The organism is Sphingomonas sp. Leaf21 (assembly GCF_916858675.1).
In the GTDB taxonomy this organism is placed as follows: Bacteria; Pseudomonadota; Alphaproteobacteria; order Sphingomonadales; family Sphingomonadaceae; genus Sphingomonas.
Genome location: NZ_CAKASM010000020.1, coordinates 1 through 57,671, shown reverse-complemented (window position 1 = coordinate 57,671; position 57,671 = coordinate 1). Strand labels below are relative to the sequence as shown.

48 protein-coding genes and 1 tRNA gene (1 of these 49 running past the window's edge) are annotated in these 57,671 nt (G+C 66.9%); 23 read left to right on the top strand and 26 right to left on the bottom strand.

What is annotated here, in order from left to right:
• The 3 genes from LRP66_RS13900 to LRP66_RS13890 form a co-directional block, all read left to right on the top strand.
• Positions 1-405 carry the final stretch of an FAD binding domain-containing protein gene (locus tag LRP66_RS13900; RefSeq protein ID WP_230483194.1) on the top strand. 546 nt of this gene lie to the left of the window's left edge, so the window shows 405 of its 951 coding nt (coding positions 547-951); the start codon falls outside the window, past its left edge; its stop codon occupies positions 403-405.
• The gene (paoC, locus tag LRP66_RS13895; protein WP_230483193.1) at positions 402-2,612 is read left to right on the top strand and encodes an aldehyde oxidoreductase molybdenum-binding subunit PaoC; all 2,211 of its coding nucleotides are present in this window, start codon (positions 402-404) and stop codon (positions 2,610-2,612) included. The genes LRP66_RS13900 and paoC overlap by 4 nt, the downstream gene beginning before the upstream one ends.
• A gap of 493 nt (positions 2,613-3,105) precedes the next feature.
• Positions 3,106-4,467 (top strand): cation:proton antiporter, encoded by a 1,362-nt coding sequence (locus tag LRP66_RS13890; RefSeq protein WP_230483192.1) that lies wholly within the window; start codon positions 3,106-3,108, stop codon positions 4,465-4,467.
• Between the two features lie 84 nt (positions 4,468-4,551).
• Here LRP66_RS13890 and LRP66_RS13885 read toward each other — a convergent pair whose 3' ends face one another.
• Both LRP66_RS13885 and LRP66_RS13880 read right to left on the bottom strand, forming a co-directional pair.
• Positions 4,552-5,226 carry an Npun_F0296 family exosortase-dependent surface protein gene (locus LRP66_RS13885; protein WP_230483191.1) on the bottom strand — a complete coding sequence of 225 codons (675 nt, stop codon included), beginning with the start codon at positions 5,224-5,226 and terminating at the stop codon, positions 4,552-4,554.
• A 134-nt stretch (positions 5,227-5,360) separates the two neighbouring features.
• Positions 5,361-6,041 (bottom strand): Npun_F0296 family exosortase-dependent surface protein, encoded by a 681-nt coding sequence (locus LRP66_RS13880; protein WP_230483190.1) that lies wholly within the window; start codon positions 6,039-6,041, stop codon positions 5,361-5,363.
• 240 nt (positions 6,042-6,281) lie between these two features.
• On the opposite strand from LRP66_RS13880, the gene LRP66_RS13875 reads away from it, so the two are divergent.
• From LRP66_RS13875 to LRP66_RS13845, 7 genes are all read left to right on the top strand, one after another.
• Positions 6,282-6,917 carry a tetratricopeptide repeat protein gene (locus tag LRP66_RS13875; protein ID WP_230483189.1) on the top strand — a complete coding sequence of 212 codons (636 nt, stop codon included), beginning with the start codon at positions 6,282-6,284 and terminating at the stop codon, positions 6,915-6,917.
• A 439-nt stretch (positions 6,918-7,356) separates the two neighbouring features.
• Positions 7,357-9,846 (top strand): glycoside hydrolase family 9 protein, encoded by a 2,490-nt coding sequence (locus LRP66_RS13870; RefSeq protein WP_230483188.1) that lies wholly within the window; start codon positions 7,357-7,359, stop codon positions 9,844-9,846.
• 110 nt (positions 9,847-9,956) lie between these two features.
• Positions 9,957-10,409 (top strand): MarR family winged helix-turn-helix transcriptional regulator, encoded by a 453-nt coding sequence (locus LRP66_RS13865; RefSeq protein WP_230483187.1) that lies wholly within the window; start codon positions 9,957-9,959, stop codon positions 10,407-10,409.
• The gene (locus LRP66_RS13860; RefSeq protein ID WP_230483186.1) at positions 10,406-11,809 is read left to right on the top strand and encodes an efflux transporter outer membrane subunit; all 1,404 of its coding nucleotides are present in this window, start codon (positions 10,406-10,408) and stop codon (positions 11,807-11,809) included. The genes LRP66_RS13865 and LRP66_RS13860 overlap by 4 nt, the downstream gene beginning before the upstream one ends.
• Entirely contained in the window at positions 11,806-12,996 is a 1,191-nt protein-coding gene (locus LRP66_RS13855; protein WP_230483185.1) for an efflux RND transporter periplasmic adaptor subunit, read from the top strand. Before LRP66_RS13860 ends, LRP66_RS13855 begins: the two co-directional genes overlap by 4 nt.
• Complete coding sequence (locus LRP66_RS13850; protein ID WP_230483184.1) at positions 12,996-14,555, top strand: DHA2 family efflux MFS transporter permease subunit; 1,560 nt, start codon at positions 12,996-12,998, stop codon at positions 14,553-14,555. Before LRP66_RS13855 ends, LRP66_RS13850 begins: the two co-directional genes overlap by 1 nt.
• Before the next feature lie 181 nt (positions 14,556-14,736).
• On the top strand, positions 14,737-15,531 hold the full coding sequence (locus LRP66_RS13845; RefSeq protein ID WP_230483183.1) for a ThuA domain-containing protein: 795 nt from the start codon (positions 14,737-14,739) through the stop codon (positions 15,529-15,531).
• On the opposite strand, the gene LRP66_RS13840 is transcribed toward LRP66_RS13845, so the two are convergent.
• The 14 genes from LRP66_RS13840 to rpsB form a co-directional block, all read right to left on the bottom strand.
• Entirely contained in the window at positions 15,532-16,920 is a 1,389-nt protein-coding gene (locus LRP66_RS13840; protein ID WP_230483205.1) for an L-serine ammonia-lyase, read from the bottom strand.
• A gap of 48 nt (positions 16,921-16,968) precedes the next feature.
• A complete protein-coding gene (locus LRP66_RS13835) occupies positions 16,969-17,328 on the bottom strand; it encodes a PilZ domain-containing protein (RefSeq protein WP_230483182.1) in 360 nt (119 codons plus the stop codon).
• 139 nt (positions 17,329-17,467) lie between these two features.
• Positions 17,468-17,698, bottom strand: coding sequence for a 50S ribosomal protein L31 (gene rpmE / locus LRP66_RS13830; protein ID WP_042487709.1), 231 nt, complete (start codon positions 17,696-17,698; stop codon positions 17,468-17,470).
• A 111-nt stretch (positions 17,699-17,809) separates the two neighbouring features.
• On the bottom strand, positions 17,810-18,262 hold the full coding sequence (gene fabZ, locus LRP66_RS13825; protein ID WP_230483204.1) for a 3-hydroxyacyl-ACP dehydratase FabZ: 453 nt from the start codon (positions 18,260-18,262) through the stop codon (positions 17,810-17,812).
• 31 nt (positions 18,263-18,293) lie between these two features.
• On the bottom strand, positions 18,294-18,962 hold the full coding sequence (locus LRP66_RS13820) for an OmpH family outer membrane protein (RefSeq protein WP_230483181.1): 669 nt from the start codon (positions 18,960-18,962) through the stop codon (positions 18,294-18,296).
• Positions 18,962-21,694, bottom strand: coding sequence for an outer membrane protein assembly factor BamA (gene bamA, locus LRP66_RS13815; RefSeq protein WP_443026697.1), 2,733 nt, complete (start codon positions 21,692-21,694; stop codon positions 18,962-18,964). The genes LRP66_RS13820 and bamA overlap by 1 nt, the downstream gene beginning before the upstream one ends.
• A 70-nt stretch (positions 21,695-21,764) precedes the next feature.
• Complete coding sequence (rseP, locus tag LRP66_RS13810; protein WP_230483179.1) at positions 21,765-22,901, bottom strand: RIP metalloprotease RseP; 1,137 nt, start codon at positions 22,899-22,901, stop codon at positions 21,765-21,767.
• Complete coding sequence (locus LRP66_RS13805; RefSeq protein WP_230483178.1) at positions 22,898-24,055, bottom strand: 1-deoxy-D-xylulose-5-phosphate reductoisomerase; 1,158 nt, start codon at positions 24,053-24,055, stop codon at positions 22,898-22,900. Before LRP66_RS13805 ends, rseP begins: the two co-directional genes overlap by 4 nt.
• Entirely contained in the window at positions 24,055-24,822 is a 768-nt protein-coding gene (locus tag LRP66_RS13800) for a phosphatidate cytidylyltransferase (RefSeq protein ID WP_230483203.1), read from the bottom strand. Before LRP66_RS13800 ends, LRP66_RS13805 begins: the two co-directional genes overlap by 1 nt.
• A gap of 53 nt (positions 24,823-24,875) precedes the next feature.
• Positions 24,876-25,592, bottom strand: a complete 717-nt coding sequence (locus tag LRP66_RS13795; RefSeq protein ID WP_268992462.1) for an isoprenyl transferase — start codon at positions 25,590-25,592, stop codon at positions 24,876-24,878.
• A gap of 41 nt (positions 25,593-25,633) precedes the next feature.
• Positions 25,634-26,191 carry a ribosome recycling factor gene (frr, locus tag LRP66_RS13790; RefSeq protein ID WP_230483177.1) on the bottom strand — a complete coding sequence of 186 codons (558 nt, stop codon included), beginning with the start codon at positions 26,189-26,191 and terminating at the stop codon, positions 25,634-25,636.
• Positions 26,192-26,194: 3 nt separating this feature from the next.
• On the bottom strand, positions 26,195-26,920 hold the full coding sequence (gene pyrH, locus LRP66_RS13785) for a UMP kinase (protein ID WP_230483201.1): 726 nt from the start codon (positions 26,918-26,920) through the stop codon (positions 26,195-26,197).
• Between the two features lie 326 nt (positions 26,921-27,246).
• Complete coding sequence (tsf, locus tag LRP66_RS13780) at positions 27,247-28,182, bottom strand: translation elongation factor Ts (protein WP_230483176.1); 936 nt, start codon at positions 28,180-28,182, stop codon at positions 27,247-27,249.
• 159 nt (positions 28,183-28,341) lie between these two features.
• The gene (gene rpsB, locus LRP66_RS13775; protein WP_230483175.1) at positions 28,342-29,151 is read right to left on the bottom strand and encodes a 30S ribosomal protein S2; all 810 of its coding nucleotides are present in this window, start codon (positions 29,149-29,151) and stop codon (positions 28,342-28,344) included.
• A gap of 280 nt (positions 29,152-29,431) precedes the next feature.
• Here rpsB and LRP66_RS13770 point away from each other — a divergent pair, with 280 nt between their 5' ends.
• Positions 29,432-29,758, top strand: coding sequence for a hypothetical protein (locus LRP66_RS13770; protein ID WP_230483174.1), 327 nt, complete (start codon positions 29,432-29,434; stop codon positions 29,756-29,758).
• On the opposite strand, the gene pssA is transcribed toward LRP66_RS13770, so the two are convergent.
• The gene (gene pssA, locus LRP66_RS13765; protein ID WP_230483173.1) at positions 29,694-30,521 is read right to left on the bottom strand and encodes a CDP-diacylglycerol--serine O-phosphatidyltransferase; all 828 of its coding nucleotides are present in this window, start codon (positions 30,519-30,521) and stop codon (positions 29,694-29,696) included. The genes LRP66_RS13770 and pssA overlap by 65 nt on opposite strands.
• 12 nt (positions 30,522-30,533) lie before the next feature.
• Positions 30,534-31,256, bottom strand: a complete 723-nt coding sequence (locus tag LRP66_RS13760; protein ID WP_230483172.1) for a phosphatidylserine decarboxylase — start codon at positions 31,254-31,256, stop codon at positions 30,534-30,536.
• A gap of 142 nt (positions 31,257-31,398) precedes the next feature.
• Here LRP66_RS13760 and LRP66_RS13755 point away from each other — a divergent pair, with 142 nt between their 5' ends.
• The gene (locus LRP66_RS13755) at positions 31,399-32,619 is read left to right on the top strand and encodes an NADP-dependent isocitrate dehydrogenase (protein WP_230483171.1); all 1,221 of its coding nucleotides are present in this window, start codon (positions 31,399-31,401) and stop codon (positions 32,617-32,619) included.
• A gap of 230 nt (positions 32,620-32,849) precedes the next feature.
• On the opposite strand, the gene LRP66_RS13750 is transcribed toward LRP66_RS13755, so the two are convergent.
• A complete protein-coding gene (locus LRP66_RS13750) occupies positions 32,850-33,299 on the bottom strand; it encodes a c-type cytochrome (RefSeq protein WP_230483170.1) in 450 nt (149 codons plus the stop codon).
• A gap of 112 nt (positions 33,300-33,411) precedes the next feature.
• On the opposite strand from LRP66_RS13750, the gene LRP66_RS13745 reads away from it, so the two are divergent.
• A complete protein-coding gene (locus LRP66_RS13745) occupies positions 33,412-35,190 on the top strand; it encodes a cation:proton antiporter domain-containing protein (RefSeq protein WP_230483169.1) in 1,779 nt (592 codons plus the stop codon).
• Positions 35,191-35,324: 134 nt separating this feature from the next.
• On the opposite strand, the gene LRP66_RS13740 is transcribed toward LRP66_RS13745, so the two are convergent.
• From LRP66_RS13740 to opgC, 6 genes are all read right to left on the bottom strand, one after another.
• Positions 35,325-37,997 carry a valine--tRNA ligase gene (locus LRP66_RS13740; protein WP_230483168.1) on the bottom strand — a complete coding sequence of 891 codons (2,673 nt, stop codon included), beginning with the start codon at positions 37,995-37,997 and terminating at the stop codon, positions 35,325-35,327.
• Positions 37,998-38,039: 42 nt separating this feature from the next.
• Positions 38,040-39,692 (bottom strand): histidine kinase famiy protein, encoded by a 1,653-nt coding sequence (locus tag LRP66_RS13735; RefSeq protein ID WP_329959276.1) that lies wholly within the window; start codon positions 39,690-39,692, stop codon positions 38,040-38,042.
• A 319-nt stretch (positions 39,693-40,011) separates the two neighbouring features.
• A complete protein-coding gene (locus tag LRP66_RS13730; RefSeq protein ID WP_230483167.1) occupies positions 40,012-40,602 on the bottom strand; it encodes a DUF2497 domain-containing protein in 591 nt (196 codons plus the stop codon).
• Positions 40,603-40,644: 42 nt separating this feature from the next.
• Positions 40,645-42,165, bottom strand: a complete 1,521-nt coding sequence (locus LRP66_RS13725) for a TolC family outer membrane protein (protein WP_230483166.1) — start codon at positions 42,163-42,165, stop codon at positions 40,645-40,647.
• Between the two features lie 6 nt (positions 42,166-42,171).
• Positions 42,172-42,840, bottom strand: a complete 669-nt coding sequence (locus LRP66_RS13720; protein ID WP_230483165.1) for a protein-L-isoaspartate O-methyltransferase family protein — start codon at positions 42,838-42,840, stop codon at positions 42,172-42,174.
• Between the two features lie 187 nt (positions 42,841-43,027).
• Positions 43,028-44,122 (bottom strand): OpgC domain-containing protein, encoded by a 1,095-nt coding sequence (opgC, locus tag LRP66_RS13715; protein ID WP_230483164.1) that lies wholly within the window; start codon positions 44,120-44,122, stop codon positions 43,028-43,030.
• A 388-nt stretch (positions 44,123-44,510) separates the two neighbouring features.
• Between opgC and LRP66_RS13710 the strand changes: the two genes are divergently transcribed.
• The 8 genes from LRP66_RS13710 to LRP66_RS13675 all read left to right on the top strand — a co-directional run bounded on the left by LRP66_RS13710 (position 44,511) and on the right by LRP66_RS13675 (position 53,430).
• Positions 44,511-44,584: transfer RNA gene (locus LRP66_RS13710), tRNA-Cys, on the top strand.
• Between the two features lie 113 nt (positions 44,585-44,697).
• A complete protein-coding gene (locus LRP66_RS13705; RefSeq protein WP_230483163.1) occupies positions 44,698-46,182 on the top strand; it encodes a carboxylesterase/lipase family protein in 1,485 nt (494 codons plus the stop codon).
• An 11-nt stretch (positions 46,183-46,193) separates the two neighbouring features.
• A complete protein-coding gene (locus LRP66_RS13700; protein ID WP_230483162.1) occupies positions 46,194-46,955 on the top strand; it encodes an SDR family NAD(P)-dependent oxidoreductase in 762 nt (253 codons plus the stop codon).
• A gap of 115 nt (positions 46,956-47,070) precedes the next feature.
• Positions 47,071-49,254, top strand: coding sequence for a TonB-dependent receptor (locus LRP66_RS13695; RefSeq protein ID WP_230483161.1), 2,184 nt, complete (start codon positions 47,071-47,073; stop codon positions 49,252-49,254).
• 1 nt (position 49,255) lies between these two features.
• Entirely contained in the window at positions 49,256-50,656 is a 1,401-nt protein-coding gene (locus tag LRP66_RS13690) for an FAD-binding oxidoreductase (RefSeq protein ID WP_230483160.1), read from the top strand.
• Positions 50,653-51,957 carry an MFS transporter gene (locus LRP66_RS13685; RefSeq protein ID WP_230483159.1) on the top strand — a complete coding sequence of 435 codons (1,305 nt, stop codon included), beginning with the start codon at positions 50,653-50,655 and terminating at the stop codon, positions 51,955-51,957. Before LRP66_RS13690 ends, LRP66_RS13685 begins: the two co-directional genes overlap by 4 nt.
• A 34-nt stretch (positions 51,958-51,991) precedes the next feature.
• Complete coding sequence (locus LRP66_RS13680; protein WP_230483158.1) at positions 51,992-52,738, top strand: helix-turn-helix domain-containing protein; 747 nt, start codon at positions 51,992-51,994, stop codon at positions 52,736-52,738.
• The gene (locus LRP66_RS13675; RefSeq protein WP_230483157.1) at positions 52,735-53,430 is read left to right on the top strand and encodes a FadR/GntR family transcriptional regulator; all 696 of its coding nucleotides are present in this window, start codon (positions 52,735-52,737) and stop codon (positions 53,428-53,430) included. Before LRP66_RS13680 ends, LRP66_RS13675 begins: the two co-directional genes overlap by 4 nt.
• Before the next feature lie 14 nt (positions 53,431-53,444).
• On the opposite strand, the gene LRP66_RS13670 is transcribed toward LRP66_RS13675, so the two are convergent.
• Positions 53,445-54,170, bottom strand: coding sequence for an arylesterase (locus LRP66_RS13670; RefSeq protein ID WP_230483156.1), 726 nt, complete (start codon positions 54,168-54,170; stop codon positions 53,445-53,447).
• Between the two features lie 25 nt (positions 54,171-54,195).
• On the opposite strand from LRP66_RS13670, the gene LRP66_RS13665 reads away from it, so the two are divergent.
• Both LRP66_RS13665 and LRP66_RS13660 read left to right on the top strand, forming a co-directional pair.
• The gene (locus LRP66_RS13665; protein ID WP_230483155.1) at positions 54,196-54,870 is read left to right on the top strand and encodes an ABC transporter ATP-binding protein; all 675 of its coding nucleotides are present in this window, start codon (positions 54,196-54,198) and stop codon (positions 54,868-54,870) included.
• Entirely contained in the window at positions 54,867-57,362 is a 2,496-nt protein-coding gene (locus tag LRP66_RS13660; RefSeq protein ID WP_230483154.1) for an ABC transporter permease, read from the top strand. Before LRP66_RS13665 ends, LRP66_RS13660 begins: the two co-directional genes overlap by 4 nt.
• Positions 57,363-57,671: the final 309 nt, after the last annotated feature.

The following is a 57,671-nucleotide window of genomic DNA, read 5'->3' as shown; positions in this document are numbered from 1 at the left end:
CGGACGCGGGCGATCCCGATCGCCGACTTCCACCGCCTGCCCGGCAACACGCCGCATATCGAAACCGCGTTGCAGCCCGGCGAACTGATCACCGCGGTCACCCTGCCCCGCCCGATCGGCGGCACGCATATCTATGAGAAGGTACGCGACCGCGCCTCCTATGCCTTCGCGCTCGTTTCGGTGGCGGCGGTCGTGCAGAAGGACGGCAGCGGCCGCGTCGCGGTCGGCGGCGTCGCGCACAAGCCGTGGCGGGTCGAGGCGGCGGAGGCCGCGATGCCGCAAGGGGCCAGGGCGGTGACGGCGACGTTGCTCGCCGATGCCCGTCCGACCCCGGACAATGCCTATAAGGTGCCGCTCGTCGAACGGACGCTGGCGGCCGCGATCAGCGAGGCGAGGACCGCATGAAGTTCACCGAGCCCGCGGGCACCAATCCCATCGACCGCATGACGGTGGTCGGCCGCGCACAGGACCGTATCGACGGCCCGCGCAAGACCAGCGGCACCGCCGCCTATGCCTTCGAACATCATCGCGAGGCGCCCAATGCCGCCTATGGATGGATCGTCGGCGCGGCGATCGCCAAGGGGCGGATCCGCTCGATGAACCTCGACGATGCGCGCGGCGCGCCGGGCGTGCTCGGCATCGTCACCGCCAACGACGCGGGGCCGCTCGCCAAGGGTAATTTCAACACGGTCAAGCTGCTCGGCGGCCCCGATATCGACCATTATCACCAGGCGGTCGCGATCGTCGTCGCCGAGACGTTCGAACAGGCACGCGCCGCCGCCGGGCTGGTGCGGATCGATTACGACCGTGCCAGGGGTCAATATGACCTGGCCGAGGCGCTGAAGACCGCGCCGCTGACCGGCGGCAAGGACGGAAAGCCGGGCAAGCCCGACCGCGTCGGCACGTTCGAGAGTGCCTTCGCCGCCGCCCCGGTGCAGCTCGACGCGACCTACACCACCCCCGACCACAGCCATGCGATGATGGAGCCCTTCGCCTCGATCGCGTCGTGGGACGGCGATCAGGTGACCGTCTGGACCTCCAACCAGATGATCGCCTGGGGACGCGGCGACCTGGCCAAGACCTTGGGGGTGCCCAAGGAGAAGGTGCGGCTGATCTCGCCCTATGTCGGTGGCGGGTTCGGCGGAAAGCTGTTCCTGCGCGCCGATGCGGTGATGGCGGCGCTGGGGGCCAGGGCGGTCGGACGGCCGGTCAAGGTCGCGATGCAGCGGCCGCTGATGGCGAACAACTCCACCCACCGCCCCGCCACGACCCAGCGCATCCGCATCGCCGCGGCCAAGGATGGCACGATCCAGGCGATCGCGCACGAAAGCGGTTCGGGCGACCAGCCCGGCGGCGGTCCCGAAACGGCGGTCAATCAGACCAAGCTGCTCTATGCCGGGCCCAATCGCCTCACCTCCATGCGGCTGGCGGTGCTGAACCTGCCCGAGGGCAATGCGATGCGCGCGCCGGGCGAGGCGCCGGGCATGATGGCGCTGGAAATCGCGATGGACGAAATGGCCGAGAAGCTCGGCATGGACCCTGTCGCCTTCCGCGTGAAGAACGATACCCAGGTCGATCCCGAAAAGCCCGATCGCCGCTTCTCGCAGCGGCAACTCGTCCGCTGCCTCGAGGAGGGCGCGCAGCGTTTCGGCTGGTCGCAACGCAACGCCAAGCCCGCCCGGGTGCGCGACGGCCGCTGGCTGGTCGGGATGGGCGTCGCCTCCGCCTTCCGCAACCATATGAACATGAAGTCGGCGGCGCGGGTCACGCTCGGCAAGGATGGCCGCGTCGTGGTCGAGACCGACATGACCGATATCGGCACCGGCAGCTACACGATCATCGCACAGACCGCCGCCGAGATGATGGGCGTACCGATGGACGCGGTCGACGTCCGGCTGGGCGATAGCGCCTATCCCGTCTCGGCCGGGTCGGGCGGACAGTTCGGTGCGGCCAATGCGACGGCGGGCGTCTATGCCGCCTGCGTCAAGCTGCGCGAGGCGGTGGCACAGCGGCTTGGCTTCAACTCGGCCGACCTGACCTTCGCCGATGGCAAGGTGACCGGGGGCAACCGTTCGGTGTCGCTCCGCGATGCCGCCTCTGCGGGACCGCTCTCGGCGGAGGACCGGATCGAGTTCGGCGATCTCGACAAGAGCTATCAGCTCTCCACCTTCGGCGCGCATTTCGTAGAGGTCGGGGTCGATGCCTATACGGGCGTCACGCGGGTGCGGCGGATGCTCGCCGTGTGCGCGGCGGGGCGGATCCTGAACCCCAAATCGGCGCGCAGCCAGGTCATCGGCGCGATGACGATGGGGGTCGGATCGGCCCTGATGGAGGAACTGGCGGTCGACAAGCGCTTCGGCTTCTTCGTCAATCACGATCTGGCCGGCTATGAGGTGCCGGTCCATGCCGACATCCCGCATCAGGAGGTGATCTTCCTCGAGGAGGCCGATGACAAGGCGAACCCGATGAAGGCCAAGGGCGTAGGGGAACTCGGCCTCTGCGGCGTCGGCGCGGCGGTGGCGAATGCGGTCTACAACGCGACCGGCGTCCGCATCCGCAACTATCCCCTGACGCTCGACAAGCATCTGGACCGCCTGCCCGCCATCGCCTGAAGGACTGGCGGCGGCCAGTAGGGTGACCGTGATGCGATCCCGGCGAAAGCCGGGATCCAGTCGGGGCGCGGCGCGGGAGAAACGGGACCCCGGCCTTCGCCGCGATGAACGCAGCGGGGCGGACCGATGCCGTTCCTCACGTTGAGGGAAAGTGGCAGGTCCCAGGCCAGATCGAAGGCTGCCTCGCTCTCGATTGCCCCCTCCCCAGCGCCGCCACTCCCCCTCCCAACGGGGGACGCTAACAGCACCGTTTGATTCGCCAGCAGCACCGCTACGCTCCCTTTCCGGGGCCCCGCTGGACCGGAAACACGGCGTCGCAACCTCCACGTTTGTAGGCACGTACCTACATTGTAGCACCGGAAGCACAGTTTCCCCGCTCCACCGCGAAATCGGCCAGACGCGTTTCGAAACCCGTTGCAAGATCGGCCGACATATCGCGCTATTCGCCGGTCGCGCTCGCCAAATGGAGCGCGATGGGGGGGATCAGCATCAGATGAACGACGCCATCGACAGTTTCTGGCACACCGCAACCGGCATCCTGTCGCCGCACGGCCCCGCGACCGCGGCAGCGGCGGCGAGCTACGCGCCGGGCGACTACAGCATCCATTTCTTCCTGCAACTCGCGGTGATCCTGCTCGCCTGCCGGACGGTGAGCTGGTTCGCGCAACGCTTCTTGGCGCAGCCACCGGTGGTCGGCGAGATGATCGCGGGCGTGATCCTCGGCCCGTCGCTGCTCGGATTGCTCTTTCCCGACCTGCAGGGCGCGCTGTTTCCAAAGGAAACGCGCAACGTCCTCTATGCGGGCGCGCAGCTTGGCGTGGCGCTCTACATGTTCCTCGTCGGCCTGACGCTGCGGCTCGACCATTTCCAGTCCAAGGCGCGCAGTGCCATGGCGGTGTCCGCATCGGGCGTCATCGCGCCGTTCCTGATCGCGGTGGCGATCACGCCGTTGCTGCTGACCGTGCCTGGCCTGTTCGCGCCGGGGATCAGCCAGGCCAATGCCACGCTCTTCACCGGAGCCTGTATCGCGCTGACCGCCTTTCCGATGCTGGCGCGGATCATCAACGAGCGGGGGCTGGCGAACAGCCCGCTGGGCACGCTGTCGCTGGCGGCGGGTGCGTTCGACGATGCCGCGTCCTGGTGCGTGCTGGCGGTGGTGCTGGCGACCTTCGGCGGGGGCAGCGGGGTCGCGATCCTCGCGATCGGCGGCGCCTTCGTCTATGTCGGCTTCCTGCTGCTGTTCGGCCGTCGCATCCTGGCGCCGCTTGGCCGCGCGGTCGAGGCGCGCGGCGAGATGAGCATGAACGTGCTGGCGATCACGCTGATGGCCTTCTGCACGTCCGCCTTCATCATGGATGCGATCGGGGTGCATGGCATCTTCGGCGGCTTCATCCTGGGGGTGTTCATGCCGCGCGGGCTGTTCGTCACCGAGCTGAAGAAGAAGGTCGAGCCGCTGGCGGTCGTCCTGCTGCTGCCGATGTTCTTCACCTATTCGGGGCTTAACACCCGGATGGACATGGTCAATTCGGGCTCGCTGCTGCTGATCGCGCTGGGCATCCTGGCGGCGTCGATCGCGGCCAAGTTCGGCGCCTGCTACCTTGCGGCGCGGCTCTGCGGTGAAGACAATCGCACCGCGATGGGTATCGGCGCGCTGATGAACTCGCGCGGGCTGATGGAACTGATCATCATCAACATCGGCCTGCAAAAGGGCATCATCGGCCCGACGCTCTTCTCGATGCTGGTGCTGATGGCGATCGTGACGACGATGATGGCCAGCCCGCTGTTCGAATATGTCTATGGCCGCAGGGCGCGGCTGATGGACGAGATGGAGGCGATGAAGACCGTCTCGGCCTGAGGCCGTCGCACACGAAAAAGGGCGGCTGCGAGGCCGCCCTTTCCCTGTTCCGCCGATCCGTCCGGACCGGCATGGCCGATGCGATCAGGCCGTCTTCTTGCGACGACGACGCGATGCCGCGAGCAGGCCGCCGATACCGGCGCCGAACAGCGTCAGCGTGGCGGGCTCGGGAACCGAGGTCGGCGCGGTGTTGAAGAAGGACACGTTGTCCAGCTCGAACGCCGTCTGGCCCGACGCGAACTTCAGGCCGCCGATCTTCTGGCCGGTCAGGCTGTCCAGCGTGTAGGTGACATACTGGTTGTACTTCGGGTCGGCGAAATTGCTGCCCGGCGCGTTGGCGCCCGGTGCGGCGAAGTCCAGGCCGGTGATCGAACGGATGACGTTGCCCATCGTGTCGAGGACCGACAGCGTGTTGTACGAGTCCGCCGAACCCCAATAGAGGCTGACGCCGTCAAAGCCCTGGCCGGTCGACTTGAGCGTGGCCTGCTGCCCGCCATTGACCATCAGATACTGAGTGTTGTCGCCGAGCGGCTGGCTCCAGCCATTGGCCGATCCGGTGACCAGTTGGCCACCCGACAGCGAGAAGCCGTTCGGCAGCGTGGTGTTGCCGTTGGTGCCGTTGAAGTCGACCGTCACCGAACCGGCGCGTGGCGTCTGATCGCCAGCGACCGAGGTCAGCGAGTCGGCACCCGCCGCCGTCGCGACCAGCGCACCCGCCAGGGCCCCCGCCGCCGCCATCGCTTTCATGAAACCTGCCATCATCAATCTCCCTGCCAAGTGATAAAAACCGATCCGGTCCATGCCGATGACCTGAAGACAGAAGCGCTTTGGCCCCCGCCGCCGCCCGGTCACCGTTGCTGCCGTCCCGATACGGATCCTATCGAGCCGGGTAATTACGAAAGGCGGGCCGCCACCCGCCGACGCCGCGCCAGCCCCGCCAGTCCCAGCAAGCCCGCGCCGAACAGCGCGATCGAGGCCGGTTCGGGCACCGAGGTCGGCGTCGCCCCGAAGAAGGAGACATCGTCCACCTCAAAGGCGTAACCCATCGAATTGGGCGACATGAAACGAAGCCCGCCGATCTGCTGACCCGAAGCGGGGTCGAGCGTGTAGGTCACATACCGGTTGCTGCTCGCGAACAGACCGCCGGAAACGTCCGTACCGGTCAGCGTGCGGATGACCTGGCCCATCGTATCCAGGATATCCAACCGGTTCTCGTTATCGATCGAACCCCAGTTCAGCGCGATCCCGCCATAGCCGAAATTCCTGTCGGCATTCAGCGTCGTCGTGCCGTTCGCCGCAGTCACCAGGAACTTGGTGTTGTCCCCGGCGGGGGCCAGATAATTCCAATTCCAACCACCCCAGGACGACGAACTCGCGATCTGGCCGCCCTGCAACGAGAAACCGTTGGGCAACCCGTTGTTGAAATCCACCACCGTCGATCCCGCAGGCGGAGTCGACTGCTTGCTGTAATCGTCGTTCGCGACCGAGGTGATCGTCCCCGGCGCCGCCTGGGCCGACGTCGCACTGACCAGCGCCGCAGCGATCGTCAGCAGGACCGTCTTGACCTTCGGCATCGATCGTCCTTCGAAACCAAAATCCGAGCGTGTCATGTTTTGCTCTGCCATGATGTATATCGTCGTCGGCAGCGTAATCGCACCCGGTAAAAATTTCGACAATATGGCGGTTCGCCAGTGCCTTACCCGGTTTTGTTTCAAGATAAGACAGGCCTTCGCGGCACCATTCGCGGCCTTTACGTTCCGTCAACGCGAATCGAGCGATAGGAGACGGTGACTATCATCTGCCAGGACCGACCCATGAAACGCCGCAAGCTCCTCGTCATCGCAGGCATACTGCTCGTTCTGATCGTCCTGGCCTTCATCGCCGCGTCGCTGTTGCGTCGTCCGGCCGAGCGGCCGACGGCCACGCCGGTCTTCGTCGAGCGCCCCACCCCCGCGCTCGATCCCGCCAAGGCGCAGGCCGCGGCGACCAAGGCACCGACCGACGCCGCCGCGCAGAAGGAACTGGGCGACGCGCTGCTCGCCAAGCGTCGTTTCGAGGAAGCATCGGCCGCCTATCGCGCCTCGCTGGCGATCAATCCCAACCAGTCGACGGCCTGGTCGGCGCTCGGCGAAACACTGATGCAGACCACCAAGTCCGACGGTGTCGGACTGCCGACGCAGGCCGCCGATGCCTTTCGCAAGGCGCTCGCACTCGACCCACGCGATGCCCGCGCTCGCTTCTATTTCGCGATGGAAAAGGACTTTAAGGGGCAGCACGATCAGGCGATCGGCGAATGGCTTCAGTTGCTCCGGGAGGTTCCTGCGGGCTCGGATGCGGACGAAGCGATCCGCACCACGCTCGCCGCCTCGATCAAGCGTAACGTCCAGCTTATCCGCCAGGCCGCCGACGAAGCGGGCCGGGTGCAGCCGCGTTACAAATCGACCAACTGATCCGTCCCTCGCCGACGAAGGCGGGGTCTGACCTGTCTTGGAAAAGTCCGACCGCTCCCGTTCCCCTGCGCAGGCGGGGGTCCGGTGACCAGCAGGACTGCGGTTCGCGGCCTGGAACACTGGGCCCCCGCCTTCGCGGGGGAATGGTCGTTGGAATTATCGGTGGGGCGTGGCCCTATCCTGACATGCCCGCCGCCATGTGAGCGTTACATCATCGCGGAGCGGCGCTCGCGGCAACGATATCCCTGCCAGCCGTCCCTGCGACCTCCACAAAATAAAGACACCATTTTTTCGTTGTTTAATCGCTAGCCTTGGCACAGATTGCGCGCGCAGCGGAGGCGGTAACCGTCCCGTAAGCATGGCAGGAAGAGCCCAGTGCCGCGTCGGTATGACCGCCCTTTCTCCAGCCAAAAATGATAGCGCTACTACAGGAGAGGTTATGCTGAAGCATTTGGGGTTCGCCTTGTTAGGCTCGGCCAGTCTGCTGGCGGGGGCGAGTGCCGCCCGCGCCCAGTCGCTGACCGTCACGCCGGCCGAGACGCTGGAGACCCAGGGCCTGACCGTGATGGTCGACCAGAACCAGTTCAGCCCGATCTTCTTCGACGAGAAGAATGCGGGCATCCAGATCGTCCTGCATGGCGAGCGGATCGCGACCGACGGCGCGGTCCGCCTGAACCCGACGCCCGAGCAATGGGATCCGGTCCCCGCCTTCGTCAGCCGGACGCGCGGTGCCGAGCCCAATCAGGTCGTCGTCCGATCGACCTACAAGGATCAGGGCCTGGCCTATAGCGTGAAGGTCACGGCGGAGGGCGACGGGTTCCGGATCGCGGTCGATCTCGACCAGCCGCTTCCAGCCGCGCTGGCGGGAAAGGCGGGGTTCAACCTGGATTTCCTGCCGACCAGCTACTTCGGCAAGACCTATCTCATGGACAGCGCGCCCGGGCTGTTCCCGCGTCACGCGACCGGCCCGATGGCGAAGGACGGCTCGGGCGATCCGATGCCGCTCGCATCGGGCGGCAAGTCGGTGACGCTCTCGCCCGAGGATCCGCTGACCCGCGTGACGATCACCTCGGACGCCGGTCCGCTCCAACTCTATGACGCACGCAGTCGGGCGCAGAATGGCTGGTTCGTGGTGCGGTCGCTGATCGCGCCCGGCGCCCGTCAGAATGCGGTCGTCTGGCATGTCCGCCCCAATGTCGTAAAGGACTGGGTCCGCGCACCGGTCGTGTCGTTCAACCAGGCGGGCTATACGCCGGGGCGCTCGAAGATCGCGCTGATCGAAACCGATCCGCACGGCGCCGCACCCGCCGAGGCCGAGCTGGTCAAGCTGGCCGCCGATGGTACGCGCCAGCCGGTGCTGCGTGCCGCCGTGACGCCGCGCGGACGCTGGCTCCGCTACAATTACGGCGCGTTCGACTTTTCCAGCGTGCGCGATCCGGGCATCTACGCGATCGCCTATGGCGGGCGGACGACCAATCCCTTCCGCATCGCCGCCGACGCCTATGACCGGATCTGGCAGACCTCGCTCGACACCTTCATCGCCGAACAGATGGACCATGTCGGCATACGCGAACAATATCGCGTCTGGTCCGCGCCCAGCCATCTCGACGATGCGCGACAGGCGCCCCCCAACCATATCCATTTCGACGGATACCGGATGGGCCCGAACCTCGACTCGCCGTTCAAGCCCGGCGAGCATATTCCGGGCCTGAACGTCGGCGGGTTCCAGGATGCGGGCGATTACGACATCCAGACGCCGCAGAACGCCGCCGTCGTCCGCGACCTGGCCTGGGGCCGCGAACTCTATGGGCTCGACTGGGACGAGACGACGGTGGACGAAGCCGCCCGCGCCGTCGAGAGCCACAAGCCCGACGGCAAGCCGGACGCACTCCAGCAGATCCGCCACGGTGCGCTGCAATTGCTCGCCCAATACAAGGTGTTCGGCCATGCGATCGTCGGCATCGTCGATCCGGTTCAGCGTCAATATGCCCATCTGGGCGATGCCGGGTCCCAGACCGACAATCTGACCTATGACGCCTCGCTGGGTATCGCCGAGCGGAAGGGCGGATCGTCGGGTGCGCAGGATGACCGCTGGGCCTTCACCACCGATCTTCCCGCCAATAATCTGGCGGTCGCGGGTGCGCTGGCGGCGGCGTCGCGGGCGCTGGCGGACAGCGATCCCACCATGTCGGCGGAGGCGTGGGACGCGGCCAAGGTGTTGTGGGGACGGTTCCAGAAGGGGCCGATCAAGTCGGGCGACGGCCGCGACGATTCGGGCAAGCCCTGGTCGGCGGAGAGCGCCAATGTGGGCGCGACCGTCGAGATGCTGATCACCAGCAAGGGCGACCGCCTCTATGCCGATCGCCTGCGCGCGCTGATGCCGGTCATCGCCAAGAGCTTCGCCTGGGTCGGCGCTCCGGCGGTGCGGGCCATCCCGTTCATGGATGCCAAGTACCGCGCCGCACTCGTCCCACTGGTCCGCCAGGCCAAGGCGAAGATGGATGCGGAGGCCGCCAAGAACCCGTTCGGCGTGCCGATCGCGGAAGGCAGCTGGGCCGGGTCGCATCAGGTCGTCGAGTTCGGCTCGACCGCGTTCCTGCTGCACAAGGCGTTCCCGGAGATCGTCGGCACCGACTATACGCTCAACGCCATCGACTATGTGCTGGGGCGGCATCCGGCCAACAATCTGTCGCTGGTATCGACGGTCGGCGCCGCGTCGAAGCTGATCGGCTATGGCCATAACCGTGCCGACTATGGCTTCATTCCCGGCGGACTGGTGCCTGGCGTGCTGATCGTGAAGCCGGACTTCCCGGAGCTCAAGACCGACTGGCCGTTCCTGTGGTTCGAGAACGAATACACGGTCGCGACCACCTCCGCCTATATCCTCGCCGCCAATGCCGCGATCGAAGTGGCGAAGGAGACGCGCTGACCCGGGCACGGGGGCGGTGCGCGACGTCACGCCGCCGCCCCCGGAATGACAAATTCTTCATCATCGCGAACAACATTGACTGCCTAGGCAATGATTGCCAATGCAGCGAAATGACGCCAAGCCATCACGATCCCTACGATCCCGAACGCTCCGTCGGCTATCTCACGAAGCGGGTACACCAGTTGGCGCGCATCGCGCTGGAGCCCGTTTTCGCCGATGAGGAGGTCACGCATATCCAGTGGAGCGCGATGATGGCGCTTCATTATGAGGTCGGCAGCACCTGCGCCGAACTGGCGCGGCACCTGTGCCACGACACCGGGGCGACGACGCGCATTCTCGATACGCTGGAGGAGCGCGGGCTGGTCGAGCGGTCGCGCTCGACGACGGATCGCCGCGTGGTCCGTTTGTCGCTGACCGATCAGGGGAAGATCGTCACCGATCGTTGCAAGGACAAGGTGCTGGCGAGCTGGGACGAATGGCTCGCCGACTGGTCGGGCGAGGATGTCGCGCGCTTCGTCGGCTATCTGCTCCGACTGCGCAACAAGCTGGAGACGGTGGCGTGAAGCGTTTGGCGACATTGACCGGGCTGTTGCTCGCGGGCTGCTCGGTGCCGCAGGCGCATCCCGCCGTTACCCGGACCTCGCCCGAGCGCCTTGGCCTCGGCGGTGCGCAGGCGCCGCTCGTCTCGGCGGACTGGTGGCGGGGGCTCGGCGATCCGCAGCTCGACCGGATCGTCGGCGACGCGTTGGCAGGCAATCCTTCGCTCGACGTCGCGCTGGCGCGGCTTCGTCAGGCACAATCGGTCCTCGCCACGCGCCGGGCCGATAACGGCCCCGACCTCTCGCTCGACGCACAGGAACAATACAGCCGGATTTCCGGACGCTATACGATTCCGCCGCCCTATGCCGGGACCACCCAGTGGCTGGGCCAGGCGCAGGCCAATCTCAACTGGACGATCGACTTATTCGGGCGACAGGCTGCCGCGATCGACGCGGCGCGCGCCTCCGCCCGCGCGGCGGCGCTCGACGTGACGGCGGCGCGGCTCGCGCTCGCCGGATCGGTCGCGCAGACCTATGTCGAACTGGCGCGCGCCGAGCGTCAGGCGGCGATCGCGCGTCAGACGATCGACACCCGCACCCGCTCGCTGTCGCTGATCCAGTCGCGGATCCGCCACCAGCTCGCCAGCCAGATCGACGCGACCAGCGGACAGACATTGCTGTCGCAGGCACGGGTGGCGCTCGCCCGCGCGGAGGCGCAGGTCGCGCTGTCCCGCAACGCGCTGGCGGCGCTGGCCGGACGCGGGCTCGATTATCCCGCGACGATCACGCCGACCCGGATCGCCTTCGATGCGGCGCTGCCCATCCCCGCCACGGTGCCCGCCGACCTGTTGTCGCGACGGCCCGACATCGCCGCGTCGCTCGCCCGGATCGATGCCGCCGCCAAGGGGCAGGAGGTGGCGCGCAAGGCGTTCCTCCCCAATGTCAACCTGACGGCGCTCGCCGGTTTCCAGGCGGTCGGGCTGGGCAATCTGTTCACCGCCGATGCGGGCACCGCCGGGGCAGGCCCGGCCATCCACCTGCCGATCTTCGACAGCGGACGCCTTCGCGCCGGACTGGCGGGTGCGACCGCCGCGCTGGATCTGGCCACCGCCGATTACAATGACCGTATCGTCGGGGCGGTGCGCGAAGCCGCCGATGCGGTGACGCGAAGCCGGACGCTCGCCACCGAACGCGCGCGTCAGGCCGAGGTGGTACGCGGCCTGTCCGAGACGCGACGCCTCAACGCCATTCGCGTGTCGAGCGGCCTGCAATCGCAGCTCGGGCTGATCGACCCCGACATCCGCCAGCTTGAGGCCGATCAGGCCGACGCCAATCTTGCCGCCGACGCGGTCCAGGCGCGCATCGCCCTGGCCGTCGCACTGGGCGGTGGTTTCTCCTCTTCCTCGCAAGGTATCACGCAATGAGCGACACCGAAGCCGCCGCCCCCTCGCCGACCCCGGCAGCTCCGACGACCCAGGCTCCGCAGGGCGGCAAGCCCAAGGCGCGCAGGACCGGCCTGATCATCCTGGGGGTCATCGTAGTGGTCGCAGCGATCGTGTGGGCGGTGTTCCACTTCCTGCTCGCCAAGCCGGAGGAGGAGACCGACGACGCCTATGTCGCGGGCGACGTCGTCTCGATCACCGCGCGCGATCCGGGTACGGTGCTCGCCATCCATGCCGACAACACCCAGACGGTGAAGGCTGGTGCGCCGCTGCTCGACCTCGATCCCGCGACCGCCGATGTCGGCCTGGCCTCCGCCGCCGCCGAGCTGGCGCGTGCGGTGCGCTCGACCCGCGCCGACTTCACCAAGGTCAACCAGAGCGGTGCCGCGATCGTCCAGGCGCAGGCCGAACTGGCGCAAGCCCGTGCCGACTATGCACGTCGCCGTGGTGCCGCCGCCGAGGGCGCGGTGTCGGGCGAGGAACTGTCGCACGCCGCCGATGCGGTGAAGGTCGCGACCGCCAACCTGAACCTCGCCCGTGCCCAGGCCGCGCAGACCCAGACCGCCGTGCAGGGCACCAATGTCGGGACCAATCCTGCCGTCATGGCCGCCATCGCGGCCTATCGCCGGGCGGCGATCACGCGCAATCACATGCATGTGATCGCGCCGATCACCGGCGTCATTGCCCAGCGCACGGTGCAGGTGGGACAGCAGATCGCCGCCGGCACGCCACTGATGGCGGTCGTGCCGCTCGACCGTCTGTGGGTCGACGCCAATTTCCGCGAGACCCAGCTCAAGGATATCCGCATCGGACAGCCCGCGACGATCGTCGCCGACATGTATGGCGGCAAGATCGTCTATCACGGCAAGGTCATCGGTCTGGGCGCGGGAAGCGGCAACGCCTTCGCGCTGCTGCCGCCGCAGAACGCCAGCGGCAACTGGATCAAGATCGTCCAGCGTGTGCCGGTCCGCATCGGGCTGAACGCCAACGAGCTTCGCCAGAACCCCCTCCGCGTCGGCCTGTCGGCGACCGTGACCGTCGACACCGCCGACCAGGGCGGCCCGCGCATCGGCACCGCCGCGACCCAGGCCTATCGCACCCCGGCGACCGACGCCAACGACCCGGCGGTCGAAGCCCGGATCGCGCAGATCATCGCGGCCAACCGCTGATGGCGGGCACCCCGGCTCAGGCGGGCGGAGGCGATGGCCCCGCCCCGTTGAAAGGCCCGGCGCTGGCGCTGGTCGCCTTCGCGCTGGCGCTGGGCACCTTCATGCAGGTGCTCGACTCGACCATCGCCAACGTCTCGCTGCCCACCATCGCGGGCAATCTGGGCGTGAGTTCGGACAATTCGACCTGGGTGGTCACCGCCTTTGCCGTCGCCAATGGCGTGGCGGTGCCGCTGACCGGCTGGCTGATGGGCAAATTCGGGGTGGTGCGCACCTTCTGCGTGTCGGTGCTGCTGTTCACCATCGCCTCCTTCCTGTGCGGCATCGCGTGGAACCTGTCCTCGCTGATCGGCTTCCGCGTGTTGCAGGGCGCCGTCTCCGGCCCGATGATTCCGGGCAGTCAGGCGCTGCTCATCTCGATCTTCCCGCCGCAGAAGCGCTCGACCGCACTCGGCATCTGGTCGATGACCACGCTGGTCGCGCCGATCATGGGCCCGATCCTGGGCGGCTACATCTCCGACAATTATCACTGGAGCTGGATCTTCCTGATCAACGTGCCGGTCGGCCTGTTCTGTGCGGGCGTGTGCTGGCGCGGGCTGTCGAGCCGGGAGACGCCGACCCGCAACCTGCCGATCGACAAGGTGGGCCTGATCATGCTGGTCGTCTGGGTCGGCGCGCTTCAGATGATGCTCGACCTGGGCAAGAATGACGACTGGTTCCATTCGACCCGGATCGTCGTCATGACCGTCGTCGCGATCGTCGGCTTCGTCGCCTGGCTGATCTGGGAGTTGACCGACGCCAATCCGGCGGTCGACCTGTCGCTGTTCAAGGGGCGCAATTTCAGCATCGGGACGCTCGCCTTCTGCCTCGGCTACGCGGTGTTCTTCGCCAACACGCTGCTTCTGCCGCTCTGGTTGCAGACGCAGCTTGGCTATACCGCGACATGGGCGGGGCTGGTCGCGGCGCCGAGCGGTGCGGTCGCGGTGGTGCTCACGCCAGTCGTCGCCCGCCTGTCGGGCAAGGTCGATGCGCGCCTGATGGCGACGATCGCGTTCGCGGCGTTCGGCGTGTCCTACTGGATGCGCTCGGGCCTCAACACCCAGGCGAGCTTCGGCGACTTCGTCCTGCCGCTGATGGTGCAAGGGATCGCGATGAGCACCTTCTTCCTCGCGATGCTGACCATCGCGCTGGACGGCGTGCCGCAGGCGCGGATTCCGTCGGCCACCGGCATCTCCAACTTCGCGCGTATTACGGCGGGCAGCTTCGCCGCATCGCTGACCACGACGATGTGGGACCGGCGCGAGGCGATGCACCAGGCCCATCTGTCCGACGCGATCGGCCAGGGCTCGGCATGGCAGATGGCGAGGAACGGGCTGAGCCATCTGGGCATGACGGATGTCCAGGCCGCCGCCGCCGTCACCCGGCAGATGGTCGGCCAGGCCTATCTGCTGGCATCGACCGACATCTTCTACGTCTCGGCGTGGCTGTGCATCGTCCTCGCGGCGCTGACCTGGTTCACCCGGCGGCCCAAGCCGCATGACGGCCCGATCGCGGCGGATTGATCCTCCCCGGTACGGGGAGGGGGACCGCCGCGAAGCGGTGGTGGAGGGGGCTCGCCTCATAGGTCGTCCAGTGCGGAAGCCCCCCTCCACCATCTTCGGATGGTCCCCCTACCTTGCAGGGGAGGAATGATTTGCCTCTCTCGCCCGCATCGCTACGCTCCCGGAAAAAGGGAGACGGATGATGCTGAAAACGCTGGTGATGATGGCGATGGTCGCGGTGATGCAGGCGCCGTCTGACCCGCATCTGCCCGCCAAGGTGGTCGATACCGTCGCCCCCACCCTCCCCGCCAATATCCATCGCGGCGTACTGATCGTCTCCAAGACCAATGGCTGGCGGCATTTCGAGCATATCCCGCACAGCAACGCCGTCCTTGCCGACATCGCCAGGCGCCTCGGCCATCCCAGCTTCACCACGGAGAATGCCGCGGTCTTCAACGACGCCCAGCTCGCGCATTTTTCGGTCGTGGTCCTGAACAGTGCCAGCGGCGACTTCATGACGCCCGACCAACAGGCCGCGCTCGCCCGGTTCGTGGCGCGGGGCGGTGGCATCGTCGCGCTGCACGCGGCGGGCGACAACAGCCACAAGGCGCCCTGGTATGTCGACACGATCATCGGCGCGACCTTCACCGGCCACCCCAATGGCGAGGATCACATCCAGCCCGCCCGCGTCGATATCGTCCAGCCACGCCACCCGGTCATGGCGGGCGTGAAGAGCCCGTGGACCGCACGCGACGAATGGTACAGTTTCGACCGCGATCCGGCCAGGCAGGGGATGACGGTGCTCGCCCAGGTGGACGAGAGCAGCTACCGGCCCGGCGAAACGCTGCGCATGGGCAGCAGCCATCCGATCATGTGGGTCAATCCGCGCACCAAGGGGCACGTCTTCTATTCGGCGATGGGCCATGAGCCGGGGCTGTATGACGATCCCGAATATCGCCGCATCCTGACCAACGCGATCCGCTGGGCGGCGAAGTGATCAGCACTCGACGACGTTGACCGCGAGCCCGCCCAGGCTCGTCTCCTTATATTGCGACTTCATGTCCTCGCCGGTCTGGCGCATCGTCTCGATCACCTGATCCAGGCTGACGATGTGCCGCCCGTCGCCGTGCAGCGCAAGATAGGCCGCGTTGATCGCCTTTATCGCGCCCATCGTGTTGCGTTCGATACAGGGAATCTGAACGAGCCCACCGATCGGATCGCAGGTCAGCCCCAGATTATGCTCCATGCCGATCTCGGCGGCATTCTCGACCTGCGCCGGTGAGCCGCCCAATGCCGCCGCCAGCCCCGCCGCCGCCATCGAACAGGCGACGCCCACCTCGCCCTGACACCCCATCTCCGCCGCCGAGATCGACGCACGCTTCTTGTAGAGCATCCCGACCGCCGCCGCCGTCAGCAAGAGGGTGCGGACGCCGTCGCGCGTCGCGCCGTGAACGAACGCCTCGTAATAGCGCATCACCGCCGGGATCACCCCCGCCGCCCCGTTGGTCGGCGCGGTGACGACGCGGCCCCCTGCCGCATTCTCCTCATTGACGGCGAGCGCCCATAGGCTGACCCACTCGAATACCAGGCTCGGGTCGGTGCGTGGGCCCCGGTCGAGCAACTTCTGCTTGATCGCCTGCGCGCGTCGCTGAACCTTCAGGCCGCCGGGGAGGATGCCAGAGGCCGCGCAACCGCGCTCGATCGCGCCGCACATCGCATCGCGCACCCGATCGAGGAACGCGTCGGTCTCGCCGTCCTCGCGCCACGCCGCCTCATTGGCCCGGACGATCTGCGCGATCGACAGCCCGGTTTCGGCGGTCCGCTCGAGCAGTTCGGCGCCCGATGCGAAGGGATGGGCGAGCCGCCGGTTGGTCCGCATCGGCTCGGCCCCCTCCATCCGGATCGCGCCGCCGCCGATCGAATAGAAGCGCCGGATCACGCTGCTGCCATCGGGCAGGAAAGCCGTGAACACCATGCCGTTGGGATGCGCGGGCAGGAATCCGGGGCGGAAGAGCAGATCCTCCGTATAGTCGAAGCGGAGGCGATGGCGCCCGTCGAGCAGGATTTCCCCCGAACCCGCGATGTCGGCGAGCAGCCCCTCTATCGCGTCGGGATCGACGGTCTCGGGTGTCTGACCCGCCAGTCCCAGCAGGACCGCGCGGTCGCTATGGTGCCCCCGCCCGGTCAGCGACAGCGAGCCGAACATCTCCGCCTGGACCCTTTCGGGTATGAGGCCGGTATCGAGCATCTCGACCGCGAATGCCTTGGCCGCGCGCATCGGGCCGACCGTGTGCGAACTCGACGGGCCGATGCCGATCGTGAACAATTCGGTGACGCTGACGGCGGCGATGCTGTCGTCGTCGCGCGGCAAGGCGGTCACGGGCATGGCGGGGAGGGTCAAGATCGTTCCAATTGTTACGGCTTTCCCCGATGCCTAGCCGAACTCCCGACGACTGGCCAGCCAGCCCTTGGCGCTCTCCCAGCTTCGCGACGACAGGCTTTCGAGAAGCTCGGCCGACAGCGCCTTGCGGAACTGGCAGCGGGCGGAGAAGTCCGACGCCCAGACGACGCGCGCCAGCACCCCCTCGGTATCGGGCAGATGCAGGCAGATGAGCGATCCGCAAACGAGCGGGATATAGGTCTGGAGGCGGGCCCCCTCCCTCGAGATTTCGACGACGCGGCATAGCGCGCGGGCCAAACCGTCACGGGCGCCGTCGCCGCCCGACGCGTCCGCCGCCGCCGCCTGGCGTTGGCGACCGCTGGTGGCGACGGTCTCGAATTCGGCGGCAAACATAAGGGAAGGTTATAATTTCTCGGTTAATGAGACGTATAGGGGTCGCTATCCCGATTACAGATAAAGTCCAAGAAAAAAGCCCGGCGCTTCGTCACGAAGCACCGGGCCATTTCGACGTCCGCTCGGGTGAGCGAGACGATTACTTGCGGAGCGTGAGACCGCCGCCGAAACGCTTGTTGAAGCGCGCGACCTGACCGCCCGTGTCGAGCATCGTGCCGCGACCGCCGGTCCAGGCCGGATGCGCCAGCGGGTCGATGTCGAGCTGCATCGTGTCGCCTTCCTTGCCCCAGGTGGAGCGGGTTTCGAACACGGTGCCGTCGGTCATCTGCACCTTGATCATGTGATAGTCGGGATGCGTGTCGGTCTTCATGATAATGCTCCGGAAATGGCTGGTTCCGACCAGCCTTAAAGCGCCAAGGCGCGGCCCATAGCGGACCACGCCAGGTTAGTCAAAAGCCGTGACGGTCGCTTGCGCCCGAGATTACGCCACTGCGGGCGGATCGGCGATCATCGCGGTAAAATTGGCCTCTGCCACGACGACACCGTCGATCTTGGCGACACCGGCGAATTTGCAGACGCGGGTGCGCTTCGACACGAAGTCGACCTCCAGATGGAGGAGGACGCCGGGCTCCACGGGCTTGCGGAACTTCACGCCGTCGATCGACATGAAATAGACCAGCTTGCCCGAGTTGGCGAGGCCCAGGCTTTCGACGCCCAGGACACCGGCGGCCTGTGCCAGCGCCTCGACGATCAGCACGCCCGGCATGATCGGACGGCCGGGATAATGGCCCTGGAAAAAGCCCTCGTTGATCGTCACCGCCTTCACCGCGCGGATCGACGTGTCGAGGATCAGCTCCTCGACACGATCGACCAGCAGCATCGGATAGCGGTGCGGGATAGCCGCCATGACCCGCGTGACGTCCAGCGGGCCCATGATGGTCTTCTCCGTCTCGCTCACGACGAGATTACCGGCCGCTGTTCTGGCGACGCGCGGGCGCCGGGGCGGTGGCGGCCGGAGCGGCGGCGGGGGCCGCACCCTGCTGCTGACCCTGCTGGCCAGGCTGCCAGCCGGCGGGCGGGGTGATGCTGACGGTCGGGACCAGCTTGTCGAGCTCGGCGGTCACCGCCGAGGTGATGTCGGCGGTCGGCTGCATGAACAGCACCGCCTGCGGGCTGACCAGCAGGCTGACATTCTTGGCGCGGACGGCGTTCTGCACCGCTTCGCCCAGGCGCGCCTGGATCTGCTCGACCGCATAGGTCTGCGCGCGGACGGCGGGCTGGGTCAGGCGGGCCAGTTCCTGCTCGGCGGCCTGCTGACGGGTCTGGATCGCCTGCGCCTGGGTGCGCAGCGACGCCTCATTGGCGTTGGGGGCCGCACGCGCGGTCTGGAACGCGTCGACCAGCGGCTGGAGCTCGCGGCCCAGCGCGGTCCGGCGGGTCTCGGCCTGGTCGAGCTGCGCCTTGTAGGTCGTCTCGATCTGCTGACGGGCGGCCGTCCAGGCACGCGAACCGGCGATCGCGCCCTGCGGATCGGCGACGGCGACGCCGTTCACCTGCGCCTGCGCGGTGGTGGCGACGGTCGCCGCAGGGGCGACCAGGGCCGCTGCAAGGAAAAGCTTCGAAATCGTCTTCATCAGAACTGCGTCCCTATGTTGAAAGTAATGAGCTTGGGGTCATCCCCGGGCTGCGTGATCAATGCCTTGGCCAGATCGATGCGCAGCGGTCCGAACGGTGAATTCCAGTTCACACCGATACCGACCGACACGCGCGGCTTCCACGTGCCGCCGTAGAATTCCTCGACGGCATAGCTGGTGTTCTGCAGCGCGATATTGGTCGTGGTGCCCGTGCAGGCCCCGCCCGCCGTCGACGAATAGCCGGTGGCGCAGGTGGTCTGCAGGTTGGCAATGGTCGCGTCGGCGGTGCTGGGCACCTGATAGATCTGACGTCCCTGCCCGTCGACCAGCGGCGCCGGGGCCAGGGTCGGCGAACCGTCCTTGTTGAACAGCAACTTGCCGCTGGCGTCGCGCGCCTGCGGGAAGTTCAGCGACGGCAGTGGCCGGGTCACGCCCCACAGGCTGCCCGCCTGGACATAGATGCTCGGGCGAAGGCCCATTTCGCGCGCACCCGAACCCAGCGGAAGCTCGAGTTCGGCGCGGGCGAGGTAGTAGGCGCGGCCGCCCAGCGAGTCGTCGACGATCTGGTCGCGATCGGTCTGCTTCGACTGGCTGCCATCCGCGCCGATGACATAGGGTACGCGCAGGACGCGCGGACCGACGCCGCGAATGTCGAAGCCGCGGAACTGCGGCTCGCCCAGATAGAAGCGGTCGACGATCCGGACCGGATCGATGCCTGCGCCACGACTGCCCTCGAGCGAGTGGATGTAACCGCCCTCGCCCAGCAGCGAGAAGACGAAGCCCTTGCCCAGGCCCATGAACTTCGCGCCTTCCGCACGGGTGCGGATATATTTCACGTCGCCGCCAAGGCCCGCGAAATCCTGGCTGAACGAGAAGCGATGACCGGCGGTCGGACGCAGGCGGCTGTTCAGGCTGTCATAGATCAGCGAATAGCCGACCGACGAGGTCCAGCGATTACCGATCGAGTCGCAGAGATAGCGGCCAGCGGTCTGGTAGTTACAGGTGCCGTCGGCGTTGAAGAAGGACGAGGCCAGGCCGACCTCGTCATAGGTTAGGCCGTAGCGACCCGACAGCGACCAATATTCGGTCAGCGGCACACCCGCACGAACCTGGAAGCCGGTCGACACCTGGCTGTAGGTCGTCTGGCGCGTGGTGCCCAGATAGTTGAACGAGTTATAGTCGCGGCGGAACACGTCGACGCCCAGCGCGATATTCTTGTCGAAGACATAGGGCTCGGTGAAGCCCAGTTCGATCGACTTGGAATAGGCCGAATAGTTCACGCCCGCGCGCAGTTCCTGGCCCTTGCCGCGGAAGTTCCGCTGGGTGATGTTCGCCTGGATGATGAAACGCTCGAGCGACGAGTAACCGGCGGAAAGCTGGAGCGAACCGGTCGACTGTTCCTCGACATTGGTTTCCAGAACGATGCGGTCGGGCGTCGAACCGGGGTTCTGCTTGATCTCCAGCTTTTCCTGGAAATAGCCGAGCGAGTTGATGCGGTCCTGGCTGCGGCGGACCTGGAAGCTGTTGAAGGCGTCGCCCTCGGCCACGCGGATCTCGCGGCGGACGACCTTGTCCTGCGTCTGCGTGTTGCCGTTGATGTCGATCCGCTCGACATAGGTGCGCTTGGCTTCCGCGATGTTGAACGTGATCGACATCGTCAGCGCTTCCTTGTCGCGCTGGAAGTCGGGGTTCACGTCGGTGAAGGCATAGCCGAACAGGCCCGCCGTCTGGCTGAGGCTGTCGATCGAGTCCTCGATCAGCTTGGCGTTGTACCAGTCGCCCTTCTTCATCGGCAGCGACTGGGCCAGCTTTTCGTTGTCGAAGTCGCGGATCTGGCTGTCGACCTTCACGTCACCGAATTTGTAGCGGGGACCTTCCTCCACCACATAGGTGATGATGAAGTCCTTCTTGTCCGGCGTCAGTTCGGCGACGGCGCTGGTCACGCGGAAATCGGCATAGCCGTTGCTGAGATAGAAGGCGCGCAGCTTCTGCTGGTCGGCGGCCAGGCGATCCTGGTCGTAGCTGGTTGCCGAGGACAGGAAGCGGAACCAGCGCGACTGCTTGGTGTACATCGCACCGCGCAGTTCGTCGTCGGAGAATTTCTCGTTACCGATGATGTTGATCTGGCGGACCTTGGACTTCGGGCCCTCGCTGATCTCGAACACCACGTCGACGCGGTTCTGGTCGAGATTGACCATCTTGGGCTCGACCACCGCGCCGAACCGGCCCTGGCGGCGATAGAGCTCGACGATGCGCGCCACGTCCTGCCGCACGGCGGTGCGGGTGAAGATCTGCCGCGGCGCGAGCTTGATCTCCTTCTTGATCTTGTCTTCCTTCAGGCGCTTGTTGCCCTCCAGAATGACCCGGTTGATGATCGGGTTCTCGCGCACGCGCAGCACGATGTCACCGGACTCGACGCCCGAGATCGAGAAGTCGGCGAACAGGTCCGACGCCTGGAGATCCTTCAGCGCCTGGTCGAGCGTCTCCGGCGTGTAGGGGATGCCGACGCGCAGCTTCGTATAGGAGAGCACCGTCTCGGGCTCGATGCGCTGCGCACCCTCGACCCGGAGCGTCTTGATCGTCCGCACCGGAGCGGGCGCGACCGCCGCCGTCGGCGTGGCGGCGGCACCGCCGGGCGCGGGGGTAGCGGTCTGCGCCCAGACGGGGACGCCTGACAGCATCGTGCCCGCCAGCAATATGGCGCCCGCGCGCACAGTCTTCATACCCGTCATTGCTGTCACCAAACCCACCCCAGAAAAGTCGAACCGACCCCTGTCGTCCACGCGCCCTGCCCCATCGTCGTCACCCGATCAAGCCAGCGATATTCCGCCACACGCCCCAATTGCCAAGATCGTTGAACGTGACGAACAGCATCAGGGTCAAAATCGCGATCAAACCGCCGCGAAACGCCCATTCCTGCGCCGCCGGCTCCAGGGGACGTCGTCGCACCGCTTCGATCGCATAGAAGAGAAGATGACCGCCGTCCAACATCGGCACTGGCAACAGGTTGATGAACCCAAGATTGATGGAGACCAGCGCGACGAAGAACACGAAGGCGTCGAGGCCCAGTGACATCTGCTCGCCCGACACCTTGGCGATCGACAAAGGACCGCCCAGTTCCTTCACCGAGCGGCGGCCGGTGATGACCTGGCCCAGCGTCTCGACCATCATCCGCACGATCTCGCCGGTCCGCTCGACCGCGACGACCGGTGCCCGCAACAGGCCGACCGGCCGAAGGTCGACCGCGCCCGATCCCATCAGACCCAGTCGCCCGATGCGATAGCTGTTGCCGAATCGGTCGCGCTGTTCCTCGACGCCGATCACCGTCTTGGTCGTGAAGCGCTGGCCGCCACGCTCGGCGGCGATGGTCACCGTTTCGCCCGCGCGAATCTGCACATAGCGCGCGATGTCGGCAAAGTCGGTGACGTCGCGGTTGCCGATCGCGGTCACCCGGTCGCCGGGACGAAGCGTCGTCGAAGCAGCCGCGCTGCCCGGCACGATCTGGCCCACCACCGGGGGGATCACCACTTCGCCATAAGCATAGGCGAAACCGGCGAGGATCAGGATCGCGGCGAAGAAGTTGATCGCCGGGCCCGCCGCGACGATGATCGCGCGCTGCCAGACCGGCTTGGCCTGGAAGGTGCGGGCGCGCTCCTCTGGCGGCAGCGCGAGCCAGGCGGCGTCGGGCTGTCCGGCGGGGTTCATGTCGCCCGCGAACTTCACATAGCCGCCCAGCGGCAGCCAGCCGATCTTCCAACGCGTATCGCGCTTGTCGGTAAACCCGAATATCTCGCGACCGAATCCGATCGAGAACGTCTCGGCCTTCACCCCGAACCAGCGACCGGCGAGATAATGGCCCATCTCGTGAACGAACACGAGCGGACCGAGAGCGAGGACGAAGGCCAGGATAGTCAGCAACAGGCCGGGGGTTTCGATCAAACGACGCAATCCTCAACGCGCTCGGCCGCGATCACCCTCGTCTCCGCGTCGATCGCGATCACCGCGTCGAGCGATTCCGGCGGGGCCGGGTCGTAGCGATGGAGAACATGTTCGACGATTGCGGCAATTTCGAGGAAGCCGATGCGTCGTGCGAGAAAAGCTGCGACCGCGATCTCGTTCGCGGCGTTCAATATGGCGGGCGCCGCCCCCCCGGCTTCCAGTGCGGCACGCGCCAGCCTCAGCGCCGGAAAGCGCACCGGGTCGGGCGCGGCGAAGTCCAGCCGCCCCAGCGCCACCAGGTCGAGCGGCGCCATCGGCGTCGGCATCCGGTCCGGCCAGGCGAGGCAGTGCGCGATCGGCACACGCATGTCGGAGGGCCCGAGCTGCGCCAGCATCGATCCGTCGACATAATCGACCGCCGAATGGATGACCGATTGCGGGTGGATGACGATCTCGATCCGGTCGGAGGGAACGGGGAACAGCCGTGCCGCCTCGATCAGTTCGAGGCCCTTGTTCATCATCGTCGCCGAGTCGACGGAGATCTTCGCGCCCATCGACCAGTTGGGATGCGCCACCGCCTGTTCGGGCGTCACGCGGGCCATGTCCTCGGTGGTCGATTCGCGGAAGGGCCCGCCGCTCGCCGTCAGGACGATCCGCCGCACCCGCTCGGGCCGGGCGAAGTCGAAACATTGGTAGATCGCGTTGTGCTCGCTGTCGGCCGGGAGCAGCGTCGCGCCCGCCTTCGCCGCCGCCGCCAACACCACTTCGCCGGCCGACACCAGCGGCTCCTTGTTGGCGAGGACCACGGTGCCGCCATTGGCGATCGCCGCCATGGCGGGCTCCAGCCCCGCACAGCCGACGATCGCGCCCATCGTCCAGTCGGCATGCAGCGCCGCCGCCTCGATCACCGCCGCGCGCCCGCCCGCGACCCGCGTCTCGGTCCCCGCCAGCGCCGCGCGCAGGTCGGGAAGGCAGCGTTCGTCGGCGACCACCGCCAGTTCGGCATTGGTCCGCCGTGCGGCGGCGGCCAGCTTGGCGACGTCGCAATTGGCGGTAAGCGCCCGCACCCGGTAGCGATCGGGCTCACGCTCGATCAGGTCGAGGGTCGAGGTGCCGACCGAACCCGTGGCCCCCAGAATCGTCACGCTACGCATCAGAACAGGCCCGGTACGAAGATCAGGAAGGCCGCGACCGGCGCGACGGGCACGATGCCGTCCAGCCGGTCCATCACGCCGCCATGGCCGGGCAGCACGTTGCCGCTGTCCTTCACGCCCGCCCGGCGCTTCATCCAGCTTTCGAACAGGTCGCCCATCTGCGCCAGCACCGCCAGGAACGGCGTCGCGACGACCAGCAGCAGCGGCAATCCATGGGCCCAGTGCATCACGATCGCGAGCAGCGTCGCCGCGACGACGCCGCCGATCAGCCCCGACCATGTCTTGGCCGGGCTGATCGTCGGGGCGAGCTTCGGGCCGCCAAACTGCCGCCCGACGAAGAACGCCCCGCTATCGCATGCCCAGACCAGCGCCATCGCCCAGAGCGACAGCGCCAGGCCATCGTCGTGCAGCCGGATCGCCAGCAACGAGAAGACGGGCAGCCCGACATAGAGTGCACCCGCGCCATAATCGGGGCGACGCGAGATGATGGTCAGGAAGAAGAAGACCCCCGCGATCAACCCGAGCGCGAAGAAGCCCGGCCCCGCCGCCAGTCCCGGCGCCATGATCGCGAGCGGAACCGACAGCGAGAATTGCGCCAGCCGCTTGCGCTGGCGGTCGACCTTGAGCAGGTCGGACCACTCGGCCATCATGAACAGCGCGACGACGACCGCCAGCAGCCAGAAGGCCAAGCCACCCAGGGCCAGGCAGAGGCTCGCCACCGCGATCATCACGATGCTGGCGAGCACCCGCTTGGTCAGGTTGGACATGCTCTTGACCGGGGCCGCTTCGGGCGCCCCGGTCGCCGGGAGTTCAGGATCGGTCACAGGCCGCCGAAACGCCTGTGCCGTCGGCCGAATTCCGCGACCGCATCGGCAAGCGCCGCTTCGTCGAAATCGGGCCAGAGCGTATCGACGAACAGCAGTTCGGCATAGGCAGCCTGCCACAGCAGGAAATTGGACAGCCGCTGCTCGCCCGAGGTACGGATCACCAGATCGAGCGGCGGCAGGCCGTTGGTCTGCAACTCGCCCTCGATGGCGTCCGGCGTGATCGCATCCGCCGCCATCTCGCCCGCGGCGACCTTCAGCGCCAGCCGCCGGGTCGCCTCGACCAGCTCGGCCTGCGCGCCGTAGTTCAATGCGATCGCCAGGATCGGGCCGGTGTTCTGCGACGTCCGCGCGACCGCGTCGTCGATCATCGCGACCAGATCGGTGGGGAAGCGGTGATAGTCGCCGATCACCCGAAGACGGACATTGTCCGACACCAGCTCGGCCAGGTCCTTGCGCAGGAATATGCGCAGCAGGCCCATCAGGTCGCTGATCTCGGTCTCGGGACGCCGCCAGTTCTCCGAGGAGAAGGCATAGAGCGTCAGCGCCTCGATCCCCAGCGCCCGTGCCGCGCGCGCGATGCGGCGCACGGCGTCGACCCCGGCCTTGTGACCGGCGAAGCGGGGCAGCAGACGGCGTTTGGCCCAGCGGCCATTGCCGTCCATGATGATCGCGACGTGACGCGGGACCGCACCCGTATCGGGCACGGCCACCAGCGACCCCAGAGCCGTCTGGGCCGAGGCGGCCGGAGGACTCACTTGCCCAGGATTTCCTTTTCCTTGGCCGCCGCCGCCGCGTCCAGATCGGCGATCGTCGCGTCGGTCAGCTTCTGCACCTCGGTCTCGTGACGCTTGCGCTCGTCTTCGCCGAACAAGCCCTTCTTTTCGTCGGTCTTGAGGCTGTCCATGCCGTCGCGGCGCACGTTGCGCACCGCGATGCGCGCGCTCTCGGCATATTTGTTGGCCAGCTTGGCCAGTTCCTTGCGGCGCTCCTCGGTCAGGTCGGGGATCGGCAGGCGAAGCGTCTGGCCGTCATTGATCGGGTTCAGGCCCAGCCCGGCCGAACGGATCGCCTTTTCGACCGACGAAACGTTCGACTTGTCCCACACCTGCACCGACAACATGCGCGGTTCGGGTGCGGAGACGGTGGCGACCTGGTTCAGCGGCATATGGCTGCCATAGACCTCGACGGTGACCGGATCGAGAAGCGCCGTCGAGGCGCGGCCGGTACGCAGGCCGTTCAGATCATGCTTCAGCGATTCGACCGCGCCCTGCATACGGCGCTCGAGGTCGGACTTGTCATAGGCTGCCATGAATTACGCTCCTTGATTCTGGACGATCGTCGACACGCCCTCGCCGCCTAGCACGGCGCCGAAATTGCCATGTTCGCGGATGTTGAAGACGACGATCGGGATATTGTTGTCGCGGCACAGCGCGATGGCCGAGGCGTCCATGACTTTCAGGTCGTCGGACAACACCTTGGAATAGCTGACGGTATCGTAGCGGGTGGCGGTCGGCACCTTTTTCGGGTCGGCGTCGTACACGCCATCGACGCTGGTGCCCTTGAACAGCGCGTCGCACTTCATCTCCGCCGCACGCAGCGCCGCGCCGCTGTCGGTGGTGAAGAAGGGCGATCCGACGCCCGCCGCGAAGATCACGACGCGACCCTTTTCCAGATGCCGTTCCGCGCGACGGCGGATGAACGGCTCGCACACGCTCGCCATCGGGATCGCCGACTGGACGCGGGTGTCGACGCCGATCTGCTCCAGCGCGTTCTGGACCGCGAGCGCGTTCATGACCGTCGCCAGCATCCCTATATAGTCGGCGGTCGCCCGCTCGAACCCCTTGGCCGCCGCCGACAGGCCACGGAAGATGTTGCCGCCGCCGACCACGATGCACAGTTCGTAACCCTTGGCACGGACGTCCGCGATCTCCTGCGCGACACGCGCGGTGATCTCCGGCGAGATCGCCAGCCCCCCCTCGCCCATCAGGACTTCGCCCGAAAGTTTCAACAGGATACGTTTGAAGCGCGGGCTCGTCATCGGTTCTCGGATCTTGGTCATGGAAGTGGCGCGGACCTTAGGCGGCGACCGGGCCACGGGCAACCACGCAGCGGCAGGTCGCGGGGATTTTCATGGGCAAGCCAATTCCCCCCTGATCTTGTTCGGGGAGGGGGACCATCGCGCCAGCGATGGCGGAGGGGCGAGACGGACCGGCCATGCCCCTCCCCCACGCCCTGCGGGCGCGGTCCCCCTCCCCATCTGACGATGGGGAGGATTTGGCGACACCCCAAACGCAAAGGAAGCGGCCACCTCTCGGCAGCCGCTCCCATTTCGATCACCGTCCCACCACGGGACGATGCTCGGCCTTACGCCTTCTGCGGAACACCCGAAGCCGCAGCCACTTCGGCCGCGAAGTCCGACGCTTCCTTCTCGATACCCTCGCCCAGCTGGAAGCGGACATAGTCCACCAGCTTGATCTCGGCACCGGCGTCCTTGCCGGCCTTCGCCACGACGTCGCTGATCTTGGTCTTGCCGTCGATCACGAACAGCTGGCTGACCAGCGCGTGCTCCTTGCGGTACTTGGCGATCGAGCCTTCGACCATCTTGGCGATGATGTCGGCGGGCTTGCCCGACTCGGCGGCCTTCTCGGTCGCGATCGCGCGCTCACGCTCGATCTCGGCCTCGTCCAGGTCTTCCTCGTTCAGCGCCTTGGGGAAGGCGGCGGCGATGTGCATCGCGAGCTGACGGCCGAGTGCCTGCAACGTCTCGTCGGCGGCTTCCGACTCCAGCGCGACCAGCACGCCGATCTTGCCCATGCCGGGCGCCTGCTGGTTGTGGACGTAGGACACGACGGCGCCCTTCGACACTTCCAGACGCTTGGCGCGGCGCAGCGACTGGTTCTCACCGATCGTCGCGACATTGTTGGTCAGCACTTCGGCGACGGTGCCGCCCTGCGGCATCGCCTGGTTCTTCAACGCCTCGATGTCGTCACCCGACTTCAGCGCGATCGCGGTCACGTCGCGGACGAACGCCTGGAACTGGTCGTTCTTGGCGACGAAATCGGTTTCCGAGTTCACTTCGACGGCGGCGCCGACGGTGCCGTTGGTGGCCACGCCGACCAGGCCCTCAGCGGCGGTACGGCTCGACTTCTTCTGCGCGGCCGCGAGGCCCTTGGTGCGCAGCCAGTCCAGCGCGGCGTCCATGTCGCCATTCGCCTCGGCCAGCGCCTTCTTGCAGTCCATCATGCCCGCGCCGCTCTTTTCGCGCAGGTCCTTGACCATCGCTGCGGTGATATCGGCCATTGTATGATTCCTCTGTCTGAAAAGGGGGATGCGGGTAGGGCCGCCCCATCGGAGGCGGCCCTTAGCACGGCTTGCATGTCAAGCCGATGTCACCGACCGAAGGGCTGCCCCGTCCGGTCGATGATCGCCCCGCCCGCACCGCGGGGCATGTTCACGCGATTACGCGTCGATCTGGCGCTCGGCCTCGACAGCCTGCTCGGCCGTCTCGGTCGGCGCGACGGTCAGCGCTTCCTCGACGGGCGGCTCGGCCATCGCACCGAAGTCGGTGCCGCTGCGGCGCTGCTGCTCGTTGTTGCCACGGGTCGCGGCGATCGCCACGGCTTCGCAGTACAGGCGGATCGCGCGGCTGGCGTCGTCATTCGCCGGAACCGGGAAAGCGATGCCGTCGGGCGAGACGTTCGAATCGAGGATCGCGACGACCGGGATACCCAGCGTGTTGGCTTCCTTGATCGCCAGCTCTTCCTTGTTCGCGTCGATCACGAACATCACGTCCGGAACGCCGCCCATGTCGCGGATGCCGCCGAGCGACAGCTCGAGCTTGTCGCGCTCGCGGGTCAGGTTGAGCACTTCCTTCTTGGTCAGGCCGTGCGTGTCGCCCGAGAGCTGCTCTTCCAGGGTCTTGAGGCGCTTGATCGAGTTGGAGATCGTCTTCCAGTTGGTGAGCATACCGCCCAGCCAGCGATGGTTGACGAAATGCTGGCCCGCGCGGCGAGCGGCCTCGGCGACCGGCTCCTGCGCCTGGCGCTTCGTGCCAACGAACAGGACCTTGCCACCGCCAGCGACGGTCGAGCTGATGAACTCCAGAGCGCGCGCGAAGAGCGGCACGGTCTGCGACAGGTCGAGGATGTGGACGCCGTTGCGGTCGCCAAAGATGTAGGGCTTCATCTTCGGGTTCCAGCGGTGGGTCTGGTGGCCGAAGTGCGCGCCGGTCTCGACCAGCTGCTGCATGGTGACGACGGGTGCCGCCATAAGTAATTCCTTCCGGTTAGTCCTCTGGGAAGCGGATGACGCGGCGGGCGAAGCCCATGCGCACCAGAATATGATGCTTCCCATGCGGTGTTGAGGGGCGGGCGCTTAGCCCAGCGATCGACGGAAGGCAAGCCCGCTGACGCGTTCGCTTTTGTTCCAAACCCACTTGACGATAGAACATCAGCGGAACATAAAGGGCTCACAACAGAGAACGCCGCTTGATTGCGACGAGTCGAGGGCGAAACGTCGCGAATTTGGCACGACTCGACATGCTGTCACGGTGGCAGCGACGGAACTGATCAAATTTTTCAATGGTTACGGTTTGGTTAATGGGCCGAACCGCAACATTCGGCAGGAGGCGGGCATCATGATGATCGTGGTGAGTGTTCTGATTTTTACGGGCGCCTTGGTCGCCGCCATCGCTACGATCGCGATGATGATCGCGCCGCAATGGCGCCGCATCGTGCATCTGGCCACTGGCCATACCGAAGCCGCCTTCACCCCGCTGGCGACGCTGGTCGTCGCCGAGCGTCGCATCGCCGTCAGGCGCTGGGCGGCGGGTTCGCCGGTCCCCGCGCCGCTGGCACGCCGCCGCGCTGCCGCTTGAGCCGGGCATAGGCGAGCATCGTGAACGGGATGCTGCCGAGATAGACGAGGCACAGGGCGGTCAGGGCATGCCAGGGTGCCGAGATCAGCGCCACGCCGACCAGGACGATGATCGCCAGGGCCTCGAACCGCACGTTGCGGCGAAGGCGGAACGAGGTCCAGGACAGGGTGGCCACGCTGGAAACCATCAGCAGGGCGACGAAAGCGACCCAGGGCGCCACGAGATAGGGTGAACCGAAGATCGGCTCGCCCGTCCAGAACCAAAGATAGAGCGGCAACATGGCAAGCCCTGCCCCGGCGGGCGCGGGCACGCCGGTGAAGAAGCCCGCCGTCTTGCGCGGTTGGTCGGTCACATCGAGCTGCGAATTGAACCGTGCCAGCCGAAGCGCGCAAAACACTGCCTGGAGCACCGCGCAGATCCACCCGATACGCGGCAGATTTTCGAGAGACCAGAGGTACAGGATCAGCGCGGGTGCGACACCGAACGAGATGGCATCGGACAGCGAGTCCAGCTCCGCCCCGAACCGGCTTTCGCCACGCAACAGCCGCGCGATCCGGCCGTCCAGACCATCGAGGACCGCCGCGACCATGATCATTGTCACCGCCGCCTCCCAGGATCCGGCAATGGCGAACTTGACGCCCGTCAGGCCCGACACCAGCGCCAGCGCGGTTACCGCATTGGGCACGATGGCGCGCAAGGGGAGCCCCCGGGGGGGCTGGCCGTCGGCGGTGGCGCGACGCGCGAAGCGGGGGGAAATGGCCATTTTGCCGAAGGCTTACTGGGCGACACCGACCATCGGCTTGCCGCCGACGCGGCCCAGCACCGTCTCACCCGCGACCGAACGCTGGCCCAGGCAGACCTGCGGCGTGACGTCGTCGGGCAGATAGACGTCGACCCGGCTACCGAAACGGATCAGGCCGACGCGCTGGCCCGCCGCGACCATGTCTCCGGGCTTGACGAAACCGACGATTCGCCGTGCGACGAGCCCTGCGATCTGGGTGAAGCCGATCTTGCGGCCATCGCGCCCCTCGACCACGAAATGCTGGCGCTCATTCTCGTCCGACGCCTTGTCGAGATCGGCGTTCAGGAACTTGCCCGAGATATAGACGACCTGGCGGATGACGCCCGCGACCGGCGTGCGGTTGATGTGCACGTCGAAGACCGACATGAAGATCGACACGCGGACCAGCGGCGCCTCGCCCAGTTCGCCGACCAGTTCGCGCGGGATGGGAACGCGCTGGATCATGGTGACCAGGCCATCGGCGGGCGCGACGATCAGGTCGTCACCCTGCGGCGTGGTACGGATGGGATCGCGGAAGAAGGCCGCGATCCAGATACACAGGCCGACGAACGGCCAGAACAGCACCTTGGTGACGAGCGTCGCGAGCAGGGTCAGGCCCGCCCCGATCAGCACATATTTGCGCCCTTCGGGATGGACGGCGGGAAAGCGCCACTTGACGGTGGTGGTCGCGACGGGAGGCTTTTCGAGCGAAGGCATTAGGCCTGTCTACCTGTCCACCGGCCATCGTACAATCTTTTCGGTTCGCCCCGGTCCCTACCATGGTCGCCAGCGGTGGTTGATCCGCCGCGCCCCCTCCCCTAGACGCGGGTCAAACCTGCCTAATCTGAAGGATGCGCATATGGCGAAGATCAAGGTAAATACGCCCATCGTGGAGATCGACGGCGACGAGATGACCCGGATCATCTGGGAATGGATTCGCGAACGCCTGATCAAGCCGTATCTCGACATCGACCTCGCCTATTACGACCTGTCGGTCGAGAACCGCGACGCGACCAGCGACCAGGTGACCATCGACAGCGCGCACGCCACGCAGAAGTACGGCGTCGCGATCAAGTGCGCGACGATCACCCCCGACGAGCAGCGCGTCGAGGAATTCGGCCTGAAGAAGATGTGGAAGTCGCCCAACGGCACGATCCGCAACATCCTGGGCGGCGTGGTGTTCCGCGAGCCGATCGTGATCAAGAACGTCCCCCGCCTCGTCCCCGGCTGGACCCACCCGATCGTCGTCGGCCGTCACGCGTTCGGCGACCAGTATAAGGCGACCGACTTCAAGGTGCCCGGCAAGGGCAAGCTGACCATGAAGTGGGAAGGCGAGAATGGCGAGACGATCGAGGAGGAGGTGTTCAACTTCCCCAGCGCCGGCGTCGCCATGGGCATGTACAATCTCGACGATTCGATCCGCGACTTCGCGCGCGCGTCGATGAACTATGGCCTCAATCGCGGCTGGCCGGTGTATCTGTCGACCAAGAACACGATCCTGAAGGCCTATGACGGCCGCTTCAAGGACATCTTCCAGGAGGTGTTCGACACCGAATTCGCCGAGCCGTTCAAGGCGGCGGGCATCGAGTATCAGCATCGCCTGATCGACGACATGGTCGCCTCGGCGCTCAAGTGGCACGGCGAATTCGTCTGGGCCTGCAAGAACTATGACGGCGACGTGCAGTCGGACACGGTTGCACAGGGTTTCGGCTCACTGGGCCTGATGACCTCGGTGCTGATGACCCCGGACGGCAAGACGATCGAGGCGGAGGCCGCGCACGGCACCGTCACCCGTCACTATCGCCAGCACCAGCAGGGCAAGGCGACCTCGACCAACCCGATCGCGTCGATCTTCGCCTGGACCGGCGGCCTCAAGTATCGCGGCAAGTTCGACAACACGCCCGACGTGGTCCGCTTCGCCGAGACGCTCGAGAAGGTCTGCATCCAGACCGTCGAGAACGGCCAGATGACCAAGGACCTCGCCATCCTGATCGGCCCGGATCAGCCTTGGATGACCACCGAGCAGTTCTTCGAGGCGATCCGCGTGAACCTCGAAACCGCGATGGGCAACTGGCAGTAATCCTGCCGCTAGTCGTGAGAAAGGGGCTCGGAGGCATTGTCTCCGGGCCCCTTCTTCGTTCCCGACGATCCGTTCGACCGCCTCCCCCCAATGCGCGCCCCTCCCCCCGTCCAGCCCGAGCGAAGTCGAAGGCCAGGCGATTCGCTTGCCTTACGGAACCGGGAGAGGTTTCGCGCAGCCCTGGGCTTCGCTCGGGCTGAACGGAATACGGGCGGCGGACCGGAAACCGCCTATTCGCGCCCCTCGCGCTCCAGATAGGCGATTACATCCGCGCGGGCGAGCGGATCGGGCAGCCCCGGAAAGGTCATCTTCGTCCCCGGCGCGAAGCGCTGCGGCGAGGTCAGCCAGCGGTTCATCGTCGCGCGGTCCCATCGCCCGCCGACCTTCATCAGTGCGGCGGTATAGCCGAAGCGATCGCTGCCCCCCGCGACCGGCTTGCCGATGATGCCGTGCAGATTGGGCCCGGCGCGATCCAGCTCACCCTTGCCGATCGTATGGCACGCCAGACACTGGCCAAAGGTCCGCGCCCCCGCGTCGGCATCGGCCACACGCATCAGCGCGTCCAGCGTGGGGTTCGGCCCCGCCCGCTTCAACCGATCGGCACGACCATCGTCGCCGCAGGCCGCCAGTGCGAGCAGTGGCAGGAGGAGTATGGCGAAGGACGAGCGACGTTCGGTCATCGCCGCCCCCTAGTGCCAGCCGCGTCCGGCCGTCAGTGGACCGATCGTCCCATCGGCGATTAATCCGATTAACGACCTGACAAGCGCGTCGAAGCCGGGTTAGTCTGCCGCCATGGCATTACGGCTCGACAATCAAGGCTTCTCCGACGCGCTCGTCATTCTGGGATCGGCGGGAATCGTCATCCCGGCATTCGCGCGCTTTCGGGTCAGCCCGGTGATCGGGTTTATCCTGGTCGGACTGCTGGTCGGCCCGGCAGGACTGGGTTCGCTCGTCCCCCATGCGCCCTGGCTCTACTATCTGACGATCTCCAATCCGGAGTCGATCGAGCCATTCGCTGAGTTTGGCATCATATTATTGTTGTTCTCCATCGGTTTGGAGCTTTCTTTTCGCAGGCTATGGGCGATGCGTCGGCTGGTCTTCGGCACCGGCGCGGCGGAGCTGATCAGTTCGGCGACGCTGATCGGCGTCGCGCTCCACCTGCTCGGCCAGAGCTGGGCGGGAGCGATCGGGCTCGGCCTCGCATTGACGCTGTCGTCGACCGCACTGGTGCTGCCGCTGGTCGGCACGACCAGTCCGGTCGGGCGTGGTGCATTCGCGATGCTGTTGTTCGAGGATCTGGCGCTGGTCCCGATCATCTTCGCACTGGGCGCGATGGCGCCCACCGCATCGGACGAGGGGTGGGTCGGCATCGCTGGCGTCGCGCTGCGCGGCGGGTTGACCGTCGTCGCCATGTATCTGGGCGGCAAGTTCGTGTTGCCGCGCCTCTTTGCGCAGGCCGCGCGGACCAAGAGCCCGGAACTGTTCCTCGCCGCCTCTCTGCTGGTCGTCATCGTCGCCAGCGTCGCGACCACGGCGGCGGGGCTGTCGCCGATCGTCGGCGCGTTGCTCGCCGGTCTGCTGATCGCCGAGACCGAATATCATTCGGAGGTCGAGGTGATGACCGCCCCGTTCAAGGGGCTGGCGCTGGGCGTGTTCCTGATCACCGTGGGCATGAGCCTCGACCTGCGCCTGATCGCGAAGAATTGGGACATGCTGCTGCTCGCGGTCGTCGGCGTGGTCGCGACGAAGGCGATCGTCACCTATCTCCTGCTCCGCGTCGCCCATGCCCGGCGCGGCGTCGCGGCGGAAACCGGGTTGCTGATGGGAAGCCCGTCCGAAACCACGCTGATCGTCCTGGGGACCGCGGCGCAGGCGCAGTTGATCCTGCCGTCTACCGCCAGTTTCTGGCAGACGGTGACCGCGATCGGGCTGACTATCACGCCGCTGCTCGCCAAGGCGGGACGGGTCATGTCGCGGCGGATCGAGGCGCGGAGCGGCGATGGCCCCGCCACGCCCCCGACGGAGAATGACGGCGGGCGTACGGTGATCATCGGGTTCGGGCGTGTCGGCAAGATGATCGCGGACATGCTGACCGTCCATGGCCAGTCCTATGTCGCGGTCGAGGCGGATATCGATTCGGTCAACGAGGCGCGACGCTCGGGCTATCCGGTCCTGTTCGGCGATGTCGCCCGCGCCGAGCTGGTCGACCGGCTCAACCTGCCCGCCGCGCGCGCGCTGATCCTCACGATGGACGATCCCGTCCTGACCGTTCGACTGGCGCGACGCATCCGCGAGGCGGTGCCCGAACTGCCGATCATCGCGCGCGCGCGCGACATGGCGCACGCGACCGAACTCTACCGCGCGGGCGTCAGCGAGGCGGTGCCCGAGACACTGGAGAGCTCGCTGCAATTGTCGGAAGCGGTGCTGGTCGACCTGGGCGTCGCGATGGGACCGGTGATCGCGTCGATCCACGAGAAGCGCGACGAGCTGCGTCAGGTCATCCGGCGCGAGGCACAGTTACAGCGGGAGCCCAGAATCCGGCGACTGAGGCGGCTCGGGGAACAGGGCTGACCCCAATCCTCCCCAAGCTTGCTTGGGGAGGGGGACCATCGCGAAGCGATGGTGGAGGGGCTTTGCCCCTCGCCCCTCCACCACGCCCTACGGGCGCGGTCCCCCTCCCCATCTGACGATGGGGAGGAATTTGGTCAGCCCAGGCGGCCTAGCGCCGCATGGAGGCGGGCCGCTTCCGCCATCTTGTCGGCGTGGTCCGATCGCGCCTTTTCCACCGCCTCGGGCTTGGCGCGTTCGACGAAGCTGGCATTGCCCAGTCGTCCGCCCAGTGCGTCGCGCTCCTTCTCCACCGCCGCGATCGCCTTGGTCAGGCGCTGGCGTTCGGCGTCGAGGTCGATCACGCCCTCGAGCGGCAGGACGAAGGTCGCCTCGTCCACCACGACCTGCGCCGCACCAACCGAGGCTTCGCCTTCGGCCGCCTCGACACGGGCGAGCCGCGCCAGCGCGGAGGCCTGACGGACCAGTCGCGCTTGCGTATCGGCATGGGCCTCGCGGACATGCATCGGCAGACGCGCGCCCGGCGGCACGTTGAGTTCGGTTCGCGCGGCACGGATCTCGCTTACCAGACGGATCAGCCAGTCGATCTCGCGCTCGGCCTCCGGATCGAGCGCGCGGGCATCCGCCATCGGCCACTGGGCGACGATCAGATCGTGATCGCGCGCGCCCATGGCATGCCACAGTTCCTCGGTGATGAAGGGCATGAACGGGTGGAGCAGGACCAGAATCTGGTCGAGCACCCAGCCCGCCACCGCGCGGGTCTCCTCACCCCCCTCTTCGCCGCCCTGCAGGACCGGCTTGATGAGTTCGAGATACCAGTCGCAGAAACGGCTCCAGACGAACTGATAGATCGCGTTCGCCGCGCCGTCGAAGCGGTAATCGGCAAGCGCCAGATCGACCGCCTGCACCGTCTTCACGGTTTCGGCGATGATCCACTTGTTGACCGCCAGGCTGGCGTTCGGCGCCTCCAGCGTGGTCGACGCGCCGATGCCGTTCGCCTGGGCGAAGCGCGCCGCGTTCCACAGCTTGGTCGCGAAGTTGCGATAGCCCTCGACCCGGCGTTCATCCATCTTGATGTCGCGGCCCTGGCTCTCCATCGCCGCCATGAAGAAGCGCAGCGCGTCGGCGCCATATTGGTCGATCAGGCCCAGCGGATCGACCGTGTTGCCCTTCGACTTCGACATTTTCGAGCCGTCGGCGGCACGGACGAGCCCGTGGAGATACAGGGTCTTGAAGGGCACATCTTCCATGAAGTGCATACCCTGCATCATCATCCGCGCATCCCAGAAGAACAGGATGTCGAAGCCGGAGATCAGCACGTCATTGGGGTAACGCCCCGCCAGCGTCTTGTCCCCGGCGTCGGGCCAGCCAAGCGTCGCGAAGGGCCAGAGCGCGGACGAGAACCAGGTGTCGAGCACGTCCGGATCGCGGGTCAGGGCGACGCCCTCACCCGCCTGGCCTTGCGCCTCTTCCTCGGTCTCGGCGACGAACACGCGGCCATCCTCGGCGAACCACGCCGGAATCTGGTGCCCCCACCAGAGCTGGCGGCTGACGCACCAGGGCTGGATATTCTCCATCCAGTTGAAGAAGGTCTTCTCCCACGCCTGCGGCACGATCTTGATCCTGCCCGAGCGGACCGCCTCGATCGCGGGCCGGGCCAGCGTCTTGGCATCGACATACCATTGGTCGGTCAGCCAGGGTTCGATCACCACGCCCGACCGATCGCCGAACGGCGTCTGGATCGTGCGCGGCTCGGCGTCATGCTCCTCGCCGTCCTTGTCGATATGCGGGATCAGGACGCCCTCGTCCCTCAGCCGCGCGACCACGGCCTTGCGCGCCTCGGCGGTCGACAGGCCCAGGAACGCGTCCGGGATCAGTCCGTCAGACGTCTGGCAGATATGCGCCTTGGCATCGAGCATGTTGAGCATGTCGCGCGCCTCGATCCCTGCGCGACGGCCGACCTCGAAATCGTTGAAGTCATGGCCGGGCGTGATCTTGACCGCGCCAGATCCCAATTCCGGGTCGGCATGTTCGTCGGCGACGATCGGGATAAGGCGACCGGTGATCGGCAGACGCACCTGCCTGCCGATCAGCGCGGTGTAGCGCGCGTCGTCCGGATGGACCGCGACCGCCATGTCGGCCAGCATCGTCTCAGGGCGCGTCGTCGCGACCTCGATGAAGCCCGAACCATCGGCGAGCGGATAGCGCAGCCGCCAGAAGCTGCCCTTCACTTCGCGCGTCTCGACCTCCAGGTCGCTGATCGCGGTTCCCAGCCCCGCGTCCCAGTTGACCAGCCGCTTGTCGCGGTAGAGCAGGCCTTGGGCGTGCAGCTCGACAAAGACCTTCAGCACCGCCCGGCTGAAGCCCTCGTCCATCGTGAAGCGCTCATTGGCCCAGTCCATCGAACAGCCTAGGCGGCGAAGCTGGCCGGTAATCGTGCCACCGCTCTCCGCCTTCCAGGCCCAGACCTTTTCCACGAACTGCTCGCGGGTGAAGTCGGTGCGCTTCTGGCCTTGCGCGTTCATCTGACGCTCGACGACCATCTGGGTCGCGATGCCCGCATGATCGGTCCCCACGACCCACAAGGCGTCCTTGCCCTTCAACCGGGCATGGCGGACGAGGATATCCTGCAACGTGTTGTCCAGCGCATGGCCGATATGCAGGTTGCCGGTGACGTTGGGCGGCGGGTTGACGATCGTCCAGGGCTCGGCATTGGGGCGGTCGGGGCGGAACAGGCCCTTTTCCTCCCAATGGCCGTACCAGCGGGCTTCGATTGCGGCGGGGTCGAACGTCTTGGGCAGCTCAGTCATGGCGCTGCCTTAATCAGCCTGAGGCTGGGACGCCAGATGCTATCAGGTTCTCGCGCCCGGCCGGTCGAGCACCGCGCGGATCCGCTCGTTCAGCTCGGCGCGGCGATAGGGCTTGCGGATCAGTTCATAGGACCTGGCGCCATCGTCGATCGCCTCGTCGGCATAGCCGGTCGTCAACAGGATGCCGAGACGCGGATAGTCGCGCCGCACCGACTGCGCCAGCGCGACGCCGTTCATTCCGCCCGGCATCAGGATGTCGGTGAACAGCAACTGGAAGTCGCCGTCGCGCGCCAGATGGTCCAGCGCCTCGCGAGCGCTGCGCGTCAGGACGACGTCATAGCCGAGATCCTCGAGCATCGACTTGCCCAGATCGCCGACATCGTCCTGATCCTCGACCATCAACACCCGCTCCGCGCCGCCGCTCCGCGCGGGCTGGACAGCCGGGGGCCGCCGCTCGGACACGCCAGCCGCGCGCGGGAAATAGAGCGACAGGACGGCGCCTTCGGAATCGCCCGGCTCGACCGCCGCAAGGCCACCCGACTGGCGCATGAAGCCATAGACCATCGCCAGACCCAGACCGGCCCCCTTCCCCATCTCCTTGGTCGTGAAGAAGGGGTCGAAGATCTTGTCGGCGATCTGCGGATCGATACCCGGACCGTCATCGGCGATCCGCACGACGACATATTCCCCGGCGTCCAGATTGGCGGGACCGTCGGGCTTGTCGGCGGACTGGATCATGTTGCGGGTCGAAATCGTAATCTCGCCGCGATGGTCGGTTCGACCGATCGCCTCGCGCGCATTGGTCACGATGTTGAGCAGCGCCATCTCCGCCTGGACGGGATCGATGCGGCAATTCCAGAGATTTTCCTCCAGCCGCTGGCGCAATATCACCGCCTCGCCCGCCGTGCGGTTCAGGATCGGCCGGAAATCCTCGATCAACTGGTTGAAGTTGAGCAGCCGGTCGCGCAGTTCCTGCTTGCGCGCGAAGGCGAGAAGCTGCTGGGTCAGCGTCGCGCCGCGTGCCGCCGCCGCGCCGATCGCCTCGACCGCGCGGCGCCCGCTCCGGTCGGTATCGCTGATCCGCGCCTCCAATATGTCGGAATAGCCGATGATGACCTGCAACAGGTTGTTGAAGTCGTGCGCGATGCCGCCGGTCAGCTTGCCGACCGCCTCCATCTTCTGCGCCTCGTGCAACGCATCCTCCGCCTCGCGACGGCGGGAAATGTCGAGCTGGCTGCTGAAGAAATACACCAGTTCGCCCGCATCGTCATAGACCGGGGAGACGAACAGCGCGTTCCAGAAGGTCGAACCGTTCTTGCGATAGTTGAGCAGTTCGACCGCGATCTCGTCGCGTCGTTCGACGGCCGCACGCACCTGCGCCACGACCTCGCGATCGGTTTCCGGCCCCTGCAGGAACCGGCAATTGGTGCCGAGAATCTCGTCCTCGGAATAGCCGGTCATGAAGCTGAACGCTTCGTTGCAGAAGACGATGGGGTTGTCGGGCTGACGCGGATCGGTGACGATCATCGGCATCCGCGTGGTCTTCACCGCCGCAAAGAAGATGTCCGACTGCCCCGAATGCGGCTGGCGCGCATCCGAGATGGGAGGCGACGACACGTGCGAACGCGTCGACTTTTCGGCATCGGGCGTTTCTGGCGTGACCGTCATGACCACCGAACCCAGCGCGGCGCGCACGGTTCCGTCCTGCGCCCGGACGTTACCCCGAAACGACGGAACCGCGGCGTCATGAAGGACTTAGGCCGGATCGACATTCAGGTTATTCTCCCCTCTCCCCTGGACAGGGGAGAGGGTTAGCGAAGCTTGCCAGCGTGCTGGCTAGCGCAGCTTGGGTGAGGGGTTGAGCGAGCCTCAAGGCTCGCGCGCTCTTCGAGCGCTTCACCCCTCACCCAGCTCCGACTAGGCCTTTGCTACGCAAAGACCAAGTCTGCGCAACCCTCTCCCCTCTAGGAGGGGCGAGGGATGGACAGGCATGGTTGAATGTCGATCGGGGGGCCTAGTGCCCTTCGCGCGTGATCCGTGCGATTTCGCGGGCGACCATCGATTCGACCATCGACGGCAGATTGCTGTCCAGCCACTCACGCAGCATGGGACGGAGCATCTCGCGGACCAGACCTTCCAGGGTGCCGTCGCTGCTCGGTTCGGGCTTGACCATCATGCGGCTGAGCGCCTCCAGAGAACCACGGCTGGCTTGAGCCGCGCGAGGCGACACGATCGCCTCTTCGCTAATGACATTGGACGGTGCCTCGACCTTGGCGGCCGGGGCCGTCGGGGCGGGCGTGGCGACCGGGGCGGGCTGCGGCGCGGCGACCTGCTGGACCGGCTCCGGCGCGGGAGCCATCGCCGCTTCGACCATCGGGCGAAGCGCCGATTCGGCGGCACGGGCGGCGGCGGCCTCAACCTTCATGCGGAGCGGCATCGGGTCGCTCAGCTCCAGCACCTCGGGCGATTCGCCCTCGTCGACCGGCGCGGGGACGGGGCGCGGCTGGCGACGCTGACGCGCAGGCACCTCTCCCTCCTCGGCGATGATCCTTTTGATCGAGGAGAGAATTTCCTCCATCGACGGCTCGGCGCTGACATCACCCATGACCGCAATCCCCATTGAAGCCCCCCAGGACCCCTGCCGACGTCATTGCCGGCTCGGTGCCGATGCACCTGTGGTTAATGCGGGGCTCCTGTCAACAGGCGCGTTCACATCTGCGTCGAGAGGACGTGTGATTGCAGCGGTTTGCGCGGGTGTTCCCGCCGTCGTACCGGCCACCGGCTCGGGCTCGCCGTCCCCGCCCCAATCGCTGATCTTGTTGCGGACCCGCCGATAATTGGCGACCGGATCGTAGAGCGCGCCGCCGTCGAGCCCCAGGTCCCGCGCCTCGGCATTGCCCATCGCGGCGATCAGCGCGAAACCGGCGACATAGGCGTCACGCCTGGCGGTCACCAACGTCACCTGGCTGTTGAGCAGTTCCTGCTCGGCATTGAGTATGTCGAGCACCGTGCGCGTGCCGACGCTGTTCTCCGCGCGCACGCCCTCCAGCGACAAGGAATTGGCCTGGACGGCCGACTCGGCGGACTGGATGACCTGTTGCGACGACTGCCACACCGCATAGGCGGAGCGGACCTGCGCCACGACCTGCCGCTCGGTGCCGGTCGCATTCTCCAGCGCCTGGCCGCGCAGCGCCTCTGCCTGGCGGACCTGCGCCGCAGGACGGCCGCCCTGGAACAACGGCAGGGTCAGCTGCGCGCCGACGGTGGCGTTGATTCCCGATGTCGGGACGTTCGGCACGTTGAGCGAACCGAGATAGTTGAAGTAATTCCCGCTCGATACCGCCGCGATCCGGGGCAGTCGGTTGGCACGCGCGACGCCGATGTCATAGCGCGTGGCGTCCGCCGACCGGCGCGCCGCGATCAATTGCGGATTCTGGTCGAGCGCGACCGCCACCGCCTGATTGGGCGAAGCGGGCAGCATCGGGAGCGCGGGCGGCTGTTCGAGACCGACCGGCGCGACGCCGACCACCGCGACATAATTCTCCCGGCTGGAGATCAGATTGGCCTGGGCCGACTGAAGCTGTGCGCGCGCCTGCGCCAGACGCGCCTCCGACTGCGCGACGTCGGTACGTGTCAGATCGCCGACCTGGAACCGGTCGCGCGAGGCGCGCAGGTTCGTCTGGAGCACATTGACGTTGACCGTGTTGAGATTGACGATTGCCTCGTCGCGGATGACGTTCATATAGGTGGCAACGACATTGGTGAAGAGATCGGCCTCCACCCCGCGAAGCTGCGCCCGCCCGGCATCGACCCGCGTCTCCGCGGCGCGCACCGCGTTCTTGACCGCCCCGCCCTGATACAGCGGCACCGACAATTGCAGTGCGCCGGTCCCGAGCCGTTCAGGGTTGAGGAAGTTGTTGTTCGCGACGACGATATTGTCGGTGATCTGCGCCTGCGACTGGAGCGACGGCAGGCCGCTGGCCCGCGCGATCGGGACATTCTCATCGGTGGCGCGCTGCGCCGCGCGCTGACCGGTGATCGCCGGGTTTGACTGGTACGCCCGCACCATCGCCTCGCGCAATGTCTCCGCCGAAGCCGCTCCGGCCAGCAACAAAGCCGAGCCGATCAGAACGCCGGAGGTGAGCGAAGACGTCAGGTGCAGGCGCATGGTCCCTCAGAACTGGAAGACGCGAGGACGGGCGAAGCCCGGCAGGATGGTGCATTCGGCATCGGCGAAGGCGCGGACGCCGTGGCCGCCTTCGGTCCGGCGACCGCTGGCCAGTCGGGTGACGCCGTTCTCGACCAGACCGGTGACGATGCGGCCGCCGATCTTGACCTGCTCGACCAGGGCGGCAGGCAGGTCCTCGACCGCGCCGTCAATCACCAGCACGTCATATGGCGCGCCCGCTTCGTGGCCCGCGGTCAGCGGCGCTTCGACCAGCGTGACATTGCTCTCGCCCGCCAGCGCGGTGCGCGCGGCGGCGACCAGTTCGGGCTGCTCCTCGACCGCGACGACATCGGCGACGATGCCGGACAGCAGCGCGGCCGTGTAGCCGGTGGCGGCGCCGATCAGCAGCACGCGATCCCCGGACTCCAGATAGGCCTCGGTCAGCAGGCGACCCGTCGCCATCGGCAGGTTGATCGCACGACCGTGGCCGAGGTCCAGCGTGCCGTCGCGATAGGCGACCGGGCGCAGTGCCTCGGGCGTGAAGTCCTCGCGCGGAAGGCGCGCCATCGCGGCCACGACCCGCTGGTCACTGACGGCGGTGGTGCGCAACTGGCTAGCCACCATCGCGTGCCGCATCGCGTTGAAATTCGAGGAGTCAGTGCTGGTCGTCATCATGGCTCATCCCTGTCGCACAGCCGTTTTAGTTGTGCAATACACTAAATTGGTTCCCGCCGCTTCTATCGCGCAAGGCCATATCCGCCAAGCGGACTGGTTAGTGCGCCTGCCGCAATTTGGCGAGATCGACCGGATCATAGCGCTGAGCAGGGTGCGCGAATGACCATCCGCAGCCACGCGGGCATGATCAGGACATCATCGCCGAAGCGGTTCTGCGCTTACGTCGGGCATCGGCCAATGAGGCGACGACGAAAGTCATGAAGGCGGAAAATGCCGCCGCCAGCAGATAGGTCGTGTAGGCACCGCTATATCGGCTCCAAACCGCAGCCAGCGCGTAGGTCAGCCACGCGCTTACGACATAGCAAGGCAAAGTATGCCGCCCGATACATGCGAGCGCTCGCAACGGCGCGATTTTCGAAAGGGCGGGGACGAGCGCCAGCAGACCGCCATAAAAGAACATGATCAGCGCCGCGTGCATAAGACGCAGAGCTCCCATGTTACCTTTGGACGTTAGAAGGGCGTAATCGGGAATCGCCTGCTCGACATGCAAAACCTTGAGCAGCGCAAATGCAATCACCGCCGTGAAAAGCGCGGCGACAGCGATCCAATTGCGGTGAAAATATCGGAACGTGATTTCATGCCCCCGAGCTGAACCAAATACCATGGGCAAGAAGAACACGATCTGCCACGCGGCGGGATTGAAGTTCCATTCGAATATCTTGGGATCGAACAGCCGCAACGCGGCGGCGAGCTGGCATAAGGCCCAGACCCCAACCGACAATGCTACGAGTGACGTCGCAGATCGCCGATGGAGCCACAGCGCGGCAGGGGTCAAGATCATCAATATGACGTAGAGCTGGAGCACATCCAGAAGCGCCGGCGCACGCAACAGCGTGAGAAACTGCAATAGCCCGAGCCATGGCCGTTCCTGCAACGTTTCCGCATGCCAGGACGAGGCCTCATGGGGGCTCATCAAGGCCAGGAGCGGCAATGTCGCCAAGAACAATAGGAGATTATACACGTACAGCTTGCGCGCACGTTGCAATACGGCTCGGGCGCCATCCCGCCTCCGACTGTACACGAAGCCGACCATATATCCCGACATCGCGACGAACGTTGCCGCCGACGAAGAGTAGCCCAGATGCGTTGGCGTCGGGATGTCGATATATTCGAGGCCGTAGATCCGGAAGGCTACGCTGACATGGTTGATCGCGATGACGAGCATGGCAAAGCCGCGGATGATATCCAGCCGCGTCTCGCGCTCAATTCCGCCGCTCGCCATCTCGCCCTCCCAAGCGATTATTAGGACAGGCCTCCTGCACGACCACACGGGATCAAGACCAGCGGCTAATCAATTGAATTGTCCCAAAAAGGGGCCGATTGACCAAAGCCGATCAGGCGCCCCTCTCGCCATCGCGTCTCGACTGGGCCACGCCCGATGGCCGATCCGGGCAGGCGGCGCGCGTCATATTCCAAGACTCCGCCGATGGTCTGCGGAGCCCTGATATTTGGCAGCGCCTTGAGGTCGGTGCCCTGCTTCTCCAGCCCATGGGGCGCTTGGCCTCAAGCCGGTCCGAATCGACAAAAGGGCGTACTTTTTGAGGACGACGGCCTACTCGCGGTTGACAGCGGATCAAAAACCGCAGAAACGCCCGCCTCCCACGCATCGAGGCGCGATGGCGGAGTGGTGACGCAGAGGACTGCAAATCCTTGCACCCGGGTTCGATTCCCGGTCGCGCCTCCAGATGACGATACCCGTGTTGCCGCCACCCATGAGGCGGAACGGCAAGCAGAATGTGCTGACCGGCAAAGGGGCGGGTTCTTCCGATAGCGCGATGAGCGTGTACCGTTCGGCGCATGTTGAACGATCACGATCGCGTCGAAACCACGCGGGGCCCCGTCCATGGGACGGTCAAGGACGGCGTGCGCCACTTTCTCGACCTCCCTTATGCCGCCGCGCCGGTCGGGGCGAAGCGATTCGCGCCGCCGTCCCCTGCCGCGCCGTGGGGCGACGTGCGAACCGATATAGTGCCCGGCGCCAACGCACCGCAGGTGACGCGCGCCGCGCCGGGGCTGGACGCCGCGCCGCTGATCGGAACCGGTTGGGTGAAGGGTGACGACTATCTGACGCTGAACGTGTTGCGTCCGGCCGACGACCGGACCGGCCTTCCGGTCATGGTGTTCGTGCATGGCGGTGGCTTCATCGTGGGCAGCAAGGATGCGAGCGTCCAGAACGGCGCCAGTTTCGCGCGTGACGGGATCGTCTATGTCGCGATCAATTATCGCATGGGGGTCGACGGTTTCCTGCCGATCCCCAGCATTCCTACCAATCTGGGACTGCGCGACATGCTTGCGGCGCTCGCCTGGGTGCGCTCGGAGATTGCCGCATTCGGCGGGGATCCAGCCAATATCACGCTGTTCGGCGAGTCCGCGGGGGCGATGGCCATCGCCGATCTGGTCACCTCTCCTCTGGCCAAGGAATTGTTCCGGCGTGCGATCATCCAGAGCGGACACGGCGCGATGACCCGCCCGATCCCGGTCGCGCGCCGACTGGTCGACAGGCTCGCCAAGCTTCTGCGGATCGCGCCGACCCGCGAAGGCTTCGCCGCGATATCGACCGAGGACATGCTCGCCGCCGTGGAGACGGTATCCGCCCCGACCGCGCGGATCGACCTTCGCGATGCGGAGGGCCGCGAACCCGTGTTCGGCATCAGCCGGTTCGTGCCCGTCCATGGCGACGACGTCCTGCCCGAGCCGCCGCTCGATGCGCTGCGCAAGGGTGCGGGCGCGGAGATCGACATATTGATCGGCAGCAATGCGGAGGAGATGAACCTCTACCTCGTGCCGAGCGGCGTCCGCGCCAGGATCGGTCGCCTGCTTGCGTGGTTCGTGCTGCGCCGGTCGCAGCCCAAGGCGTGGCGCGTCCTCAATGCCTATGGCGCGCGGCACCGCCCGGCGGGGATGGCCCTGACCGAGGCGATGAGCGATCTGGTCTTCCGCTGGCCCGCACGGCGGTTCGCCGAGGAGCATCGCGGGCGAACCCATGTCTATGAGTTCGATTGGCGGTCGCCCGCCTTTCGCGGCGAGCTCGGCGCATGCCATGCCGTCGAATTGCCGTTCGTCTTCGACTCGCTCGCCTCGACCACGGGCCCGACCGGGCTGCTCGGCGAGAACCCGCCACAGGCGCTGGCCGATCGCACCCACCGGCTATGGGTCGATTTCGCGCGTGACGGGACATTGCCCTGGGCGCCGTTCGACCGGGAGACCCGCCAGGTCTATCGGATCGCCGCCGATGCCGTGGTGCATGAGCCGCGCATGGCCGCCGCCGACTTTCTGCCCTGAGGAGCGCCCCGATGTACGCAAACCGTTTGTGCCTGGATGGCCGCACCGCCTTCGTGACCGGCGGCGGCCAGGGAATCGGCCTGGCCTGTGCCGATGCGCTGGCCGAATTCGGTGCGCGCGTGACCATCGCCGACCGCGACGAGGCGATCCTGGAACGCGGCCTGACCGACTTGCGCGACAAGGGCTATGACGTAGAGGGGGTGGTGCTCGACGTCACGCGCAGCGCCGAGGTGAGCGCCATCGCCGACCGATTGGGCGGCGCCGATATTCTCGTCAACAATGCCGGCATCGCGCGCAGCGAGACCGCCGCCGAGGAGGTCGCCGACGAGCATTGGCTGAACGTCCTCGACGTCAATCTGAACGGCACCTTCTGGTGCGCGCGGGCCTTCGGGCGGCACATGCTGGCCAGGGGCAAGGGCGCGATCGTCAATATCGGCTCCATGTCGGGGTTCATCGTCAACCGCCCGCAACCGCAAAGCTATTACAACGCGTCCAAGGCGGCGGTACACCAGTTGACCAAGAGCCTGGCCGCCGAATGGGCCGATCGGGGCGTGCGCGTCAACGCGGTCGCACCGACCTATATCGCGACACCGCTCAACGCTTTCGCGGACCGATCGAGCGAGATGTATCGCCGCTGGATCGACGGAACGCCGCAGGCGCGGCTCGGCGAGGCGCGCGAAGTCGCGTCGATCGTCCACTTCCTGGCCAGCGACGCCGCCAGCCTGATGACCGGCAGCATCGTACTGGCCGATGGCGGTTATTCCTGCTGGTAGGCCAAGTGCGAGAGCCGATCGGCATAGTCGGCCGACCTTTCATATAGGTCTGAAAGACGGCATAGCTATCTGACAGGTGGACGACCACGATCCACCATAGTCGGAGAGGTTCTGCATGCGTCGTTCGCTGTTCGCGCTGTCCACCGCGCTCGCCCTCGTCATCCCGGCCCTGGCCGCCGCTCAGACGAGCGATCCTCAGGGGGCCGTATCCACCGACCGGGGAACGGCGGGGGATCCGCAAACCGACAGCCGGACCGCCGCCGACACGCCCGCCTCCGACGTGGTGGTCACCGCCCGCCGCCGCGAGGAGCGGCTGCAGGACGTGCCGATCGCCGTCACCGCGATCACCGGCGACACCATCAAGCAGCAGCAGTTGGTCGTGGTACGCGACGTCGCGGCCTATACGCCGGGTCTCAACATCAATTCGGACTCGGTGGGCCGCGCCTTCGTCTCGATCCGTGGCATCGGCACCACGCTGATCGACACGGTTCAGCCGGGCGTCGGCATCTTCATCGACGGCATCTATCAGCCGAACACGACCTACCTCAATTCGCCACTGGTCGATGTCGCGCGGGTCGAAGTGCTTCGCGGTCCGCAGGGTACGCTGTTCGGCAACAATACGCTGGGCGGTGCGATCAACGTCGTCACGCGCCAACCCTCCAACGAATGGCAGGGCCGTATCGACGGCGCGCTGGCGGGCGGCGACAACTACGCCTCGGTCTCGGGCAGCGTCTCCGGCCCGATCGTCAAGGACGTGCTCCAGTTCCGGATCGGTGCGGCCTATCACACCGAGGACGGGTTCCAGCGCAACCTGCTGGCGGGCGGCGATCAGAACCCGCTGGAAACCAGGAGCATCAACGGCACGCTCCGCTTCGTCCCGGCGTCCTGGGCGCGCTTCACCCTGAACGGCAGCTATGACCGGGTATTCGGTGGCGCGACCCCCTATTTCAACGTGCAGGGTCCGCGCGACTATACGCTGGACGGCCGCACCAACCAGCGCAGCCTGGCCACGATCGACTATTATGCGGCCAACCTGAAGGGCGAGTTCGACGTCGACAGCCTGAAGACCACGATCACCGCGATCGGCGCGTATAACCAGTCCGACTATAGCGGCGCGGGCGACGCCGATTACAGTCCGTTCGATTTCTTCCGCTCGACCAGCAACCGCACGCTCAAGACGTACACGGGCGAGGTCCGCTTCGACACCAAATGGAGCAGCCGATTCACGACGTTGATCGGCGCCTTCTACGCCAAGTCGAATACCGACAGCAGCGGCACCACCACCGTCGTGCCCGCCAACCTGACCGTGCCGTCGTCGGCGACCGCCGAGAACGAGAATATCGCGTTGTTCGGCACCGGCTTCCTGGATCTGGGCGACGGGCTCGATCTGGCGGTCGGCCTGCGATACGACCATCAGCGGCTGAGCGCGTCGACCGCCGGTCTTCCCGCCGCCTACAAGGCCGATCAGTGGCAGCCGCGCGCGACGCTGACCAAGCGCTGGACGCCCGATTTCATGACCTATGCCTCGGTCGCGCGCGGGGCGCGTGGCGGCGGGCAGAACGGTCCGGGCGCGCCGAACCTGATCTACAAGGGCGACACCGTCTGGACCTATGAGATCGGGTCGAAGGCATCCGCGCTGGACGGCCGACTGACCGCCAATGTCGCGGCCTTCTACAACGACTACAAGAACTTCATCGGCGCGAACGCGCTGGCGCCCTCGACCATCCTGAACCCCGCGACCGGCCAGCCGGTCGGGTTCGTCGCGATCAACCTCAATTCGGGCGATGTGCAAAGCTATGGCGCGGAGGCGGAACTGTCGTTCAACGTCACCCGGCTGTGGCGGCTCTATGCCAACGCGACGCTGCTCCACGCGCGGGTGACCGACGCCGGCGAATTCCGGGCGACGACGGGCTATGCCTATCCCGGCGACCGCATCCTGTTCGTACCCGATGCAAACTATGCCGTCGGCACCAATGTCCGCTTGCCCTTCCACCGCGATCAGGCGCTGGTCCTCGACGCCAATGTCGTCGCCAAGGGCAGCCGGACCGGCGCCTCGCTCGACGCCGCCTCGGTGCCGGTGCTGGCCCCCTATCACCTCGTCAACGCCTCGCTAACCTGGTCGGGCGGTCCGCTCGACGTCGGGCTGTTCGCGACCAACCTGTTCGACGAGAAATATCTCGAGACCTATCTCGACTCCTCGCTCCTTCGCCGCGCCGGGCTGCCCGCGCCGCTGGTTTCCAACCTCGCCGTCCAGACGCCGCGCCGCCGCGTCGGTCTGCGCGCCACGGTCCGTTTCTGACATGGAACACACCCCCCGCCCCCTTCGCCGTCCGTTGAGCGAGACGTTCGTCGCGACGCTCGAGCATCGCTTCGGCCCGTCGCTGGATCTCGGCGAGAGCATCCGCCGACAGCACGGCACCAGCGAGGCGCATTTCGCCGAAGCGCTTCCCGAAGCGGTCGTCTTCGCGCGCTCGACCGAGGATGTCGCCGACTGCGTCCGCCTCTGCGTCGCGGCGGGGGTGCCGATCGTGCCCTTCGGTGCGGGCACCTCGATCGAGGGCAATGCCCTGCCCATCCATGGCGGCGTCTGCATCGACCTGTCGCGCATGGACGCGGTGCTGGCGATCCGGCCCGAGGATTTCGACTGTACGGTTCAGGCGGGGTGTCGACGCGAGGCGCTGAACGCCGATCTGCGCGACACCGGGTTGTTCTTCCCGATCGATCCGGGCGCCAATGCGACGATCGGCGGCATGGCCTCGACCCGCGCGAGCGGCACCAACGCGGTACGCTACGGCACGATGCGCGAGGCGGTCCTGTCGCTGACCGTCGTCACCGCCGATGGCAACGTCATCCGCACCGGCACGCGCGCGCGCAAGTCGGCGGCGGGCTACGACCTGACGCGGCTGTTCGTCGGGTCCGAGGGCACGCTCGGCATCATCACCGAGGTGACGCTGCGCTTGCATCCGATACCGGAGCAGATCTCCTCGGCCGTCTGCGGATTCGAGACGCTTCACGGCGCGGTCGACACCGTCGTTCAGGCGATCCAGTGCGGCATCCCCCTCGCCCGTGTCGAGATCCTCGACGACCGGCAGATGGCGGCGGTCAATCGCTGGTCGAAGCTCGATCTGCCCGAGGTGACGACCCTGTTCTTCGAATTCCATGGCAGCCCGGCCGGGGTCGCCGAGCAGGTCGAGACGGTGGCGGCGCTGGCGGAGGCGAATGGCGGTGGCGCCTTTGCCTGGTCGAACAAGCCGGAGGAACGCGCCCGGCTGTGGAAGGCGCGGCACGAGGCCTATTATGCGGCGGTCGGCGTGCGGCCGGGGGCGGTCGGCTGGACCACCGATGTATGCGTACCGATCAGCCGCCTGCCCGAATGCATCCTGGCCACCCGCGCCGACATCGACGCGGGGACCGTGCCCGCGGCGATCCTGGGGCATGTCGGCGACGGCAACTTCCACGTGATCTTCGCGATCGATCCCGCCGCCCCTCACGAATTCGCCGAGGTGGAGGCGATCAACCGGCGGCTGGTGGAGCGTGCGATCGCGATGGACGGCACCTGCACCGGCGAACATGGCATAGGCCTGGGCAAGCAGGACTGGCTGGTCGCCGAGATGGGCGACGCGGTGGAGACGATGCGCGTGCTGAAACGCGCGCTCGATCCCGCCAATCTGATGAACCCCGGCAAGATCTTCGCGCTGTGACCGCCGCCGTGATGACCGCCCCGCGCGGCGGCGCCACGCGCGCCCTGCCCTCGCTGCTCGCGCTGACGCTCGCGATGGCGATCGGGTTCACCATGATGGGATCGTTCGGCACGGTTCAGGAAAGCGCCAAGGCCGAACTCCACCTGAGCGACACGATGCTCGGCGTGATCCAGGGCGTCAGCGCGGCGGTGGCGCTGGTCGTCTGCTCGATCCCGATCGGACTGTTGGTCGACCGGTTCAACCGGGTGCGGCTGCTGCTGGCGCTGGCGGTGTTGTGGACGCTCGGCACGATGCTGACCGCGATCGCGGGCAGCGCGACCATATTGTTCCTCGCCCGAGTCCTCACCGCGACCGGCACGACCGGCGCACTGACCTGCGCGCTGTCGCTGACCGCCGATCTGTGTCCGCCGCAGCAGCGCGGGCGGGCGATGCTGCTGGTCAATCTGGGCAAGATCATCGGCATCGCCGCCGCCTTCGCGGTCGGCGGCACGCTGTTCGGCTTGATCGAGCGTGGAGCCATGCCGTCGATCGGCGCGCTGACACCATGGCGGGGCGTGCATGTCGCGATGGGTCTGGCGGGGCTTGTCCTGATCCTCCCGCTCGCCCTCTTGCGCGAGCCCGCGCGGCAGGAGGTCACCGCCGCCAGCGGTGCGCCCCTGGGCGTCATGGCTCGTGAGCTATGGGCGCGCCGGGCGTTCCTGGCGCCGCTGTTCGTCGGTCAGGTCGCGGTCGTCATGGCCGACAACGCCGCGCTGGTCTGGGCCGCACCGGTGCTGACCCGCCGCTTCGGCCTGCAACCCGCCGACTTCGCCGGATGGATGGGGGCACTGGTCCTGGGCAGCGGCTTCATCGGCACGCTGCTCGGCGGATTCGCCGCGGATTACGGACAGAAGAGCAAGCGACGCGGCAGCCTGCTCCTCGGCGCGGTGGTGGCCGCCATCATCGGCGTTCCCGCCGCCCTTTTTCCCGTCGCACCGGACACGGTGTGGTTTGGCATCGCCTTCGCCGTCCTGTCGCTTTGCGGCGCGATCACCGGCCTCATCACCTCGGTCGCGCTGACCGTCCTGATCCCGAACGAATTGCGCGGGCTGTGCATCGGCGCATTCATCGCCTTCGCCGGGCTGATCGGTTTCGGCATCGCGCCCTCGCTCGTCACCGCGATCAGCGGCTGGCTCGGTGGCGAGGCTCGACTTGGGTCCGCGCTGGCGATCGTCGGCGTCGCGACCGGTGTCCTGGCCGTCGCGGGTTTCGGCATGGCGATGCGAACGGCCCCACGAAATGCTGTTGACGAACCTATCTGAAAGGTTCAGCGTGACGGCAACAAGGGAGGATGGGATGACCCTGAAGCAACGGATCGACGTTTCGCCGGACATGCTGTCCTTCGTGGGCGGCGGCGCGGTGGAGATGGTCGATCTGCCACCAGGCGCGCTGGTCCTCTGCTTCCGCCTGGGCGATGCGCCGGTGATCCGGATCGGCACGGACATGGACGATGCCGAAGACGCGGTGGTCGTGCTGGCGGTGACCGCCGATGCCTGTCACCGGTTGTTCGGATCGGTGCCCGCACCGTGCCGGACCTGGCATCTGCCCGCCGACCTCGCCCTGCTGGCCGTTGCGATCCGCGACTGTCCCTTGGCGGAGCCCGCTCGCCGGGCATTGCGGCTCGCCAAGAGTATCGAATTGCTATGCGCGACCTTCACCCATCTGGGCGCCGGGGCGCTGATCGCGGCGACGGGAACGCGTGACCTGTCCGAGCGCGATGCCGCGCGCCTCGCGGCCGCGCGACGGCTGGTCGACGAACGGTGGCAGGAGAAGCTGACGCTCGACGGCATCGCGCGGGCCTGCGGACTCAACCGCGCCAAGCTGACACGCGGCTTTCGACAGGTCTTCGGCTCGACCGTGGCAGACGCGATCGCGACCCGCCGTCTGGAGGGGGCGCATCAATTGCTGATCGCGACCGATCTGCCGGTATCGTCGATCGGCTATCGCTGCGGCTATTCCAACAATGCCAGCTTCACCCGCGCCTTTTCGCGCCGCTATGGTGTCGCGCCGACCCGCGTGCGCCTGATGGACGTCGCGGCATGACCCCGGCCATCCGCATGGCCGATGGCGGCTCGCTCGTCGACCGCGCCGTCCGGCAGATCCGCGACCATATCCGCAATCAGGACCTCAAGGTCGGCGACACCCTGCCCGGCGAGGCGAAGTTCGCCGAAGAGCTGGGCGTCAGCCGGGCGGTGATGCGCGAGGCCTTCGGCGCGCTCGCGGCGCTTCGCCTGATCGATGTCGGCAATGGTCGCCGCGCGCGCGTGGGGGCGATCGACGGATCGGTGATGGGCACCTCGCTCGACCATGCGGTCTCGACCGCGCAGGTGTCGGTCGGCGAAGTCTGGGAGGTTCGGCGCACGCTGGAGCTGCGCACCGCCGGGCTCGCCGCGCTCAACTGGAGCGGCGACGATGCCGGTGCGATCGTCGGCGCGGCGAAGGCCATGCAGGCGGCCTCCACCATCGAGGAGGTGACCCAGCACGACATCGTCTTTCACCAAGCGATCGCACGGGCGAGCGGCAACATGCTGTTCCTGCAGATCGTGCGATCCTTCGCGCCGCTGATGACCGTCGCCGTCCCTCGCGCCTGGGACACGCGCGATACCGAATCCGCTCGTGCCGAGGTTCTCCACCGTCACCAGCAGATCGCCGAAGCCATTGCGGATCGCGATGCCGATGCCAGCACCGCGCTGATGGACGCGCATTTCGATCACGCCATCGCAAAGGTGCTGTAACCGGCAGGTCGCCGTCACTCGGCGGGCAGCGACTTCAGGCGCGCCTCGACCAGCGGGGCGATGCGGTCGGCGACACGGTCGACACCGCGCGCATTGGGGTGGACGCCGTCGGGCAACATAAGCTGCCGGTTGCCGAGGACGCCCTGAAGGATGAAGGGATCGAGCACCGCGTCATGCCCCCGCGCGAGATCGGGCCAGATCGCGTTGAAGCGCGCGGCATAGTCGGGACCGAGATTGGGCGGTGCCATCATCCCGGTGAGCAACACCGGAATGCGACGCTTGGCCAGTTCGTCGAGCATCGCGGTCATGTTCGCGCGCGTTTCCGCCGGGCTCAGCTGACGCAGCACGTCGTTACCGCCCAGGCCCAGCATCACGAGGTCGGGCTTGGGGCTCAGTCGATCCAGCGTATAGGCCAGGCGGCGACGGCCATCGGCGGTCGTATCGCCCGACACCCCCGCATTGACCACGGTCGCATTCATGCCCTGCGCCCCTAGACGCGCCTGGATCGCGTCCGGCAAGCTCTCGCCCCGACGCAGGCCGTAACCCGCATAGAGGCTGTCACCGAACGCCAGGACCGTCCGCTTCGGCCCCGTCACCGCGACCTTCGCGCTCGGTGTCGGACGGGGGGCCGGTTCGGCGATGTTGGATACGGCGGCGGCATCGTCGCGCGGCGCCTGGCAGGCGGATAGCAACGCCGCTTGGATAAGTGCGGCACCGGCCGCATAAGGCGTCTTCGACATCGTCTCTTTCGGAATCCTCGGCCACATGATCGCACCCGATATGGTCATCCGCGCGTCGGATGTAAGGTTGACGCTGGGCGGTGCCGCCCCGGTCGAGATCCTCAAGGGCGTCGACCTGGCCGTCGCCGAGGGGGAAAGCCTGGCGCTGCTCGGCGCTTCCGGATCGGGCAAATCCTCGCTGATGGCGATCCTGGCGGGACTGGAGCGCCCGACCTCCGGCCAGGTCATGGTCGCGGGGATCGATTTCGTCGCCATGGGCGAGGACGGGCTGGCCGTTGCGCGCCGGGGTCGGATCGGGATCGTTCTCCAGGCCTTCCACCTGCTTCCGACGATGACCGCGCGTGAGAATGTCGCGGTGCCGATGGAGCTGGCGGGCGACCGCGACGGGTTTGCCCGTGCCGAGGCCGAACTCGCCGCGGTCGGGCTGTCGCACCGGCTTGACCATTATCCGGCGCAATTGTCGGGTGGCGAGCAGCAGCGGGTGGCGATCGCCCGCGCGCTGGCCCCCCGCCCCCGCATCGTCTTCGCCGACGAACCCACCGGCAATCTTGACGCCGCGACCGGCGCCCGGATCATGGACCTGCTGTTCGAGCGACGCGCCGCGACCGGCGCGACGCTGGTCGTCATCACCCACGACTCCGCACTCGCACAACGCTGCGACCGTGTCGTCGCGCTGGCCGATGGCCGGATCGTCGCATGACCGGCTGGCCGCTGGCCTGGCGATTGGCGCGACGCGAATTGTCCGCGCGCTTCCGGGGACTGCGCCTGCTGTTGCTCTGCCTCTTCCTCGGGGTTGGCGCGCTGGCCGCGATCGGCAGTCTGGGTCAGGCGATCGATCGGGAACTGGCGGCACGCGGACGCGGCCTGCTCGGCGGTGATGTCGAATTCTCGGTCTCGCAACGTCTGGCCGATCCCGCGGAACTGTCGGCGATGGCGGCGAGCGGTCGGGTATCGGAAACCGTCCGGATGCAGTCGATGGCCGTGACCGCCAGCGGGGCGACCGCACCAATTCAGCTCAAGGCGGTCGACCGCGCCTATCCCCTATATGGCCGACTGACGCTGGCCGACGGGCGGACGGTGACGGCACCGGCGGACGACATGGTGTGGATAGGCCGCGCGCTGGCGGAGCGTCTGGGAGTCGCACCGGGGGCCATGCTCCGCTTCGGCACCGCCAGCTTCCGCATCGGCGGCATCATCGGCGACGAGCCCGATCGGCTCGGCGAGGGCTTTACGCTGGGGCCCGTCGCGATCCTGTCGCGCGCCGGACTCGACCGGACGGGTCTGATCCAGCCGGGCAGTCTTTATGACACGCGATACCGGATCGCCGCGTCGGGTGATCCCGCCCGCATCGCCCGTGGCTTCGAACGTCGCTTCGCCACCGCCGGATGGGAGAGCAAGACCCGCGACCGCGCCTCGCCGGGGGCCAGCCGCTTCATCGCACGGATGGGCGAATTCCTGACGCTGGTCGGGCTCGCCGCGCTGGTCATCGCGGGGATCGGCATCGGCAACGGGGTCAGTTCCTATCTCGAGGCGCGACGCGACAATATCGCCACGCTCAAGATCCTGGGTGCGACGTCGGGCATGGTCGCGCGCATCTATCTGCTCCAGCTTCTCAGCGTGTCGGCGACCGGCATCGGGCTAGGTATCGCGGCGGGGGTCCTCGCGGTGCCTGTTGCCGGAGCGGCCATGGCCCGGCTGTTGCCGGTCGCGCCGGGACTGGTCATCGTGCCCGGCCCGCTGTTGCTGGCGGGTGCCTATGGGCTGCTGATCGCCCTCGCCTTTTGCGCACCTCCCCTCACGGCGGCCGGTCGCATACCGGCGGCCGCGCTGCTTCGCGGTGCCCTCGACCGACGTTCGGGCGGCGGCTGGCGGGGTATCGCCTGGGCGCTGGCGGCGGGCGTGCCGATCCCGGTGCTGGCGCTGGTGACGACCGAGCGCCCAGCCTTTACCGCCGCCTTTCTCGGCGCGACCGTCGCAAGCCTTGCCATATTGTTCGGCATCGGCGCGCTGATCCGTGGCATCGCCGCGCGTGCCCCCCGCCCGCGCCAGCCGCTCGCCAGGCTCGCTCTGTCCGCGCTGCATCGCCCCGGCGCGCGGACCGTATCGCTCGTCGTCGCGCTGGGGCTGGGGCTTACCCTGTTCGTCCTCCTCGCAACCATAAGGACGAGCATCGACGGCAATATCCGACAGTCGATCCCCGACCGCGCGCCGACGCTGTTCGCCCTCGACGTACCACCGGAGCGCGCGGGAGAATTCCGACAGATCATTCGCAGGCTGGTGCCGAGCGCGCGGATCGCGACCGTACCGCTGATGCGGGGTACGATCACCGGCTATGGCCGGACCCGCGTCGCCGACCTGACGACCATCCCCGAAGGCGCCTGGGCGCTACGTGGCGAGCGCGGGCTGACCTTCGCATCGACCCTGCCGCCCGGCAGCACGTTGACCGCCGGGCATTGGTGGTCCGCCACCGAAGCACGACAGAGCCTGGTTTCCGTCGACGAGCGACTGGCCAGTGCCTTGAATCTCAGGATCGGCGATCCGCTGACCATTTCCGTGCTGGGGATCGAGCGGACCGCACGGATCGCCTCGTTCCGCCGGATCGCGTGGGACACGCTCGGCTTCAATTTCGTCATGGTCTTCTCGCCGGGAGCGCTGAGCGACGTGCCGCATAATCTGGCGGCGACGATCGACATGCCCGCCGCCAAGGCATCGGCCGTCACCGATGCGCTGCTGCCACGCTTTCCCTCGACGTCGGTGGTCGAGGTCGGATCGGTCCTGCGCCAGGTGCAGGAGATCGTCCGTCAGGTCGCGACCGCCATCACCGCCGCAGCCGGTGTCGCGGTCGTCGCCGGCCTGGCCGTCCTGCTCGGCGCGATCGCGGCGGCCCGTGCCGCTCGCACCTATGACGCCGTCCTGCTCAAGGTCCTCGGCGCCACCCGTCGGCAGATCCTGCTCAGCCAGGCAATCGAATATGCGTTGCTGGTTGGCGCGGTCAGCGTGACGGCGCTGATCCTGGGAACCGCCGGGGGCTGGTTCGTCGTCACCCGCGTCTTCGAATTCGACTGGCTGCCAGACTGGTCCCTCGTCGCCGCCGTGCTGGCGCTCGGCGCGGGCGTGACCATGGCGATCGGTCTGCTCGGTACACTCCCGGTCCTGCGTGCCCGCCCAGCCAAGGCGTTACGTCAGCTATAGCTCGTCATCCCCGACAGAGGGTGTCCGGCCACACAAACGATCCGACATCCGATCGATTCCGCCGTGAACCAGCCGTCATGTCGGCGAGCAAACACGGTTCACCACCGCCAAGCGTGATCCCCCGCGCAGGCGGGGGCCCCGTGTTCGGAGCGGACGCCGTCGCGCCCCTCAGTCGAAGGCTCGGTATCGGACGGCTGGCGCGGTGTCTGGACGCGAAAAAGCCCGCCTTGGATGGGGCGGGCTGTGTGTGGTGTGGTTGCGGGGGCAGGATTTGAACCTGCGGCCTTCAGGTTATGAGCCTGACGAGCT

What these genes read in the sequence shown, in the direction of transcription:
- paoC (WP_230483193.1), top strand. Translation starts at nt 402, where the DNA reads ATGAAGTTCACCGAGCCCGCGGGCACCAATCCCATCGACCGCATGACG.
- LRP66_RS13890 (WP_230483192.1), top strand. Translation starts at nt 3,106, where the DNA reads ATGAACGACGCCATCGACAGTTTCTGGCACACCGCAACCGGCATCCTG.
- LRP66_RS13885 (WP_230483191.1), bottom strand. Translation starts at nt 5,226, where the DNA reads ATGGCAGGTTTCATGAAAGCGATGGCGGCGGCGGGGGCCCTGGCGGGT.
- LRP66_RS13880 (WP_230483190.1), bottom strand. Translation starts at nt 6,041, where the DNA reads ATGCCGAAGGTCAAGACGGTCCTGCTGACGATCGCTGCGGCGCTGGTC.
- LRP66_RS13875 (WP_230483189.1), top strand. Translation starts at nt 6,282, where the DNA reads ATGAAACGCCGCAAGCTCCTCGTCATCGCAGGCATACTGCTCGTTCTG.
- LRP66_RS13870 (WP_230483188.1), top strand. Translation starts at nt 7,357, where the DNA reads ATGCTGAAGCATTTGGGGTTCGCCTTGTTAGGCTCGGCCAGTCTGCTG.
- LRP66_RS13865 (WP_230483187.1), top strand. Translation starts at nt 9,957, where the DNA reads ATGACGCCAAGCCATCACGATCCCTACGATCCCGAACGCTCCGTCGGC.
- LRP66_RS13855 (WP_230483185.1), top strand. Translation starts at nt 11,806, where the DNA reads ATGAGCGACACCGAAGCCGCCGCCCCCTCGCCGACCCCGGCAGCTCCG.
- LRP66_RS13850 (WP_230483184.1), top strand. Translation starts at nt 12,996, where the DNA reads ATGGCGGGCACCCCGGCTCAGGCGGGCGGAGGCGATGGCCCCGCCCCG.
- LRP66_RS13845 (WP_230483183.1), top strand. Translation starts at nt 14,737, where the DNA reads ATGCTGAAAACGCTGGTGATGATGGCGATGGTCGCGGTGATGCAGGCG.
- LRP66_RS13840 (WP_230483205.1), bottom strand. Translation starts at nt 16,920, where the DNA reads ATGCCCGTGACCGCCTTGCCGCGCGACGACGACAGCATCGCCGCCGTC.
- LRP66_RS13835 (WP_230483182.1), bottom strand. Translation starts at nt 17,328, where the DNA reads ATGTTTGCCGCCGAATTCGAGACCGTCGCCACCAGCGGTCGCCAACGC.
- rpmE (WP_042487709.1), bottom strand. Translation starts at nt 17,698, where the DNA reads ATGAAGACCGACACGCATCCCGACTATCACATGATCAAGGTGCAGATG.
- fabZ (WP_230483204.1), bottom strand. Translation starts at nt 18,262, where the DNA reads ATGGGCCCGCTGGACGTCACGCGGGTCATGGCGGCTATCCCGCACCGC.
- LRP66_RS13820 (WP_230483181.1), bottom strand. Translation starts at nt 18,962, where the DNA reads ATGAAGACGATTTCGAAGCTTTTCCTTGCAGCGGCCCTGGTCGCCCCT.
- bamA (WP_443026697.1), bottom strand. Translation starts at nt 21,694, where the DNA reads ATGACGGGTATGAAGACTGTGCGCGCGGGCGCCATATTGCTGGCGGGC.
- LRP66_RS13805 (WP_230483178.1), bottom strand. Translation starts at nt 24,055, where the DNA reads ATGCGTAGCGTGACGATTCTGGGGGCCACGGGTTCGGTCGGCACCTCG.
- LRP66_RS13800 (WP_230483203.1), bottom strand. Translation starts at nt 24,822, where the DNA reads ATGTCCAACCTGACCAAGCGGGTGCTCGCCAGCATCGTGATGATCGCG.
- frr (WP_230483177.1), bottom strand. Translation starts at nt 26,191, where the DNA reads ATGGCAGCCTATGACAAGTCCGACCTCGAGCGCCGTATGCAGGGCGCG.
- pyrH (WP_230483201.1), bottom strand. Translation starts at nt 26,920, where the DNA reads ATGACGAGCCCGCGCTTCAAACGTATCCTGTTGAAACTTTCGGGCGAA.
- tsf (WP_230483176.1), bottom strand. Translation starts at nt 28,182, where the DNA reads ATGGCCGATATCACCGCAGCGATGGTCAAGGACCTGCGCGAAAAGAGC.
- rpsB (WP_230483175.1), bottom strand. Translation starts at nt 29,151, where the DNA reads ATGGCGGCACCCGTCGTCACCATGCAGCAGCTGGTCGAGACCGGCGCG.
- pssA (WP_230483173.1), bottom strand. Translation starts at nt 30,521, where the DNA reads ATGGCCATTTCCCCCCGCTTCGCGCGTCGCGCCACCGCCGACGGCCAG.
- LRP66_RS13760 (WP_230483172.1), bottom strand. Translation starts at nt 31,256, where the DNA reads ATGCCTTCGCTCGAAAAGCCTCCCGTCGCGACCACCACCGTCAAGTGG.
- LRP66_RS13755 (WP_230483171.1), top strand. Translation starts at nt 31,399, where the DNA reads ATGGCGAAGATCAAGGTAAATACGCCCATCGTGGAGATCGACGGCGAC.
- LRP66_RS13750 (WP_230483170.1), bottom strand. Translation starts at nt 33,299, where the DNA reads ATGACCGAACGTCGCTCGTCCTTCGCCATACTCCTCCTGCCACTGCTC.
- LRP66_RS13745 (WP_230483169.1), top strand. Translation starts at nt 33,412, where the DNA reads ATGGCATTACGGCTCGACAATCAAGGCTTCTCCGACGCGCTCGTCATT.
- LRP66_RS13740 (WP_230483168.1), bottom strand. Translation starts at nt 37,997, where the DNA reads ATGACTGAGCTGCCCAAGACGTTCGACCCCGCCGCAATCGAAGCCCGC.
- LRP66_RS13730 (WP_230483167.1), bottom strand. Translation starts at nt 40,602, where the DNA reads ATGGGTGATGTCAGCGCCGAGCCGTCGATGGAGGAAATTCTCTCCTCG.
- LRP66_RS13725 (WP_230483166.1), bottom strand. Translation starts at nt 42,165, where the DNA reads ATGCGCCTGCACCTGACGTCTTCGCTCACCTCCGGCGTTCTGATCGGC.
- LRP66_RS13720 (WP_230483165.1), bottom strand. Translation starts at nt 42,840, where the DNA reads ATGATGACGACCAGCACTGACTCCTCGAATTTCAACGCGATGCGGCAC.
- opgC (WP_230483164.1), bottom strand. Translation starts at nt 44,122, where the DNA reads ATGGCGAGCGGCGGAATTGAGCGCGAGACGCGGCTGGATATCATCCGC.
- LRP66_RS13705 (WP_230483163.1), top strand. Translation starts at nt 44,698, where the DNA reads ATGTTGAACGATCACGATCGCGTCGAAACCACGCGGGGCCCCGTCCAT.
- LRP66_RS13700 (WP_230483162.1), top strand. Translation starts at nt 46,194, where the DNA reads ATGTACGCAAACCGTTTGTGCCTGGATGGCCGCACCGCCTTCGTGACC.
- LRP66_RS13695 (WP_230483161.1), top strand. Translation starts at nt 47,071, where the DNA reads ATGCGTCGTTCGCTGTTCGCGCTGTCCACCGCGCTCGCCCTCGTCATC.
- LRP66_RS13690 (WP_230483160.1), top strand. Translation starts at nt 49,256, where the DNA reads ATGGAACACACCCCCCGCCCCCTTCGCCGTCCGTTGAGCGAGACGTTC.
- LRP66_RS13680 (WP_230483158.1), top strand. Translation starts at nt 51,992, where the DNA reads ATGACCCTGAAGCAACGGATCGACGTTTCGCCGGACATGCTGTCCTTC.
- LRP66_RS13675 (WP_230483157.1), top strand. Translation starts at nt 52,735, where the DNA reads ATGACCCCGGCCATCCGCATGGCCGATGGCGGCTCGCTCGTCGACCGC.
- LRP66_RS13670 (WP_230483156.1), bottom strand. Translation starts at nt 54,170, where the DNA reads ATGTCGAAGACGCCTTATGCGGCCGGTGCCGCACTTATCCAAGCGGCG.
- LRP66_RS13665 (WP_230483155.1), top strand. Translation starts at nt 54,196, where the DNA reads ATGATCGCACCCGATATGGTCATCCGCGCGTCGGATGTAAGGTTGACG.
- LRP66_RS13660 (WP_230483154.1), top strand. Translation starts at nt 54,867, where the DNA reads ATGACCGGCTGGCCGCTGGCCTGGCGATTGGCGCGACGCGAATTGTCC.